49 protein-coding genes and 3 pseudogenes (1 of these 52 cut by a window edge) are annotated in these 55918 nt (G+C 70.4%); 20 read left to right on the forward strand and 32 right to left on the reverse strand.

Going from position 1 to position 55918, the window contains the following annotated elements; all coding sequences use genetic code 11:
• From ACFWV8_RS06030 to ACFWV8_RS06040, 3 genes and pseudogenes are all read right to left on the reverse strand, one after another.
• A pseudogene (locus tag ACFWV8_RS06030) lies at positions 1–107 on the reverse strand (electron transfer flavoprotein subunit alpha/FixB family protein); the annotation flags it as partial.
• A 73-nt stretch (positions 108–180) separates the two neighbouring features.
• Complete coding sequence (locus ACFWV8_RS06035; protein WP_384198395.1) at positions 181–969, reverse strand: electron transfer flavoprotein subunit beta/FixA family protein; 789 nt, start codon at positions 967–969, stop codon at positions 181–183.
• A 219-nt stretch (positions 970–1188) separates the two neighbouring features.
• Entirely contained in the window at positions 1189–1548 is a 360-nt protein-coding gene (locus tag ACFWV8_RS06040) for a TlpA family protein disulfide reductase (protein ID WP_384198397.1), read from the reverse strand.
• A 266-nt stretch (positions 1549–1814) separates the two neighbouring features.
• Here ACFWV8_RS06040 and ACFWV8_RS06045 point away from each other — a divergent pair, with 266 nt between their 5' ends.
• Positions 1815–2537, forward strand: a complete 723-nt coding sequence (locus ACFWV8_RS06045; protein WP_384198399.1) for a lysophospholipid acyltransferase family protein — start codon at positions 1815–1817, stop codon at positions 2535–2537.
• 79 nt (positions 2538–2616) lie between these two features.
• On the opposite strand, the gene ACFWV8_RS06050 is transcribed toward ACFWV8_RS06045, so the two are convergent.
• The 4 genes from ACFWV8_RS06050 to ACFWV8_RS06065 all read right to left on the reverse strand — a co-directional run bounded on the left by ACFWV8_RS06050 (position 2617) and on the right by ACFWV8_RS06065 (position 6753).
• On the reverse strand, positions 2617–3309 hold the full coding sequence (locus ACFWV8_RS06050; protein ID WP_384198401.1) for a B3/4 domain-containing protein: 693 nt from the start codon (positions 3307–3309) through the stop codon (positions 2617–2619).
• Between the two features lie 97 nt (positions 3310–3406).
• Entirely contained in the window at positions 3407–4477 is a 1071-nt protein-coding gene (locus tag ACFWV8_RS06055) for a threonine aldolase family protein (RefSeq protein ID WP_384198662.1), read from the reverse strand.
• Positions 4474–5241 (reverse strand): SDR family NAD(P)-dependent oxidoreductase, encoded by a 768-nt coding sequence (locus ACFWV8_RS06060; RefSeq protein ID WP_384198403.1) that lies wholly within the window; start codon positions 5239–5241, stop codon positions 4474–4476. The genes ACFWV8_RS06055 and ACFWV8_RS06060 overlap by 4 nt, the downstream gene beginning before the upstream one ends.
• A gap of 114 nt (positions 5242–5355) precedes the next feature.
• Complete coding sequence (locus ACFWV8_RS06065) at positions 5356–6753, reverse strand: DUF6421 family protein (RefSeq protein WP_384198404.1); 1398 nt, start codon at positions 6751–6753, stop codon at positions 5356–5358.
• A 295-nt stretch (positions 6754–7048) separates the two neighbouring features.
• Between ACFWV8_RS06065 and ACFWV8_RS06070 the strand changes: the two genes are divergently transcribed.
• A complete protein-coding gene (locus tag ACFWV8_RS06070; RefSeq protein ID WP_384198406.1) occupies positions 7049–7699 on the forward strand; it encodes a glycerophosphodiester phosphodiesterase in 651 nt (216 codons plus the stop codon).
• Between the two features lie 73 nt (positions 7700–7772).
• On the opposite strand, the gene ACFWV8_RS06075 is transcribed toward ACFWV8_RS06070, so the two are convergent.
• Complete coding sequence (locus ACFWV8_RS06075; protein WP_384198408.1) at positions 7773–8693, reverse strand: oxidoreductase; 921 nt, start codon at positions 8691–8693, stop codon at positions 7773–7775.
• 159 nt (positions 8694–8852) lie between these two features.
• Between ACFWV8_RS06075 and ACFWV8_RS06080 the strand changes: the two genes are divergently transcribed.
• The gene (locus tag ACFWV8_RS06080; RefSeq protein ID WP_384198410.1) at positions 8853–9776 is read left to right on the forward strand and encodes a helix-turn-helix transcriptional regulator; all 924 of its coding nucleotides are present in this window, start codon (positions 8853–8855) and stop codon (positions 9774–9776) included.
• On the opposite strand, the gene ACFWV8_RS06085 is transcribed toward ACFWV8_RS06080, so the two are convergent.
• From ACFWV8_RS06085 to ACFWV8_RS06105, 5 genes are all read right to left on the reverse strand, one after another.
• Positions 9751–10311: a GNAT family N-acetyltransferase gene (locus ACFWV8_RS06085; RefSeq protein WP_384198411.1), complete on the reverse strand. Its 561-nt coding sequence runs from the start codon at positions 10309–10311 to the stop codon at positions 9751–9753. The genes ACFWV8_RS06080 and ACFWV8_RS06085 overlap by 26 nt on opposite strands.
• A gap of 146 nt (positions 10312–10457) precedes the next feature.
• Positions 10458–11387 (reverse strand): NAD-dependent epimerase/dehydratase family protein, encoded by a 930-nt coding sequence (locus tag ACFWV8_RS06090; protein ID WP_384198413.1) that lies wholly within the window; start codon positions 11385–11387, stop codon positions 10458–10460.
• A complete protein-coding gene (locus tag ACFWV8_RS06095) occupies positions 11387–12319 on the reverse strand; it encodes a carbohydrate ABC transporter permease (RefSeq protein ID WP_384198415.1) in 933 nt (310 codons plus the stop codon). The genes ACFWV8_RS06090 and ACFWV8_RS06095 overlap by 1 nt, the downstream gene beginning before the upstream one ends.
• The gene (locus ACFWV8_RS06100; RefSeq protein WP_384198417.1) at positions 12316–13251 is read right to left on the reverse strand and encodes a carbohydrate ABC transporter permease; all 936 of its coding nucleotides are present in this window, start codon (positions 13249–13251) and stop codon (positions 12316–12318) included. The genes ACFWV8_RS06095 and ACFWV8_RS06100 overlap by 4 nt, the downstream gene beginning before the upstream one ends.
• Positions 13252–13334: 83 nt before the next feature.
• Positions 13335–14693, reverse strand: a complete 1359-nt coding sequence (locus ACFWV8_RS06105; RefSeq protein WP_384198419.1) for an ABC transporter substrate-binding protein — start codon at positions 14691–14693, stop codon at positions 13335–13337.
• Between the two features lie 157 nt (positions 14694–14850).
• Between ACFWV8_RS06105 and ACFWV8_RS06110 the strand changes: the two genes are divergently transcribed.
• The 6 genes from ACFWV8_RS06110 to ACFWV8_RS06135 all read left to right on the forward strand — a co-directional run bounded on the left by ACFWV8_RS06110 (position 14851) and on the right by ACFWV8_RS06135 (position 24598).
• Positions 14851–15636, forward strand: a complete 786-nt coding sequence (locus ACFWV8_RS06110; RefSeq protein ID WP_384198664.1) for an IclR family transcriptional regulator — start codon at positions 14851–14853, stop codon at positions 15634–15636.
• 104 nt (positions 15637–15740) lie between these two features.
• Positions 15741–17027 (forward strand): enolase C-terminal domain-like protein, encoded by a 1287-nt coding sequence (locus tag ACFWV8_RS06115; protein WP_384198421.1) that lies wholly within the window; start codon positions 15741–15743, stop codon positions 17025–17027.
• Positions 17024–17710: a ThuA domain-containing protein gene (locus ACFWV8_RS06120; RefSeq protein WP_384198423.1), complete on the forward strand. Its 687-nt coding sequence runs from the start codon at positions 17024–17026 to the stop codon at positions 17708–17710. Before ACFWV8_RS06115 ends, ACFWV8_RS06120 begins: the two co-directional genes overlap by 4 nt.
• Positions 17695–18774 carry a Gfo/Idh/MocA family protein gene (locus ACFWV8_RS06125; protein ID WP_384198425.1) on the forward strand — a complete coding sequence of 360 codons (1080 nt, stop codon included), beginning with the start codon at positions 17695–17697 and terminating at the stop codon, positions 18772–18774. The genes ACFWV8_RS06120 and ACFWV8_RS06125 overlap by 16 nt, the downstream gene beginning before the upstream one ends.
• A gap of 315 nt (positions 18775–19089) precedes the next feature.
• Positions 19090–22266, forward strand: a complete 3177-nt coding sequence (locus tag ACFWV8_RS06130; protein WP_384198427.1) for an alpha-mannosidase — start codon at positions 19090–19092, stop codon at positions 22264–22266.
• Complete coding sequence (locus ACFWV8_RS06135; protein WP_384198429.1) at positions 22259–24598, forward strand: ROK family protein; 2340 nt, start codon at positions 22259–22261, stop codon at positions 24596–24598. Before ACFWV8_RS06130 ends, ACFWV8_RS06135 begins: the two co-directional genes overlap by 8 nt.
• A gap of 139 nt (positions 24599–24737) precedes the next feature.
• On the opposite strand, the gene ACFWV8_RS06140 is transcribed toward ACFWV8_RS06135, so the two are convergent.
• Positions 24738–26009 (reverse strand): glycoside hydrolase family 71/99-like protein, encoded by a 1272-nt coding sequence (locus tag ACFWV8_RS06140; RefSeq protein ID WP_384198431.1) that lies wholly within the window; start codon positions 26007–26009, stop codon positions 24738–24740.
• A gap of 373 nt (positions 26010–26382) precedes the next feature.
• On the opposite strand from ACFWV8_RS06140, the gene ACFWV8_RS06145 reads away from it, so the two are divergent.
• From ACFWV8_RS06145 to ACFWV8_RS06165, 5 genes are all read left to right on the forward strand, one after another.
• Complete coding sequence (locus tag ACFWV8_RS06145; protein ID WP_384198433.1) at positions 26383–27060, forward strand: DUF5134 domain-containing protein; 678 nt, start codon at positions 26383–26385, stop codon at positions 27058–27060.
• Positions 27061–27196: 136 nt separating this feature from the next.
• A complete protein-coding gene (locus ACFWV8_RS06150; RefSeq protein ID WP_384198435.1) occupies positions 27197–28132 on the forward strand; it encodes a M56 family metallopeptidase in 936 nt (311 codons plus the stop codon).
• Positions 28133–28165: 33 nt separating this feature from the next.
• The gene (locus tag ACFWV8_RS06155) at positions 28166–28870 is read left to right on the forward strand and encodes a phosphatase PAP2 family protein (RefSeq protein WP_384198437.1); all 705 of its coding nucleotides are present in this window, start codon (positions 28166–28168) and stop codon (positions 28868–28870) included.
• Between the two features lie 19 nt (positions 28871–28889).
• A complete protein-coding gene (locus ACFWV8_RS06160; protein WP_329391253.1) occupies positions 28890–29585 on the forward strand; it encodes an HAD-IA family hydrolase in 696 nt (231 codons plus the stop codon).
• A gap of 315 nt (positions 29586–29900) precedes the next feature.
• Positions 29901–31259: a M14 family metallopeptidase gene (locus ACFWV8_RS06165; protein ID WP_384198438.1), complete on the forward strand. Its 1359-nt coding sequence runs from the start codon at positions 29901–29903 to the stop codon at positions 31257–31259.
• 83 nt (positions 31260–31342) lie between these two features.
• Here ACFWV8_RS06165 and ACFWV8_RS06170 read toward each other — a convergent pair whose 3' ends face one another.
• Positions 31343–32251 (reverse strand): aminoglycoside phosphotransferase family protein, encoded by a 909-nt coding sequence (locus tag ACFWV8_RS06170; RefSeq protein WP_384198439.1) that lies wholly within the window; start codon positions 32249–32251, stop codon positions 31343–31345.
• 217 nt (positions 32252–32468) lie between these two features.
• Between ACFWV8_RS06170 and ACFWV8_RS06175 the strand changes: the two genes are divergently transcribed.
• Positions 32469–33644, forward strand: a complete 1176-nt coding sequence (locus tag ACFWV8_RS06175; protein ID WP_384198441.1) for a sensor histidine kinase — start codon at positions 32469–32471, stop codon at positions 33642–33644.
• Complete coding sequence (locus ACFWV8_RS06180) at positions 33619–34290, forward strand: response regulator (protein ID WP_384198442.1); 672 nt, start codon at positions 33619–33621, stop codon at positions 34288–34290. The genes ACFWV8_RS06175 and ACFWV8_RS06180 overlap by 26 nt, the downstream gene beginning before the upstream one ends.
• 24 nt (positions 34291–34314) lie before the next feature.
• On the opposite strand, the gene ACFWV8_RS06185 is transcribed toward ACFWV8_RS06180, so the two are convergent.
• From ACFWV8_RS06185 to ACFWV8_RS06195, 3 genes and pseudogenes are all read right to left on the reverse strand, one after another.
• On the reverse strand, positions 34315–35916 hold the full coding sequence (locus tag ACFWV8_RS06185) for a GMC family oxidoreductase (RefSeq protein ID WP_384198444.1): 1602 nt from the start codon (positions 35914–35916) through the stop codon (positions 34315–34317).
• Positions 35917–35958: 42 nt separating this feature from the next.
• Complete coding sequence (locus ACFWV8_RS06190; protein ID WP_384198665.1) at positions 35959–36717, reverse strand: PP2C family protein-serine/threonine phosphatase; 759 nt, start codon at positions 36715–36717, stop codon at positions 35959–35961.
• 82 nt (positions 36718–36799) lie between these two features.
• Positions 36800–37972 (reverse strand): annotated as a pseudogene (locus tag ACFWV8_RS06195) (PAS domain-containing protein); the annotation flags it as partial.
• 452 nt (positions 37973–38424) lie between these two features.
• Here ACFWV8_RS06195 and ACFWV8_RS06200 point away from each other — a divergent pair.
• On the forward strand, positions 38425–39771 hold the full coding sequence (locus tag ACFWV8_RS06200) for a vanadium-dependent haloperoxidase (RefSeq protein WP_384198446.1): 1347 nt from the start codon (positions 38425–38427) through the stop codon (positions 39769–39771).
• Here ACFWV8_RS06200 and ACFWV8_RS06205 read toward each other — a convergent pair.
• The 3 genes from ACFWV8_RS06205 to ACFWV8_RS06215 all read right to left on the reverse strand — a co-directional run bounded on the left by ACFWV8_RS06205 (position 39768) and on the right by ACFWV8_RS06215 (position 41798).
• Positions 39768–40595, reverse strand: coding sequence for an SAM-dependent methyltransferase (locus ACFWV8_RS06205; RefSeq protein ID WP_329391233.1), 828 nt, complete (start codon positions 40593–40595; stop codon positions 39768–39770). The genes ACFWV8_RS06200 and ACFWV8_RS06205 overlap by 4 nt on opposite strands.
• A gap of 82 nt (positions 40596–40677) precedes the next feature.
• Positions 40678–40929 (reverse strand): DUF397 domain-containing protein, encoded by a 252-nt coding sequence (locus ACFWV8_RS06210; protein ID WP_329391231.1) that lies wholly within the window; start codon positions 40927–40929, stop codon positions 40678–40680.
• Positions 40926–41798: a helix-turn-helix transcriptional regulator gene (locus ACFWV8_RS06215; RefSeq protein ID WP_329391229.1), complete on the reverse strand. Its 873-nt coding sequence runs from the start codon at positions 41796–41798 to the stop codon at positions 40926–40928. Before ACFWV8_RS06215 ends, ACFWV8_RS06210 begins: the two co-directional genes overlap by 4 nt.
• A 309-nt stretch (positions 41799–42107) precedes the next feature.
• On the opposite strand from ACFWV8_RS06215, the gene ACFWV8_RS06220 reads away from it, so the two are divergent.
• Positions 42108–42554, forward strand: a complete 447-nt coding sequence (locus ACFWV8_RS06220; RefSeq protein WP_329391226.1) for an ATP-binding protein — start codon at positions 42108–42110, stop codon at positions 42552–42554.
• A gap of 71 nt (positions 42555–42625) precedes the next feature.
• Here the strand turns inward: ACFWV8_RS06220 and ACFWV8_RS06225 are convergent, their stop codons facing one another.
• From ACFWV8_RS06225 to kdgD, 7 genes are all read right to left on the reverse strand, one after another.
• Positions 42626–43087, reverse strand: coding sequence for a RidA family protein (locus tag ACFWV8_RS06225; protein WP_384198449.1), 462 nt, complete (start codon positions 43085–43087; stop codon positions 42626–42628).
• Positions 43088–43118: 31 nt separating this feature from the next.
• Entirely contained in the window at positions 43119–44768 is a 1650-nt protein-coding gene (locus ACFWV8_RS06230) for a M24 family metallopeptidase (RefSeq protein ID WP_384198451.1), read from the reverse strand.
• Positions 44769–44817: 49 nt separating this feature from the next.
• Positions 44818–45609: an ABC transporter ATP-binding protein gene (locus ACFWV8_RS06235; RefSeq protein WP_384198453.1), complete on the reverse strand. Its 792-nt coding sequence runs from the start codon at positions 45607–45609 to the stop codon at positions 44818–44820.
• Positions 45610–45628: 19 nt separating this feature from the next.
• Complete coding sequence (locus tag ACFWV8_RS06240; RefSeq protein ID WP_329391218.1) at positions 45629–46654, reverse strand: ABC transporter substrate-binding protein; 1026 nt, start codon at positions 46652–46654, stop codon at positions 45629–45631.
• Positions 46655–46674: 20 nt separating this feature from the next.
• Complete coding sequence (locus ACFWV8_RS06245) at positions 46675–47535, reverse strand: ABC transporter permease (protein ID WP_384198455.1); 861 nt, start codon at positions 47533–47535, stop codon at positions 46675–46677.
• A gap of 257 nt (positions 47536–47792) precedes the next feature.
• Positions 47793–49379: an aldehyde dehydrogenase (NADP(+)) gene (locus ACFWV8_RS06250; RefSeq protein ID WP_384198667.1), complete on the reverse strand. Its 1587-nt coding sequence runs from the start codon at positions 49377–49379 to the stop codon at positions 47793–47795.
• A gap of 70 nt (positions 49380–49449) precedes the next feature.
• Entirely contained in the window at positions 49450–50388 is a 939-nt protein-coding gene (kdgD, locus tag ACFWV8_RS06255) for a 5-dehydro-4-deoxyglucarate dehydratase (protein WP_384198457.1), read from the reverse strand.
• A 113-nt stretch (positions 50389–50501) separates the two neighbouring features.
• Between kdgD and ACFWV8_RS06260 the strand changes: the two genes are divergently transcribed.
• Complete coding sequence (locus ACFWV8_RS06260) at positions 50502–51404, forward strand: LysR substrate-binding domain-containing protein (RefSeq protein ID WP_384198459.1); 903 nt, start codon at positions 50502–50504, stop codon at positions 51402–51404.
• 19 nt (positions 51405–51423) lie between these two features.
• Here ACFWV8_RS06260 and ACFWV8_RS06265 read toward each other — a convergent pair whose 3' ends face one another.
• The 3 genes from ACFWV8_RS06265 to ACFWV8_RS06275 form a co-directional block, all read right to left on the reverse strand.
• Positions 51424–51774, reverse strand: coding sequence for an ArsR/SmtB family transcription factor (locus ACFWV8_RS06265; protein ID WP_384198461.1), 351 nt, complete (start codon positions 51772–51774; stop codon positions 51424–51426).
• 127 nt (positions 51775–51901) lie between these two features.
• Positions 51902–53635 (reverse strand): SulP family inorganic anion transporter, encoded by a 1734-nt coding sequence (locus ACFWV8_RS06270; RefSeq protein WP_384198462.1) that lies wholly within the window; start codon positions 53633–53635, stop codon positions 51902–51904.
• A complete protein-coding gene (locus ACFWV8_RS06275; RefSeq protein WP_384198464.1) occupies positions 53632–53973 on the reverse strand; it encodes an ArsR/SmtB family transcription factor in 342 nt (113 codons plus the stop codon). Before ACFWV8_RS06275 ends, ACFWV8_RS06270 begins: the two co-directional genes overlap by 4 nt.
• A gap of 282 nt (positions 53974–54255) precedes the next feature.
• Here ACFWV8_RS06275 and ACFWV8_RS06280 point away from each other — a divergent pair.
• A pseudogene (locus tag ACFWV8_RS06280) lies at positions 54256–54855 on the forward strand (TetR/AcrR family transcriptional regulator); the annotation flags it as partial.
• A gap of 67 nt (positions 54856–54922) precedes the next feature.
• Here ACFWV8_RS06280 and ACFWV8_RS06285 read toward each other — a convergent pair.
• Positions 54923–55918, reverse strand: the 3' portion of a protein-coding gene (locus tag ACFWV8_RS06285) for an LVIVD repeat-containing protein (RefSeq protein ID WP_384198466.1). Its footprint extends 504 nt past the window's final position; 996 of the gene's 1500 nt are visible here — the last part of the coding sequence; its start codon lies off the right edge, out of view; the stop codon is at positions 54923–54925.

Below are 55918 nucleotides of genomic sequence, written 5' to 3' on the forward strand. Positions count from 1 at the left end.
GCGACAGCGACCGGGTCACCGAGGCGGCGGGCCAGCGTCAGCAGCTCCAGAGTGGGCTTGCGGACGGCACCGTCCACATGATCGACATAGACGAGGACTTCAGCCATGGGTTGTGTTCTCCTGCGAATGCGTGTGCGTGAAGGAACCGGGACCGGCGAGAGGGGCGGTGGACCGCACCCGTCAGATGAACTTCTGGCTGACGAGGTACTCGGCCAGCTGGTCGCCGCCCTTGCCCTCGTCGTTGACGATCGTGCCCGCCGTGCGGGCCGGGCGCTCCGTGGCGGAGTCGACGGCCGTCCACGCGCCTTCGAGACCGACGTCCCCGGCCTCGATGCCCAGGTCCCCCAGGTCCAGGGACTGCACCGGCTTCTTCTTCGCCGCCATGATCCCCTTGAACGAGGGGTAGCGCGCCTCGCCCGACTGGTCCGTCACCGACACGACAGCCGGCAGGGAGGCTTCAAGCTGCTCGGTCGCCGCGTCACCGTCACGGCGGCCCTTCACCGTGGAACCGTCGACCGACACCTCGGACAGCAGCGTCACCTGCGGCACACCCAGCCGCTCCGAGAGCATCGCGGGCAGGACACCCATCGTGCCGTCGGTGGACGCCATGCCACAGATCACCAGGTCGTAACCGGTCTTCTCGACCGCCTTCGCCAGAACCAGCGACGTGCCGAGCGCGTCCGTGCCGTGCAGATCGTCGTCCTCGACGTGGACCGCCTTGTCCGCCCCCATCGACAACGCCTTGCGCAGCGCGTCCTTCGCGTCTTCCGGACCGACCGTCAGCACGGTGACCTCCGCGTCACCGTCGTGCTCACCCGCGATCCGCAGCGCCTGCTCGACCGCGTACTCGTCCAGCTCGGACAGCAGACCGTCCACATCGTCACGGTCAAGCGTCAGGTCATCGGCGAAATGCCGGTCACCCGTGGCGTCGGGCACATACTTCACACAGACAACGATCCTCAAGCTCACGCCGGCTCTCCTACTGCATCGTCATTTCTGGGCTGCGTTGTTGCTCGCAGCATAGGCGCCTGATGGGGGGTTTTCCGGTCAGGTCGACCCGCGCACCGACCATAATATTACTCGCCAGTACATCCAGCTCATGCCCGCTGAGCAAGCGCTTTGAACTGTGACCTTCCCAACGCCCGCCGGTCCGGCGGCCCGACGCACACCGGCCTCGGCCGGAGCGTGTCACCCGCCGGAGGTCTCGCCCGGGGTCCCGCCGGAGACGGCCGCGCCCAGCGCGGCGATCACATCGGCCTTACGGGGTACCCCCGCGGCCCGCCGTACGATCCGGCCCGCCGCGTCGAGGACGAGCACCGTGGGGGTCTTGAGGATGCCGAGTTCGCGTACCAACTCCAGGCGGTCCTCCGCGTCGAGCTCCACATGGGCGACGCCGTCGACCATGCCGGCCACCTCGGCGAGCGTGCGCCTGGTCGCGCGGCACGGCAGGCAGAACGCGGTGGAGAACTGGACCAGTGTGGCGCGCTCCCCCAACTCCGCGCCCAACAGCGCGGCGCCGAGCCGCTGTTCGCCCTTTTCCCCGCGCACCTTGAGCCTCCGCCGCCATGGGTCCGTTCGTCACCCCTCCCACGGGGCAGCGTTCGCACGGCGGCAGGATATTCCGCGGCGCCGCGCTGAGCTGCGGCAAACGCCCCGATCAACCAGGAATGACGTGATGAGAATCTCGCTCCGCGCCGTCGACAGGACTGGCCACAAGGGCTCGTTTGGGGCACGATCTGCCCAATGCCGAAAACCTACGGCTGCGTAGCTTCCGTCGGGAGAACCCTCCCCGGGAACAGAAGGGTCTCCTCCAGATGGCAGAGCTCGTCTATCGGCCGGTCATCGGCGCCGCCCGCACGATGTTCAAGGCGCTGGACCTCAGGATCGAGACTCAGGGCTCCGAGAACATCCCGCGTACCGGCGGCGCGGTGCTCGTCAGCAACCACATCAGCTATCTGGACTTCATCTTCACCGGCCTCACCGCACTCCCCCAGAAGCGCCTCGTCCGCTTCATGGCGAAGGAATCGGTCTTCCGGCACAAGGTCGGGGGGCCGCTCATGCGCGGCATGAAACACATCCCCGTGGACCGTACGCAGGGCGAGACGGCCTACTCGCACGCGCTCGACTCGCTGCGCGCCGGCGAGATCATCGGCGTGTTCCCCGAGGCGACGATCTCGCAGTCCTTCACGCTCAAGTCCTTCAAGTCCGGCGCGGCGCGGCTGGCGCAGGAGGCCGGAGTGCCGCTGATCCCGATGGCGCTGTGGGGCACCCAGCGGCTCTGGACGAAGGGACGCCCGCGTAACTTCCGGCGCAGTCACATCCCCGTGACGATGCGGGTCGGCGAGCCCGTGGAGGCCCCGACCGACCAGTACGCGGGTGCGATCACCCGGCGCCTGCGCGAGCGGGTGCAGGAGCTGCTCGAAGCCGCGCAGCGCGCCTATCCGGTACGGCCCAGGGACGCGAGCGACACCTGGTGGGTACCGGCGCATCTGGGCGGTACGGCTCCGACGCCGGCCGAGGCCCGCGAAGCCGGCTGAGCCTCGCGGACGCCGCGGGCGTCAGCACCGAAACGTCACTGCACGGCTCGTCGCCCAACTGACGCCCTGCCAGATCGACTCAGAGCGCCGGGCGCACGGTGATCCGTACGCCGGGGCTCAACTTCTCCAGTGATTCGGCGAGTTCGGTGCCCGCCGCGTCAAGTTCCGAGCCGGTCATGGGGGCCAGACCCTCCAGCAGGAAGACGGCGTTCACCGACTCCTCCGTGAGCCGGGTGCGCACACCCTGGCGCCAGTTCCAGCGCCGGCAGGTCACACCTTCCTCGTCACGCCACACGACCTCGCCCGCGTCCGGGTGCTCGACGGCCGGCTCCCCGCCCGCGGCGGTGTGGAACGGCTCCTCGCCGGTGGCCCGTACGAGCCGCATGGCGCCCGTGATCCGGTCGGTGTCCTCGCCGCCGACGGGGATCAGATGGGCCACGCTGATCGCGTTGTAGAGGTCCACGAGCAGATTGATCCGGGGCAGACCGCCGTCGGCGAGCGCGCGCCTGGCCAGGGCCTCGGCGGAGTTGCGCGTACGGTTCGGCTTGCTGCCGAAGGCCGTGTACGCCGCGCGCCAGGCCACCATGTGCGGGTCCTCGTGCGGGGCGCGCCCGTCGAGGCGGGCGGCGAGCCGCCGGGCAGCGTCGTCCAGCAGCGCCGAACTGGCCTCGTTGCTGGGGCCGTTGACCAGGCCGTGGGCCTCGACGGCGAGCGGGGTGAAGCCGGGGACGAGGGTGTGCACCTCGTCCGACACGGTGAGCGTCAGGGTCATCGTCTGCCTTGCCTCGGGACGTACGGAAACGGTGCATCACAGCACACCGCGAGGTCTACTGTAATGCACCGCTCCGGAGCGAGGCCCCGGTCGCCGGTTACCTGGCCATCTCTTCCTTGACCGCCTGGACGAACGCGTCGACGTCGTCCTCGGTGGTGTCGAAGGCGCACATCCAGCGCACGTCACCGGCGGCCTTGTCCCAGAAGTAGAAGCGGAACCGCTTCTGGAGCCGCTCCCCCACCTCGCGCGGCAGCCGGGCGAAGACGGCGTTGGCCTGGACGGGGTGCAGGATCTCGACGCCGTCGACCGAGCGCACGCCGTCGGCGAGCCGCTGGGCCATGGCGTTGCTGTGCCGGGCGTTGCGCAGCCACAGATCACCGGCCAGCAGCGCCTCCAACTGGACGGAGACGAACCGCATCTTGGAGCTGAGCTGCATCGACAGCTTGCGCAGCCTCTTCATCGCGCGCACCGCGTCGGGATCGATCACGACGACGGCCTCGCCGAAGATCGCGCCGTTCTTCGTGCCGCCGTAACTCAGCACATCCACGCCCACGGTGTTGGTGAAGGTGCGCATCGGTACGTCGAGGGAGGCGGCGGCGTTGGATATCCGGGCTCCGTCGAGATGGACCTTCAGGCCCCGCTCGTGGGCGTGCTCGCACAGGGCGCGGATCTCGGCCGGGGTGTAGACGGTGCCCAGTTCGGTGTTCTGGGTGATCGACACGACCTGCGGCATGGCCCGGTGCTCGTCCTCGTACCCCCAGGCCTGGCGGTCGACCAGCTCCGGGGTGAGCTTGCCGTCGGGGGTGGGCACGGGCAGCAGTTTGAGGCCGCCGACCCGCTCGGGAGCCCCGCCCTCGTCCATGTTGATGTGTGCGGACTCGGCGCAGATCACCGCGGACCAGCGGTCGGTCATCGACTGGAGCGCGACGACGTTCGCGCCGGTTCCGTTGAAGACCGGGAAAGCCTCGGCGGTGGGGCCGAAGTGGCTGTGCATGACACGCTGGAGGTGGTCGGTGTAGTCGTCCTCGCCGTACGCGACCTGGTGGCCGCCGTTGGCGATGGCGAGGGCCGCCAGCACCTCGGGGTGGGCGCCCGCGTAGTTGTCGCTGGCGAACCCGCGCACGGCGGGGTCGTGGTGGGCGCGCGCCGCGGTCTTGCGGGACGTCATGACTCGGGGCTCAGCCACAGGCGGCTTCCGTTCACTTCACCGGCGGGCCGCTCCCAGACCCCGGCGATGGCGTCGGCCAGGTCTCCGGCGTCCGTGAAGCCCGCGAACTTCGCATTCGGGCGCTCGGCGCGCATCGCGTCGTGCACCAGTGCCTTGATGACCAGGATCGCAGCCGCCGCGCGCGGCCCTTCGTCGCCCCCGGCCTTGCGGAAGTCGTCGGCGAGCGCCAGCGTCCAGGCCTCGGCCGCCGCCTTGGCGGACGCGTAGGCGGCGTTGCCGGCCGTGGGTTTGCTCGCTCCGGCGGCGCTGATCAGCACATAGCGGCCGCGGTCGCTGCGCAGCAGAGCTTCGTGGAAGGCGAGGGAGGTGTGCTGGACCGTGCGGATCAGCAGCTTCTCCAGCAGGTCCCAGTCGGCGAGGTCGGTGTCGGCGAAGGTCTTGCCGCCGCGCCAGCCGCCGACGAGATGGACGAGCCCGTCGATCCGGCCCCGTCCCGCGTCCTTCTCGGTCTTCGCCGCCCAGGCGCGGGTGGCCGCCAGATCCAGGAGGTCGACGGTCTCACCGGTGACGGTGGCGCCGCTGTGGGCGCGGCGGGCGGCGTCGACCGCCTCGGCGAGGCTCGCCCCGTCCGCGTCGGCACCGACGACCGTCGCGCCGGCCGAGGCCAGGCGCAGGAGGGCCGCGCGCCCGGCGGGGCCTCCCGCTCCGGCGACCGCCACGACGGCGCCGTCCAGCGGGCCACCCGCTCCGGTGGTTGTGCTCATGGTCGTCTTCTCCGTCATCCCGGTGTTCCCCGTCTCCGCACGTAGTCGCTCATGCCGTGGCCGGCCAGGCTCTCGCGGGCGCACAGCGCCCGCAGACAGCAGTGTCGTACGAACTCACGCGGCTCGCTTCTCGGTGCTCGTGGCCCGGATGCCCTGGGTCGAGGCGATCACGGTCTTGAGCTTCTTGCCCAGCGCCTCGTAGAACATGCTGAGCGGAAACTCGTCGGGAAGCACGTCGTCGACCAGCTTGCGCGGGGGCAGTTCCAGGTCGAGGGCGTCCGGGCCCTTGGCCCAGCGGGATCCGGGGTGCGGGGCCAGATAGGTGGAGACGAGGTCGTAGGCGGCGAGCCAGTGGACCAGCTTGGGGCGGTCGATACCGTCCCGGTAGAGGGCCTCGATCTCGGCGAGCAGCCGCTGGGTGACCTGCGGGGCCCGCTCCCAGTCGATGCGCAGGGTGTTGTCGGTCCAGCGCACCACGTCGTGCTTGTGGAGGTAGGAGAAGAGCAGCTGGCCGCCGAGGCCGTCGTAGTTGCGCTGACGGGCACCGGTGACGGGGAAGCGGAACATCCGGTCGAAGAGCACCGCGTACTGCACGTCGCGGCCCTGCGGGACACCGTCGGCCGCCAGCGTCACGGCCTCGCGGAAGGCGGTGAGGTCGCAGCGCAGCTCCTCCAGGCCGTACATCCAGAACGGCTGCCGCTGCTTGATCATGAAGGGGTCGAACGGCAGGTCGCCATGGCTGTGGGTGCGGTCGTGGATCATGTCCCAGAGGACGAACGCCTGCTGGCAGCGGTCCTGGTCGCCGACCATCTCGCGGATGTCGTCGGGGAGTTCGACCCCGAGGATGTCGACGGCGGCCTCGGTGACGCGGCGGAACCTGGCGGCCTCGCGGTCGCAGAAGATGCCGCCCCAGCTGAACCGCTCGGGGGCCTCGCGGACCGCGATCGTCTCGGGGAAGAGGACCGCGGAGTTGGTGTCGTAACCGGCGGTGAAGTCCTCGAAGGTGATGCCGCAGAAGAGGGGGTTGTCGTAGCGGGTGCGCTCCAGCTCGGCCAGCCACTCGGGCCAGACCATGCGCAGGACGACGGCCTCCAGATTGCGGTCCGGGTTGCCGTTCTGCGTGTACATGGGGAAGACGACCAGGTGCTGCCGCCGGTCCACACGGTCGGCCGCGGGCCGGAAGGCGAGCAGCGAGTCCAGGAAGTCGGGCACGTCGAAGGCGCTGTCGGCCCATTTGCGGAGGTCCGCGACGAGCGCCTCGTGGTAGGCGGCGTCGTGCGGAAGCAGGGGCGAGAGGTGCTCGACGGCGGCGGTCACGCGGTCGAGCGTGACCTCGACGAGGGCGCGCGCGGGCGCGTCGTCGGCGTCGAAATCGATGGAGCCGTCCTTGGACTGCCAGGGGCGGATCTCGTCGACGGCATTCTTGAGCTCGGTCCACGCGGGGTGCTCGACCACCCGCTCGCCGTCGGCCGAGGGCCCTCCGGTCCGGTCCTGCACAAGAATTTCCGTCATGTCACACCCTCCGCGGGAGAAGCTGGCGTCAAAGCACCGTATCGGTCTTTGATTCTCCCGTACAAGGTCGACCGAGACAAATTATCCTGCCACGCCTCGACTTTACGGGCGATTTTCCCGCCGTACGCGCTGTGGACAGCAGGCATCTCCACTTACGCGTCACGCACGGGTCCATACCGGCGCACGGACCGTTAGGCTGCCGCCGTGCCGCGTGGGGCACCAGCGCCGCGCGGGAGCCGCCGACGACGGAAGCGAGTCAGCCTTGACTTTCCTCACCATCGGTCATCGTGGAGTGATGGGTGTCGAGCCCGAGAACACCCTGCGCTCCTTTCTGCACGCCGAGCGGGCCGGCATGGACGCGATCGAGCTCGACCTTCATCTGAGCAAGGACGGCGCCCTCGTCGTCATGCACGACGCGGAGCTGGACCGGACGACGGACGGCACGGGCCCGATCGCCGACCGGACCCTCGCCGAGCTGCGGGAGCTCGACGCGGGGCGGGGCGAGCGGGTGCCGGTGTTCGACGAGGTCCTGGACGCGGTGAGCTCACCGCTCCAGGCGGAGATCAAGGATGTGGCGGCGGCGCGGGCGCTGGCCGATGTCATGCGCGAGAGGCAGCTGGTGGGACGGGTCGAGGTGTCCTCGTTCCACGACGAGGCCGTCGCCGAGATCTCCGCCCTGGTGCCGGGCGTACGCACGGTGCTGATCGCCAGCCGCTGGGGCGGCGATGTGGTGGACCGGGCGGTCGCGGTGGGCGCGGACTCGCTCGCGCTGAACATCCGGCGGCTGACGCTGGAGGTCGTCGAGCGCGCGCACGCGGCGGGGCTCGGGGTGATCGGCTGGGTGGTGAACACCCCCGACCATCTGCGGCTGGTCCGGGCGCTCGGGCTGGACGGCGCGACCACCGACTTCCCGGAGATCCGCCGTACCGGCCGTTTCACGGCCTGACACGCGGAGCCGGGACGCCAGACCCTTCGGCCGTACCGGGGGGGGTGGCACTCGGGTCTGGCGTCCCGGCGGTTCACGGGTGGCTGATGCCGGTCAGCTCCTCCGCGGCGGCCCACAGCTTCTTCCCGCACGCGGGGTCGGCGGCCTGCGGGTTGGGCTCCGTCGTGGCGACCGGGCCGCGGATCTCCTGGAAGCCGGACGGCCCGTAGAACTGGCCGCCGCGCACTCCGGGCGCGGTCGCGGCGTGCAGCTGCGACCGCGCGCCCCCCTGGACCGAGGGGAACGCCCGCTGTGTCGCCCGGTCGACGGCCCGCGAAATCGCACTCCGCTCCTTGAACGCCCGCGGGCTGAGGTTGGTGCGGCAGATCCCGGGGTGGGCGACGACGCTGAGGACGGGTGAGCCCGCCTTCTCCAGCCGGCGGTGCAGCTCGAAGCCGTAGACGGTGCAGGCCAGCTTGGAACGGGCGTACGCGCGGCGGGGTCTGAACGTGTTCCGCGACATCAGGTCGTCGAAGTCGAGACGGGCGCCCCGGTGGGCGGTCGAGCTGATGCTGACCACGCGAGGAGCTTCCGCGCGGCCGAGGATGCCGAGCAGCAGGCCGGTGAGCGCGAAATGGCCCAGCATGTTGACGCCGAAGTGGGTCTCGAACCCGTCGGCGGTGGTGCGGGCGGGGCCGAGATGGAGCACACCGGCGTTGTTGACCAGCAGGTCGATCGCCGGGAAGTCGTCGTTCATCCCCTTCGCGAAGGCGCGCACCGAATCAAGGGAGGCCAGGTCGAGTCGGCGTGCTTCGATCAGGGCGTCCGGTACGGTTCCGCGGATGTCCTCGGCAGCCCGCTCTGCGGCGGCGGTGTCGCGTACGGCCATCACGACGTGCGCGCCGCTACGGGCGAGTTCGGTCGCGGTGACCAGACCCAGTCCGGAGTTCGCGCCGGTCACGACGGCGACCCGGCCACTCTGGTCGGGGATGTCACGTTCAGTCCATTCGGTCATGGCCGATGCTCCCGGGAAATGAGGTGTGCACGGCTGGGGATGGTGTGCACGGCTGCCCGGCGCCAACCGTAGGAGCGGACCGGCGGCGCGCGGTCGCACTCGTTTCCCTAGGAGTGCCAGACCTACCTTCGGCCCGTGCCGTACCCGCACACTGTCCGTATGGCTGCCGACCACTCGTTCGCCCGTGAACTCGGTGACTTCCTCCGTGCCCGCCGCGGCCGGCTGAGCCCGCGGGACGTCGGTCTTGAGCCGGGCCCCCGGCGCAAGGTTACCGGGCTCAGGCGGGAGGAGATCGCGCTGCTGGCGGGGCTGAGCACCGACTACTACCAGCGCATGGAGCAGGGCCGCGACGTACGCCCCTCCGACAACGTCCTCGACGACCTCGCCACCGCGCTGAACCTGGACGACGACGAACGCAGGCATCTGTTCGCCCTCGCCCAGGCGGCACGCCGGCCGCAGCGCGTACGCAGGCGCCGCGCCCCCGAACGCGTACCGGACGGCACCCGGCAGCTGCTGGCCACCATGAACACCCCCGCCGTGGTGCTCGGCCTGCACCTCGACCTGCTCGCCTGGAACGCGCTCGCCGAGGAGCTGTTCGGGGATCCGAGCCAGCAGCCGCCGGAGCACCGCAACATGCTCACCTCGCTGTTCCACGACCCCGAGACCCGGATGCGCTGCCCCGACTGGGAGGCCACCGCGCTCCAGTACATCGGGATGCTGCGCACCGCCGTCGTCACCGACCCGACGCACCCGCGGGCCACCATGCTCATCGGTGAACTCAGCATCCGCAGCGCGGACTTCCGGCGGCTGTGGGCCCGGCACGAGGTGCGCGAGACGGTGCAGGGGACGAAGCTGTTCCGGCATCCTCAGGTCGGCGAGATCACCGTCGAGTGGGGCAGCTACCCGCTGCCCGGCAGTCCCGGCCCCGTCATGTTCGTCTACACCGCCGAGCCCGGCAGCCCGGACGCCGAACGGCTGCAACTGCTGGCATCCCTGCGTGACGCCCGTACCCGGCGCGACGGGCGGGCTGCGGTGGAAGGGGCGGTCGACGGAGCGGTCAGGAGTCCTGGTCCAGTGGCTTGACCAGCAGCTCGAACGCCAGGTCGGGCCGTTGCGGGATACCGAAGCGCTCGTCGCCGTACGGGAAGGGCAGCAGCTGTCCCGTACGACGGTAGCCGCGGCGCTCGTACCAGGCGATCAGGTCCTCGCGCTGGACGATCACGGTCATGTGCATCTCGCCCACGCCCCAGTCCGCGCGGGCGCGGCGCTCCGCCTCGGCGAGGACGCGCTTGCCGAGACCGCCGCCCTGCGCGCCGGGGTCGACGGCGAACATGCCGAAGTACGCGGCGGGGCCGCGGTGCTCCAGCTGGCAGCAGGCGACCAGCACACCGTCGGCCTCGACGATCAGGAGCCGGCCGCCGTCGGCCTCGATCACATCGAGGACACCCTGCTCGTCGGTGCGCTGCCCCTCCAGCAGGTCGGCCTCGGAGGTCCAGGAGGCTCGGGCGCTCTCACCGCGGTAGGCGGACTCGATGAGTGCCACGAGCGGCTTGACGTCTGCTGCGGTGGCGTCCCGGTAGGTGAGCCGGCCGGGAGCGGGGCGCGGTGCGGTGTCCATGGTGCGCGTTCTCCGAATCTCCGCCGCGGGCGGGCGGCGCGCCCGAGCCTAACCCCACGTCCCGGGAGAGCGGGTCGCCGGGGTGCGGATCGGTGGGGGCGCGGAGCGTGATCGGCTCCGCGCCGCCGCAGCGCCGCCGCCCGCCCTCATCCCTCCCCTTCTCCGGCCGGGCCGGAAGCGGTGCCCGGAGCCGGGCCCCCGGCCTCGACACCCCCGCCTTCGACACCCCCGGCCTCGGCCGGCGGGGTCCTGCGGTACTCCGGGGCGAAGCCCAGCAGCTTCGCGCAGGCCGAGGTATCGAACAGCGAGGCGTGGCCGGTCAGTTCGGTGAAGTACGGCACGCCCGAATGGTGCTCTTCGAGCAGTTGGGCCGTCGGCACGGGCGACGAGGTGTCGTCGGCCGCCACGTTGAGAATATGACAGCCCGTCAGTTCGGCGGTGAGCGCGTACCGCACGGCCCTGGCCGCGTCCCTGGTGTCCAGCCACCCCCACAGATCCATCCGGTGGCCCCCTGGATCGTCACGTACGGCGGCGAGCTGTGCCGCGAGCCGCTCGCCGGTGCCGGTGAACGGGAACCGCATGCAGACGATGCCGGTGCCGTGGCGCCGGTGGGTGGCGCGGGCCGCCTCCTCCAGGACGAGCTTGGAGAGGCCGTACGGATCCTGGACGAGGGTGGGATGTTCCTCGTCCAGCGGTACGTAGCGCGGGGACTGGGGCCGCGGGGACCAGGCGAGTCCCACGGCCGCCAGGCTGGAGGCGGCGACGACGCGGCGCACGCCGGTGCGGCCCGCCTCGTCGAGAACCCGGTGCGCGGTGAGGCAGTTGGTGGCGAACAGGGCGCTGCCGTCATCGGAGTTGGGGTGCGGGATGGCCCCCAGATGGACGACGGCCTCGGCACCGGCCATGGCGTCACGGACCAGTCCGGGATCGCGCAGATCGCCCGTGTGGACCCGGTCGAGCCGTGGGTCGTCCACGGGGACGAGGTCGGTGGCGACGATCCGGTGGCCGTGGGCCAGCAGGTCCTCGATGACATGGCCGCCGATGTGTCCGGCGGCTCCGGTGACCAGAACGCGCATCAGCCCTTCACCGCCCCGACGAGACCGTTGACGAAGTAGCGCTGGAGACAGACGAAGAGCAGCACGACGGGGATGACCACGATGAGCGCTCCGGCCATCAGATTGTTGTAGTGGGGGACGTTCTCGGCCGCGAGAGTCTGCAGGCCGAGCGGGAGGGTGAAGGTCGACTGGTCGTTGAGTGAGACACGGGTGAGCAGATACTCGTTCCAGGTCGGGATCGCGGTGAGCAACGCGACGGTGATCAGGGCGGGTTGGGCCAGTGGCAGATAGATGTTGAGGAAGATCCGGAACTCGCTCGCGCCCTCGACCCGTGCGGAGTCCCGCAGTTCGGCCGGGATCGCGTTGAACGCGCCGGTCATGAGGAGGATCGACAGCGGCGCGCCACCGTTGACGAAGGGCAGCACCAGTCCCCAGTGCGTGCCGAGGATGCCCAGTTCGTTCTCCAGCAGCACGATCGGCAGCATCACCGTCACACCGGGCACGAAGAGCAGCGAGACGAAGAGCCGGGACAGAAAGGTGCGTCCGGGGAAGCGCAGCACGGCGAGTGCGTAGCCGGCCGCCGCGTAGATCGCCAGCGTGAGGACCACGGTGTAGAGGGTGACCAGCAGGCTGTTGAGGAAGAAGTCGAAGAAGTGGAGCTTGTTCCAGGTGTCGATCAGCGTGTCGAAGGTGGGGTTCTTCGGGATCAGATGACCGCCGCTGACCACCTCCAGCTGGTCCTTGAACGCGGCCGAGATCATCCAGAGGAACGGATAGACGCTGACCAGTCCGTATCCGGCGAGCAGGAGGCCGACGACGGTGCGGGCGAGGATCCGGCGGGTGCGGTCCGAGCCGCTCCCGTCCGGCCTGCCGCCTCCTGTGCCCGTCCTGCCGGCTTTCTGTGGGCCTTCACCCGCGCGGGCGCGCTTGTCGGCCAGGGGGATCGACGTCATGTCTTGCTCCGCAGCGCTCGCAGATTGATCAGGGCCAGTACCAGTGCGGCGGCGAACAGCAGCCAGCCGAGCGCGCTCGCGAGGCCGAGAGTGGGCCGCAGCTCTTTGAGGAAGGCGAGGCTGTACGCCTCCAGGCCCAGCACGTTGGTGTGGTCGCCCGGACCGCCGTTCGTCATCACCAGGAAGGCCTGGAAGCCCTGGAGGGATTCCCGCAGGTTGAGCAGGACGACGATCGCCGTGATCGGGCGCAGCAGCGGCCAGACGACGGACATGTTGGTGCGCCACCAGCCGGCGCCGTCGAGTTCGGCGGCTTCCAGCAGGCTCCGGTCGATGGTCTGGAGTCCCGTCAGATAGAGCAGCATGGCGACGGGCACCTGGCCCCAGACGGTCACCACGATCATGGTGGGCAGGGCGGTGTCGGGGTTGCCGAGCCAGCCCTGGGGCTGCTGGAGCGAGCCGAGTCCGAGCTGGTCGAGCAGGAGGTTGACGGCGCCGTCCGGCCGCAGGATGTACTGCCAGGCGAAGAAGACGGCGATTCCGCTGGTCACGTACGGCAGGAAGAAGACCGACCGGAGGACCGACCGCATTCTGCGTGCCTGGTTGAGCAGGACGGCCAGCGGAAACGACACCAGGACCGTCAGCAGCGGTACGAAGATCATGACCCAGAGCGTGTTCAGGCCCGCGCTGCGCACCCGGGGCGCGTAGATGGGGCTGCGCCAGAGCAGATCGGCGTAGTTGTCCAGGCCGACCCAGGTCCAGTGCGGCATGAAGCCGTTCCACGACGCGAAGCTCAGCAGGAACCCGTAGCCGACGGTGTAGAGGCCCATGACGGCGAAGAGCACCACGGCGGGCGCCACGAAGAGATAGCCGGAGACGGCCTCGGTCCTGGCCTTACGGCGCGGTGGCCGCCCGCCCGTCTTGGCGGCGGACATGGGGCCTGCTCCCCCGGCCGGGGGCGTACGGCCTGTGCCGCCACCCCCGGCCGCCCCCTGTGCGGCGGTTCGAGGTGCTGTGGTCACTGCGTCGTCCAGTAGTTCCTGATGAGTTCGCTGAGCTTGCCGCCCGTCCCGGCCGGGCTGTCCTTCCCCAGCGGGGTGAGGTCGGCGAGTACCTCGCCCGCCCTGTCCTGGTCGTAGCCCGGCGGACGGAAGTCGTTGAGGTTCGGGTCGTACGTGGTCTCGGGCGTGCCCTTGAAGCTCTCCATCATGGAGGTGAGGGCGGCGCCGAGTTCGGTGGCCGGCAGGTCGGCGGACTCCTTGGCGAAGTTCGCGGCGACGTCGGTGCCGGAGAGGAACTCCATCCACTTCTTGGCGTTCTCGGGCTGCTCGCTGGTCGCCGTCAGGCTCAGTCCTGTGAGGGCGATGGGGCCGAGCGCGCGGTCCGGGATGGCGCCGTCCTTGGGCGACGGCATGCCGAAGGCGAGTACGTCGTCGGCCTTCATCCCGTTCTGCTGGAGGAAGGCGAGTGTGAAGGTGCCGCCGACGGCGAAGGCCGACTTGCCCTGGGCGAAGGCCTGGTCGGCCTCGTCGATGGTGAGGGACTGGCTGCCCGGCATCCAGTACGGGGTGATCTCGTCGTACATCGACAGGACCTTGTTGCCGTTGGTCGAGCTGAAGTCGCCCGCCTTGTCCTCGCCGAAGAGCTTGCCGTAGTTCTCCTTGCCCAACTGCGCGTAGGCCAGGGGCTGGAGGACCCAGGTGAGTCCGGTTGCCTTGACCTTCAGCCCGAGGCTGACGCCGCCGGTCTTCGGGTCCTTGTGGTGGGTGGCCTCAAGCGCTTCGAGGAACTCCTCCCAGGTGGCGGGGGCCTTGGTGATTCCGGCTTCGGCCAGCTTCCGCTTGTTCGCGTAGACGATGCCGAAGGTGCCCGCGGTCAGGGGCACACTGAAACGCTGGTCCTGCTCGACACCTTTGAAGGTGGAGTCCTTGGCCTGCGATTCCTTGAACTTCTGCGCGGTGACGGTACCCGAGGCCTTGATCGCCTCCTGGAAGCGGCCGCTCCAGGAGTCCGGGATCTGGTCCTGGAGGTCGGCGGTGACCCCGGCCGCGCCGAAGACGAAGTCCTCGCCGTCGGAGTGCACTTCGAGGACGTCCGGCAGATTGCCGGTCTTGGCCGAGCTCTGGACCTTGGTGGCGTAGACGTCGTCGGGTGTGTACGCCTCGATCTTGACGGTGATGCCGGTCTCTTCCTTGAACTGCTCGGCCGCCGCGCGCAGGGCGCCGACGTGGGACTGCTTGAAGGTCCACATCTCCAGCGAGGTGGAGTCACTGCCGGAGTCGGACGAACCGCCGCAGGCGGCGAGGGTGGTGAGTGTGAGCGCGGTGGTCGCGGCCAGAGCCACGAGCCGGACATTCCCCGCGAATGGTATGCGCATGGCCCCTACCTAGGATTCAGCCGTTCAGAAGACCGAATGGCGTTGGAGTGACTGAACTTATGGTTGCGGTGATATAGCGTCAAGACGCACGTCGAGAATCGTGCTGACCGGATCGCCGAGGGGCGCCGGTGCTGGGAGCGGAGGTTCCGTGGAATCGATGGCGGCGGCAGCGCGGGGGCGTAAGCCCGAAGAGGTCAAGTCGGCGGCTCGGGTGCTCGAAGTGCTCGAACTGCTCGGCAACGAGGGCGCCCGGCTCTCGCTCGCCGAGATGGCGAGCGCGATGGCGGTGCCGAAAAGCAGCCTGCACGCGATCCTGCGGACGATGGAGGCGCGGCGCTGGGTCGATCTCGACGCCTCGGGCACCCGTTACAGCCTGGGCCTCAAGGCCCTGCTGACGGGCACGGCCTATTTGGAGGGTGACGACGTCGCGAGCCTCGCCGGGCCGGTACTCGACGCGCTCGCCGAGGAGACGGGCGAGTCGGTACACCTGGGCAGGCTGGATGGGACGGACGTGGTCTACCTGGCCAAACGCGAGTCACGGCACGCGCTTCGGATGTACTCGGCGGTGGGCCGGCGGCTGCCGGCGCACGCGACGGCACTCGGCAAGGCGATGCTGTCCCAGTACGACGCCGCCGAGGTTCAGCGCAGGCTGGACTGGCCGCTGGCCAGGCTCACCCCCGACACCGTGACCGATCCGGACGAGCTGATCCGCCAGCTCGCGGAGGCCCGGTTGCAGGGGTGGGCGATGGACGACGGCGAGAACTCGGTGGACATCCGGTGCGTGGCCGTGGCGCTCGGCACCGGGCACGGCGGCGGGGACGCCATCAGCTGTTCGGCCCCCAAGAGCCGGATGGACGACGCCCGCGCGCAGGAGATCGCCGGAGCGGTCACGGAGGCCGCCCATTCACTACGGACCCTCCTCAAACGGCTCGGGCAGCACTGAGGACTGGTCCACCCTTATTTGGTAGAGTCATTGACAAATCAAAGACGCCTTCTCTACGTTCGGATAGCAGTACACCATTCTGCTATCTGTACGCTGGAGTTCGTATGGCTCAGCCTGATGCCCGCTCCGACATCCTCGCCCCCGCTCCCTGGGTCGAGGACCGCGGCGCGAAGATCCGCATCACGGCCGTCTCCACCTTCCTCACCGCACCGCACGGCTGCCCCCATCTCGTCGTGCGCGTCGAGACCAACGAGCCGGGGCTGTACGGCCTCGGCTGCGCGAGCGACCCGCAACGCACCCTGGCCGTACGGTCGGTGCTCGACGACTACCTCGGCCCGATGCTCGTCGGGCGCGACCCCGACGACATCGAGGACATCCACCGGCTGCTGCTCAACAGCGCCTACTGGCGCGGTGGTTCGGTCACCGGCAACGCGCTCGGCGGGATCGACGTCGCCCTGTGGGACCTCAAGGCCAAGCGCCTCGGAGCGCCGCTGTACTCCCTGTTCGGCGGCCGGGTCCGTACCCACGCCGAGGCCTACACCCATGTCAGCGGCGCCGGCGCCGGTGAGATCGCCGACAAGGTCGTGGCGGCGCGCGAACGCGGCTACCGCCATGTCCGGATCCAGGCGTCCGTACCCGGCTCCGACACCTACGGCACCGGTGCCGCCGCCTCCACCGACGCCCACGCGCTGCGCACCCGCTCAGTGCCGTGGGACTCCGCCGCGTACGTACGGACCGTGCCGCGCGTCCTGACAGAGGTACGGACCCGGGTCGGCGACGAGGTCGAGTTGCTGCACGACGTGCACGAACGCCTCGACCCCCGGCAGGCCCGGGACTTCCTGCGCCGCGTCGAGGACGCCGGGCTCTACTTCGTGGAGGATCTGCTCGCCCCGGAGGACGCGGGCCACTTCGCCGCGCTGCGGGCCGGCTCCCCCGTACCGCTCGCCGTCGGTGAACTCTTCCACGACGTCGGCCAGTTCCTGCCGCTGCTCGAAGGACCCGCCATCGACTTCGCCCGGATCCGGGTCCCCACGCTGGGCGGTCTCACCCCGGCCCGCAAGCTCGCCGTCTACTGCGAGTTGCGCGGCGTACTGCTCGCACCGCACGGCCCGGCCGACGTCAGCCCAGTCGCCCAGGCCGCCACACTCGCCATGAACATCAGCAGCCACGCCTTCGGTGTGCAGGAAGCGGCGGTTTTCAAGCCTGCCGTACTCGACGTCTTCCCCGGTACCGTCGTGGCGAACGACGGCGCGCTGTCCCCGCACGAGACGCCCGGTCACGGGGTGGACTTCGACGAGGCAGCGGCACGCCGGTATCCGGTACCCGAGCCACTGGAACACGACCGCTGGGCCCTGCTGCGCAACACCGACGGGAGCGTGCAACGACCATGACAGCCACCGACCCGGGCCCGAAGCCCGCCCCCGGCTCCCGGCGCGCGCTGGTCGTCCGTGGCGGCTGGGAGGGCCACGAGCCCGTCAGGATCACGGATCTCTTCCTGCCGTTCCTCAAGGAGAACGGTTTCGCGGTCGAGACGGCCGACACCCTGGACGTCTACACCGACGCCGCGCTCCTCGCCGCCACCGACCTCGTCGTCCAGTGCTGGTCCATGGGCGAGATCAGCGACGAGCAGTGCGCCGGGCTCACCGCGGCCGTCCACGCCGGCACGGGCTTCGCCGGCTGGCACGGCGGCATCGTCGATTCCTTCCGCGGCGACGTGAACTACCAACTCCTCACCGGCGGCCAGTTCTTGATGCATCCGGCGGGCTTCTCCGACCACCCGGTGCGGATCGTGCCCGAGCGGGCGGACCATCCGATCGTGAGCGGTCTGGCCGACTTCGACGTCCACACCGAGCGCTACTGGACGGCCACCGACCCGCTGATCGACGTGCTCGCGACGATCGGGTTCGAGGCGGACGAGATCCGCTCGCGGCCGGTCACCATGCCCGCCGTGTGGACCAGGACCCGGGCGGCGGGCCGTGTCTTCGTCTCCACGATCGGCCACAAACCGGACGACTTCGACGTGCCCGAGGTACGGACGCTGACCGAGAGGGGGCTGCTGTGGGCGAGCCGCTGAGGGTCGGCATGGTCGGCGCGGGAAAGATCAGCGGCGCGTATCTGAAGACGCTGGAACGGCTGGACGACGTCCGGCTCACCGCCGTGACCGACCTGGACGCGGACCGCGCCGAGGCGGTCGCCGCGCGGATACCGGGCGTCGCCGTCGCCGCCTCGGTCGCCGAACTGGTCGCGCGCCCGGACGTCGACGCCGTACTGAACCTGACCCTGCCCGCCGTACACGCGGAGGTGGCGCGCGCCGCGCTCGACGCGGGAAAGCATGTCTACGGCGAGAAGCCGCTGGCCATGACCCGCGAGGAGGCCGACGCGCTCCTCGCGGCGGCGGCAGGGCGCGGACTGCGGATCGGCTGCGCCCCGGACACCGTGCTCGGTACGGGAGTTCAGACCGCGCGCGGGGCGGTCGACGACGGGCTCATCGGCGCCCCGGTCGCGGCCACCGCGTTCATGACCACACCGGGGCATGAACGCTGGCACCCCGCCCCGGAGTTCTACTACCAGGACGGCGGCGGGCCGCTGCTCGACATGGGCCCGTACTACCTCTCCGCGCTCGTTCATCTGCTCGGGCCCGTCAGCCGGGTCACCGGAGCCGCGTCCATGCCGCGCGCCGAGCGGACCATCGGCGGCGGACCGCGCGCCGGCCAGCGCTTCGGCTCCGAGGTGGACACCCATGTCACGGGGCTTCTGGAGCATGTGGGCGGCGCGCTGACCACGCTGGTCATGAGCTTCGACATCCATGCCGCGCGGCTGCCGCGCATCGAGGTGCACGGCACCGACGGCTCGCTCTCGGTCCCCGACCCCAACGGCTTCGACGGTCCGGTCGAGTTGCACCGGGCCGGGGGCGAGTGGGAGCGGCTCCCGGTGTCGGGCGGCTACCGCGACGCCGGGCGCGGGACCGGTCTCGCCGATCTGGCGACCGCGCTCGCCGATGACCGGCCGCACCGGGCGTCCGGCGAACTCGCCCGCCATGTCCTCGACGTGATGCTGACGATGCTCGACGCGGCGCGCGAGGGTGTCTGGCTGCCGGTGCGCAGCGACTGCGCGAGGCCCGCGGCCGTACGGCCCTGAGAGCCCGTTCGGACGCGGGATCCCCCACACGGACGGCAGGAAGGCGGCGGCCTTCCTGCCGTTCTTCACGGCCGCTCCCCCGTTCCCCGCCGCGCTTCCCGGCCCTCGGCCGCCTTTCTCGGCGGATATGTTCCGCTGCTCGAATCGTCAGGGCAATTAATGTCCAGGAGCAGAACTTTCCGGGCGAGAATTCGACTGACAATTCAATCGCACGGCCCTCACCACCAGGAACTCAGAAGTAATCGGGACAGGCGTTGACTTAATAACACTCTTGGTTTTACATGGCGGACATCAGCGGGACAGGAAGGGCCGCCCATGCATGACCGAACGAAGTCCGGAGAGGCGCGCATAGCCCATTTCCTCGACCGTCGGCTGCGCCCCGCGCTCCACACCGGGCGGCTCCCCATGGAGGTCGGGGCCTGGCACATCCCGGGCGAGCCCGTCCCCGTCGACGTGGCGCTCCGCGCCGGGTACGCACCGTTCGTCGTCGGCGAGAGCTGGGGCGGCGGCCCCTGGTCCACCAGTTGGTTCCGCTTCACCGCCGATGTGCCCGAGCGCTGGGCGGGCCGCCGTGTCGAGGCGGTCATCGACCTCGGCGGCGATCAGGCCGAGGGGCTGGTCCACGACGAGCACGGCACACCGCTCCAGGGCCTGCACCCGCACAACAGCACCGTGACGGTCGCGGCCCAGGCACGCGGCGGCGAGTCCGTGCGGCTGCTCGTCGAAGCCGCGGCCAATCCCGCGATCGACGCGTCCACGGGCGCGGGGGCCCACTTCGGCGATCCGGTCACCGCCGGCGACGAACCTCTCCACCGGCTGCTCCGCGCCGATCTCGCCGTCCGGGACGAGAACATCTGGCAGCTCATTCATGACATCGACGTCCTGGAGAGTCTGATGCGCGCGCTGCCCGCCGGGCTGCCGCGCCGCCACGAGATCCTGCGGGCGCTGGACGGGGCGGTCGACGCGATCGACCCCCGTGACATCCCGGGAACGGCCGCCCGCGCGCGGGACGTCCTCGCGCCGGTCCTGGCCCGGCGCGCGCACGAGTCCGCGCACACCATTGCCGCCGTGGGGCACGCCGCCACGGGATCGGCCCGGCTGCGGCCGACGCGCGAGAGCGTACGGGCGAGCGCCCGCGCCTTCAGCAGCATGGCGGCGCTCGCCGACGAGTACCCGGAGCTGGTGTTCGCCGCCTCGTCCGCGCAGCAGCACGCCTGGATGAAGGACCAGCACCCGCATGTCTTCGAGCGGATACGCAAGGCCGTCGCACGGGGCAACTGGGTCCCGGTGGGCGGGATGTGGGTGGAGCCGGACCCGAATCTGCCCGGCGGGGAGTCGCTGGCCCGGCAGTTCACGCACGGCCGGCGCTTCTACCGGGAAGAGCTCGGTCTGGACGCGGGCGGCGTCTGGCTGCCCGGCCCCGGCGGCATGAGCGCCGCACTCCCCCAGCTCGCCGTGCTCGCGGGGGCGCACTGGGCGCTCGGCCACACGCTCGCCGCACACGACGCCAACTCCCTTCCGCACCACACCTTCTGGTGGGAGGGCGTCGACGGCAGCCGGATCTTCACACACTGTCCGCCGGCCGGCCCCGGCCACGCGGCGCTCACGGGGCCCGAGTTGGCCGACGCGGTCACGGCGTACGCGGAGAAGGGCGGCGGCAGCCGTTCACTGATGCCCGTCGGGGGGCAGCAGGGGGACGGGGACGCGGACCGCGAGGGCGGGGGACCCACCCGCGAGACGCTGGAACGCGCCCGCAGGCTGGCCGACCTGGAGGGCTCGCCACGGGTCGGGATCCAGCACCCCGCGCACTTCTTCCGGGACGCGTTGGAGGAGTACCCGCACGCCCCGGTGTGGCGCGGCGAGCTGTACGCGCAGACGCACCACGGCGCGTACACCAGCCAGGCCCGCACCAAGCGAGGCAACCGCCGCAGTGAATCCCTGCTTCGCGAGGCCGAGTTGTGGTCGGCGACGGCGGCCGTACGGGACGGGGTGCCGTATCCGTACGAGGAGTTGGACTCCCTGTGGAAGCGGGTCCTGCTGCTCCAGAGCCGGGACATCCTGCCGGGCGGGGCGATCGCCTGGGTGCACGAGGAGGCCGAGCAGACGTACCGGAGTGTGCACCGCAGACTTCAGGCCCTGATCCGGCGCTCGGCGGGCGGGCCGGACGGGGGCACGGTCCTCAACGCCGGTCCGCGCGCCCGCCGCGAGGTGGTCGTGCTCGACCGGGACCTGCTGACGGGCGCCGTGGACGCGGGCCAGCAACTGTCCGGCGGGCGGCTCGCCGTCCTGGCCGAGGCTCCCGCGCTCGGCCGGGGGATGGCCGGGCTGCCGCTCGGCGGCACGGCGCCGGTGACGGTCACCGCCGCCCGCGACGACCGGGGCGGCGGGCATCTGCTGGACAACGGGCTGCTGCGGGTCCAAATCGACCCGGCGGGCCTCGTACGCTCCGTACTCGACCTCACCACCGACCGCGAGGCCATCGCGCCCGGCGGCTCGGGCAATCTGCTCCAACTGCACCGGGACGACCCGGCCCGCTGGAGCGCGTCCGCCCTCGACGCCGCCCCGCACGGCGACACCGCCCGCGGCGCCGCCGGCAGTGGTACCCGGCGTGATCTCGACACCGCGTCGTCGGTCGAGGTGACCGACAGCGGACCGCTGTTGGCGCGGGTACGGGTGGCGCGCGGCACCGGCAGGTCCACCATCACGCAGTGGCTGACACTCACGGCGGGCAGCCGCGCGCTGAGCATCGACACGGACGTCGACTGGCGCGAACAGGACACACTCCTCAAGGCCGTCTGGCCGCTGGACGTACACGCCGAGAACAGCCGCGGCGAGATCCAGTTCGGCCATGTCGAGCGCCCGACGCACGAGAACACCAGCTGGGACGCGGCCCGTTACGAACAGTGGGCGCACCGCTGGATCCATGTCGGCGAGCACGGCTGGGGCGTGGCGCTCGCGTCCGACGCGACGTACGGCTACGACGTGTCGCGCCACACCCGCGCGGACGCGGGGACCACCACGCTCGTACGTCTGTCGCTGCTGCGCGCCGCACGCGGCGCCGACCCGCACGCCGACCGGGGGCCGCAGCGCTTCCGGCACACGCTGCGGCCCGGCGCCGACGTGGCCGACGCGATCTCCGAGGGGTACGCCCTCAACCTCCCGCTGCGGCCGGGCGCGGCGGCCGGAGCCGTGGTGGCGGAGCCGCTGGTGGCCGTGGACGGCCGCGATGTCGTGGTGGAGGCGGTGAAGCTCGCCGACGACCGGTCTGGCGATGTGGTGGTCCGGCTGTACGAGTCGCGGGGCGGCCGGGCCCGTACGACACTCACCGCCGGCTTCGCGGTCACCGCCGTCCATGAGACGGATCTCCTGGAGGACCCGCTCAACGTCCTCGCGCACCAGGGCTGTTCGGTGGAGCTGACGCTGCGTCCCTTCCAGATCCTGACCCTGCGGCTGGTCCGCGGCGACGGCCCGAAGGGAGGCCCGGGTGTCTGACACCCGGCCGGCCGAACCGACCGACGGCACGCTCTCCCCCGAACTCCGCGCCGTCCTGCGCCGCTGGGCCGACGAGGGCGGTCCGCTCGCCACCCGGGCCGGTGTCGTCCTGCTGGCGGCCGACGGGCTGCGCGACGCGGAGATCTCGCGCCGGCTCGGGGTGTCGCGGCAGACCGTGGGCAGTTGGCGGCAGCGCTGGACGAGCGCGGGCATCCACGGTCTCGAACACCGGCCGCGCACCGGCAGACCGGCCACGGTCGACGAGTCCGAGGTCGTCACCCGTACGCTGCTCGCCCCCGGCGGCAGCGGCGCTTCGCGGGCGGTGGCACGGGAGTTGGGCCTCTCGCACGCCACGGTCGCCGGGATCCGCCGGCGCTGGCGTCTGGTCCCCGACGAGCTGGTGGCGCCGTCCGTGCCGACCCGGCCGCAGCTGCCGGGCGCCGACGTGTGGGTGATGGGCCTGTACGTGGACGGGCTGCGCGGGGTTCTGCTGGCCGGGACCCGGCTGGTGCCGGCCGCCCCTGCCACCGCGGGCACGGTGATCGGCGCGGACGTCCTGGCGGGCCTCGACCGGTCACTCGACGCGGCGCTGGCGTCGACGCCACGACACGGCACCGGGAACGGCAGCGGCACCGGCAGCGGCACCGGCCCGGGGAGCGGCGCCGATCGCGCGGATGCCGTCGCCTCGGACCGGGCGCTGGCGGGCTATCTCGCACAGGCGAGCCGGCGGCATCCGGATCTCGCCCTGCACGCGATCACCCTGTGGGACACCGCGCCCGGAAGCGATCCAGCACCCGCCGCCGAGGACCCCCAACCGCCCGGCTCCCAGGGCGTGGTGACACGCCATCACATTCCTGCGCGGTCCACCTGGCGCACGTTCCTGCGGGCCATGATCGCCCTCGACAGCACCAGTCATCCGGAGTCCTCGCGCCGCGTCTATCTCGATCTGGCCGCCGAGCTGGAGCGGTACGCGGCGGAGGACACCGAAGCCCAACAGCACACCGTGCGCTGGCTGCGCGAGAACGTCGCGGGCCATCTGGGTCTTGCCCGGCGGGCCGGGAAGACGACGGGCGGCTCCGCGCGCGGCCACAGCTGGAGCGGTGTCAACCAGATCGATCTGGGGTCGTTCAACGAGTGCGTGGTCATCGAGACCGTCCGGCTCTCGGGCACCATCACGCGCGGCGAGATCGCCCATCGCACCGGCCTCACCCAGCAGTCGGTGTCCCGGATCGCCCGGTCCCTGCTCGACCGGGGCATCCTGATCGAGGACGCCCAACTGCGCGCGACGTCGGGCAAGCCCCGTACGCCGGTACGGCTGCGCGGAGCCGCCGCGCACGCGCTCGGAATCCATATCGACCCCGAGCTGCTGACCGCGGTCGTGATCGACCTCGACGGGGCGATCGTCCACACCCGCACCCGGTCCGTCAGCGCGGACACCGACCCCGCCGAGTTCGTGGAGCGGGTGGCGGCGCTGGGCCGCCGGACGCTGGCCGAGGCGGGCGGGGCCGTACGGCCCGAGGGGTTCCTCGGCATCGGGGTCGCGGTGCCGGGCCCGGTGGACATCGCGTCGGGGACGGTGCTTGGACCGCCCCTGATGTCGGCCTGGGGCGACCTTCCGCTGCTGTATCTCCTGAAGGACCACTTCCCGTGTCCGGTCATCATGGAGAAGGACTCCACGGCAGCGGCGGCGGGCGAGCGCTGGATCGGCCGTGACCGGCGGGCCAGGGACTTCGCGTATCTCTATCTCGGTACGGGCGTGGGCACCGGCCTCTATCTGAACGGGGACATCTACCGGGGTGTCAGCTCGAACGCGGGCGAGTTCGGGCAGCTCTGCGCCATCGCCCTGGGCCGGGTGGACGAGGACGGCCGGCCGGAGATCCTGCCCGAGTGCAATCCCCCGGTGTCCGTGCCCGACCTGGCGGCGCGTGGCGGGCTGCGCCCGGCGGCCACGGCGAGCGGGAGCACCGCCGCGTATCTGGCGGTGGGCCGGGCGGCGGCAGCGGGCGACCGGGCCGCGGAAGCGGCCGTACGCGAGGTGGCGCGGGCGGTCGGGAGGGGTGCGCTGGGCCTGACCGACCTGCTGGACATCGATCTGATCGTCCTCGGCGGGCCGTTCTTCACGGACGACGTCGCCGACTTCTACCTGTCCGAGATCGCGCGTACGGTCAACGAGTTCCCGACCGCCCGCAGGCTGCGCCGTGTCGAGGTGGAGCCGTCCGTGCTGAGCGTGGGAGCCGCCGCCGTGGGGGCGGCCTCCACGATCTTCCACGCGACGTTCACGCCGAGGCTGCGGGGGCGGGAGACACGGGCGCGGCAGCTGCCCACGAGCTGACCCGGCCACCCGCCTGCCTGAACGGCCTGAGCGACCTGCCCGGTCTGAGCGCGTACGGGCCGCCGGGAAGATCCCGGCGGCCCGCGCGACCGCTGTCATCGGCGGTTCTCATCGCTCGCCGGACGGCCCGGCGAGCGCGCTACCTCGGCGGTGTCGGCCGGGTCGCGGTGAGCCCGATCTGCTTCTTGAGCATCCGGCCGCCGTCACCGGTGAGCCGCAGGTAGTAGTCCGACGAGCAGGCCGTGCCGTCCTCGTCGAGGGCCCAGATGCCGGAGCCGGACGGAACCTGCGAGCCGTTCTCGGCGGTCTTGGCGATCTGGTTGCCCTCGTTGTACTCGTCGAACATGGAGATGTAGATCCCCGCGACGTTGAGGCGGCACATGTTGTAGAACTGCCGCCACATGAAGTCGCCGTGCGCCCGATGCCTGGACTGGAGGTCGCCCGGCATCACACAGGGCTGGTAGTCGATACCGCTCGCGTCGCAGTCCGCCTGGTCGGGGGTGTTGACGTCCCGGTAGAACTGATCGGCCTGGGCGACGGTGCCCATCCGCCCGACCATCCACGGCGAGATCATGTTGAACGCGTGGTAGACACCGGAGAAGCCGGGCCGGGAGTCGCTGTTGCCGTTGCGCCAGTGCGTGGGGACGCCGCCGATGACGTAACAGCCCTGCCCCTTGAACCAGTTGATGACGTCCAGGCACTCCGGGGGCGCGAACGGGCGCTTGTCGTCGGCGAAGCCGAAGCCCCAGATACAGACGACGGGCTTGCCGTTCTGCCTGGCGTACATGCTCGAAGACGTGTACGCCTTCATCTTGTTGGTCCAGTCCTGCTTGATCTCCGACTGCATGGCCCGCCAGTCGGTGACGTCGTACATGATGTAGAACTTCCGGCCGTTCGCCTCGGCCGACTGGCGCACCTTGCGCGCCATCGCGTCCCGGATCGGGCCTTCGCCGCCCATGGGATTGAAGCGCTGGAGCGCGGCGGTGTCGCAGTTGTTCTCGCGCATCCACCGGAAGTGGGTGTCGACCGTCTGCTGGTCGTGCGAGGAGAACAGCGAGGCCGGCTGGCCATTGTTCAGATTCGGATACGCCGTGGGGAAAGTACGGGTGTACTCCCGCACATCCGGCCACGACTTGATGGTGGTATTGCTGAGCGACGGCGGCTGCCCGCCGTTCTGGCTCCAGTGCCACCAGCTGTCGATGGGGGAACCGTCTCCCCTGCAGGCGAACCAGCCCTGATACCCGACGCTGATCTTGCCGACCACGTCGCCCGGTGGACTCGCGGCGGGTGCCGCCTGCGCCCTGCCTCGCGGCTCGGCCGCGGCACTGGCCTGCCGACTGCCGAGGACACCACCGGCCGCTGCTGTGCCGGCCAGTGCCGACGCCATGACGGCGCGTCTTGAAATACTCACGGAGTATTTCCTCCCACTAGAAATCTGCCTGGAAATACACGGATCCACGGGGGTGGGGGGAATTGCAGGCGGCGGCAGCCCGCCCGCCTCCGCGGCTCACCATCCGAAAGTATCCGCGTTCCGAGGGTCACCACAAGGTCTTGGCAGAGGCTTTGTCCAGACCAATTCAAGGTGGTGTGTCAGCCTATTTTCTTTACGTTTTCCGTTTCCAGCGGAATGCGAAAAGCACGTGGTTTCCCCATACCCCGACCGGTGACCGTGGAGCCGGCCGTGTCCCCCGGTGCGCTCCCCCCGTGTCTCTCTGCGCTCGCGTGCGCCTCGAACGACTGGGGCATTTCACCGTTGACACCGTTTGTGCGGACATCGTTGGATCATGGCGAGGGGGAGGTGCGCGGTGCACGGACCGGCGACCGCCGGCTGGCTGGTCGTGGCGCTCTGCGCGGCGACCGGGACGTACTGCCTGCTCAGAGTGCGGGGCGGCGGGGGCGCGGGGCGCGGCACGGCGGGCGGCGAGGCGCTGATGGGGTTCGGGATGGCGGCGATGGCCGTGCCGGCGGCGGTGATCAGCCCGCCGCGCTGGATCTGGCTGCTGTACGCGACGGTGTTCGGAGTCGCCGCGCTGCGCGCCCTGGGCCCGGCCCGGGGGACCTCGCACCATCTGCACCATCTCGTGGGGATGCTCGCCATGGTCTACATGTCGGTGGCGATGGCGCTGCTCCCGGGCGGCACGCACGGCGGGCACCACGCGGGCGGCACCCCCCTGGCCACGGGCGTGCTGCTGATCTACTACGCGGGGTTCGTGCTGTGGACGGGCGCGCGGCTGCTCCCCCTGCAGAGCGTGACCGCGCCGGAGCGCGCGGACCCGGTCGTTCCGGAGGCCGGCGGGGCGCCGTCGGCGGTCGGTGATGCCGGTCGTGGGACCGTCGGTGGAGCGGCGACGGGGGTGGTGACGGAGACGGCGACCGGTGTCCGGGCCGACCGGCCCGAGCTGGCCCTGGCCTGCCGGCTCTCCATGGGCATCGCGATGCTGGCGATGCTGCTCACGCTCTGACGTACGCCGCGCGGGGCGGCACGCCGCGTACACATGCCGCGTCCACGCCGCGCGAACCGCCCTGCCATCGTGTCCTGCGTCACTTGCCGCCCGCGGCCGGCCCCATGAGCGGCACCGCGCTCATAAACTGACACCCATGACGGTCTCCCTCGTGCTGCTGACGCTCGGTGCGCTGGCCGCTGTGGTCGCCCCGCGACTGCTGGCCCGTACCGAATGGCCCGAGCGCGAGCCGGTGGTGGCCCTCTGGGTCTGGCAGTGCGTGGTGGCCGCCGTACTGCTCTGCTTCGCCCTCGCCATGACCTTCAGCGCCGCGGCGGCCTGGCTGGCCGTACGGGGCCATGTCTTCGCCCCGGCCCCGAGCGGGGTCGTCGAGGCGTACGCGCTCGGCGCACACCGGCCCTGGTCCGCCGCGCTGGCCGTGCTCCTGGCGGCCGGCGGAGTGTGGACGGGCGCGATGCTCACGCGCGAGATCCACCGGGCGCGCACGCGCCGCAAGCGGCGCCGGAGCGAACTGCTCGTCCGTTCACCGCTGTTGCCCGGCGAGGAGTCCGGCGGCGGCCCGCTGGTCGTCCTTGAGGGCGAGCGTCCCGGCGCCTGGTGGCTGCCGGGCGCGGCACCGCAACTGGTCATCACCACGGCCGCCCTGCGGCGGCTCAAGGGCCGCCAGCTCGACGCCGTGCTGGCCCACGAGCAGGGCCACGCCCGCGCCCGCCACGACTGGCTGCTGCACTGCTCGTCGGCGCTCGCCAACGGCTTCCCGCAGATCCCGGTCTTCGCGGCGTTCCAGGCCGAGATGCACCGCCTGGTGGAGCTGGCCGCCGACGATGCCGCCTCGCGCCGTTTCGGCCGGCTGACGATCGCGCTCGCCCTGGTCGAACTGAACGAGGACCGTGGGGTGTTCGGCCCCTGCCCGACGCCGGACACCGAACTGCCGCGCCGGGTGGACCGGCTGCTGTCGCCCCTCCCCCGGCTCACCGCGGGCCGCCGGCTGCGGCTGACGGCGGCTGCCGCGCTGGTGCCCGCGGTTCCGCTCGTGGTCGCGTTCATTCCCGCGCTGCGCACGCTGGGATAGTTTTGCGGGGCCGTCGTCAGTAAGGATCAGCGCATGCAATCCCCCGCGGTGCCCCCGCCGTCACGGCCCGCCCCACCGTCACCGCCCACACCGCGGGGAGCCGTGACCCCGGCCCGTCTCGCCGTCGTCCTGGGTGTGGCCTCCCTGACGCTGCTGGCGCTCGTCGCGGCCGGGTGGGGTCCGCTGTTCTCCCTCGACCGGACGGTCTCCGTGGACCTGCACCGGTGGGCGGTGGCCGACCCGGGTCTCACCCACGTGAACCGGATTCTCACCGACTGGGTGTGGGACCCCTGGACCATGCGCGTCCTGACAGCCGTCGCCTTCTTCCTTCTCTGGTTCAACGGCTCGCGCCTCCTGGCCTGTTGGGTCGCCCTGACGTCTCTGGTCGGCGCCCTGGTGTCGCAGGGCGTGAAGGCCGCGGTCGGGCGCGAGCGCCCGACGTGGCCCGACCCGCTCGACTCGGCGCACTACGCGGCGTTCCCCTCGGGCCACGCGATGACCGCCACCGTCACCGTCGGGATACTCCTGTGGCTGCTGCGGCAGCACGGCCTGAGCGGTCCGCCGTGGTCGGTCGCGGTGGTGGTCGGGGTCGTGTCGGTGTTCGGCTCCGGGTTCAACCGCGTCTGGCTGGGGGTGCACTGGAGTTCGGACGTGGTGGGCGGGTGGCTGTTCGGGGCATGTCTGGTGGCCGTGTCCATCGCCACGTACGAAGGACGGGCCTTGTCCCGGTGGCGGTGACCCGGCAAGGATCGGGTCCATGAAGATCAAGGGTGTGCTTTTCGACTTCTCAGGGACCCTGTTCCGTATCGAATCGGCCGGCTCCTGGCTCCGGGCCGTACTCGACGAGTTGAGTGTTCCGGTGCCGCCCGAGGAGGTCCGGCGGTACGCGGTCCGGCTGGCCGTCGCGGGCGCCCTGCCCGGCGGGTCGTCGCCACAGCAACTGCCGCCGGATCTGGCCGGGCTGTGGGCCACGCGCGACGAGAGCGCCGAGCGGCACAGGGCCGTGTACACCGGTCTCGCCCGGCAGGTGGACCTCCCCGACCCCCGGTTGTACGACGCGCTCTACGAACGGCACCGGACGCCGGACGCCTGGCGGCCGTACGCGGACACCGCGGAAGTGCTCGGCACCCTGAAGCGTGAGGGCATCGGCGTCGGTGTCATCAGCAACATCGGCTGGGATCTGCGTCCGGTCTTCCGCGCACACGGCCTGGACGACTTCGTGGACGCCTATGTGCTGTCGTACGAGCACGGCGTCCAGAAACCCGACCCGCGGCTCTTCGGAGCGGCCTGCGAGGCCATCGGGCAGGATCCGCACGACGTGCTGATGGTCGGGGACGACCGGGAGGCGGACGGCGGCGCGGCCGAACTGGGCTGCGCCGTCCACTTCGTGGACCATCTGCCGGTGGAGGAGCGCCCGGCCGGCCTGCGCCCGGTTCTCGCCCTCACCCGCTGAGGAGCGTCCCCGAAACCTGTCCGCGAGAACAACCACGGCCTGGGTCCGGGACCACTTCACGGGGCGGCATGCGGCGATGCCCGCCCCGGAGGTGGTGCCGGCGACGGCGGCGGGCGCCGCGGCCGGAGCCGGGGGCACGGGGGTCCACGGGAGGGTTCACAGGGATGGCCGAAGTTGGTCACTTGACCGGACCATGCCATCCCGCCACGATGTGCGCGAACAATCAGGTCCTGTCCGGTGAACAGGACCTGGCCGCCCACGCCCCACCCGGCGCGGCCGAACCCCCCCCCACACCCCCCACCCAGGAGAAACACCATGCGACTTCGCATACGCGAGAGCAGATCGAAGGCCGCCGCCCTCGCGGTCCTGCTGGCGCTCGCCGTGGCAGTCCCGTTCACGGCCGAGGCCGCTCCCCCGGCGCCCGCCGCGAAGGCCGCGCCCGGGGCCGGAGCCGCCGGGGCCGCCGACGAGCGGATCCGGCAGTACGAGATCCCGGGCGCCGCCGACGCCGCGGCCCGTACCGCCATCGCCGCCACCGGCGTGTCGGTGGACGAGGCGGGCGCGCGCTCGACGGTCGTCAGCGCCACCGGCTCCCAGGCGAAGCGGCTGCGCGCGCTCGGCCACCGGCTCGACCCGCTGCCCGCGCCGCCCGCCAGAACGAACGGCAAGGCCGTGGAGCCGTTCGACTTCCCCTCGGCCGACTCGCGCTACCACAACTACGCCGAGATGAACGCCGAGATCGACCAGCGGATCGCCGCCCACCCCAACCTGATCAGCAAGCGCGTCATCGGAAAGAGCTACGAGGGCCGGGACATCGTCGCGGTCAAGATCAGCGACAACGTGGCGACGGACGAGAACGAGCCCGAGGTGCTCTTCACGCACCACCAGCACGCCCGCGAGCATCTGACCGTCGAGATGGCGCTGTATCTGATCCGGGAGCTGGGTGACACCTACGGCACCGACTCACGGGTCACCAACGCCGTGAACAACCGGGAGATCTGGATCGTCCCGGACGTCAACCCGGACGGCGGCGAGTACGACATAGCCACCGGCTCCTACCGCAGCTGGCGCAAGAACCGCCAGCCCAACTCCGGTTCCTCGGCTATCGGTACGGACCTCAACCGCAACTGGGCCTTCCAGTGGGGCTGTTGCGGCGGTTCCTCCACCAGCCCCGGCTCGGAGACGTACCGCGGCGCGCGCGCCGAGTCCGCGCCTGAGGTCAAGGTGGTCGGGGACTTCGCGCGCAGCCGGGTCGTCGGCGGCGAGCAGCAGCTCAAGGCGGCCATCGACTTCCACACGTACAGCGAACTGGTGCTGTGGCCGTACGGCTACACGAACGCCGACACCGCTCCCGGTATGACGCTCGACGACCGGAACGCCTTCGCCGCCGTCGGCGGGAAGATGGCGGCAAGCAACGGCTACACCGCGGAGCAGGCGAGCGACCTGTACATCACGGACGGGTCGATCGACGACTGGCTGTGGGGCAGCCAGAAGGTGTTCGCCTACACCTTCGAGATGTACCCGGGCAGTTCCGGGGGCGGCGGCTTCTACCCGCCCGACGAGGTGATCGAGCGGGAGACGAGCCGCAACCGCGACGCGGTCCTGCAACTGCTGGAGAACGCCGACTGCATGTACCGCTCCATCGGCAAGGAGTCGCAGTACTGCGCCTCCTGAGGGGACGATCCTCCGGTTGAGACGGTTGAGACGGCCGCGCCCCGCGTGGGGCGCGGCCGTTGTCGTCGGCGGCACCGCCGCGGTCAGGCGAAGTCGTCGTGGTCCGCGAGGACTTCGCCGATCACCTGACGGTTGAGTGCGGCCAACTCCTCGTTCGTGTCGATGGTCTCGGACAGGACCAGGAGTGCCTTCCACAGCGCCCATCCTCGGGCGCGTGCCCAGGCACCGTCGTCCTGACCGACCGCCCGCCGGAACGCCTCCCGGCCGGCGCCTGAGAACATCCCCCACGCGATCACCAGATCGCAGGCGGGGTCCCCGACCCCCGCCGTACCGAAGTCGATGACGGCGGTCAGCTTCCCGTCCGCGACCAGCAGGTTGCCGGAGGCGATGTCGCCGTGGAACCACACGGGCGCTCCGTGCCACTCGGCGGCGAGCGCCGCTTCCCACACGGCGGCAGCGCGCTCGGTGTCCACCTGGCCCTTGAGCGCGGCCAGACAGCGACGCGTCTCCTCGTCGTAGTGGGCGGGCGGCGCTCCACGGTAGGAGCTGTGCTCGCCCGCGACCGGCCCGTCCGTGGCATCGCAGCGCTGGAGGGCGAGCAGGAACTCGGCCACCTCGACGGCGAACCGGGACATGTCCCCGATACGGTCGCGCCGGGCCGTCTCGCCGTGCAGCCAGCCGCGCACGGACCAGGGAAAGGGATAGCCCTCACCGGCGACTCCCTGGCCGAGCACGGTCGGCACGGGGACGGGCAGCGAGGGCGCAAGCCGGGGCAGCCAGCGGTTCTCCTTGGCGACGGCGGGAACATAGCCGGCGGCCGTGGGCAGCCGGACCGTCATGCCGTCGCCGAGCCGGTAGGTCCTGTTGTCCCACCCGTCGACCTCGACGGGTGTCACGGGCAGCCCGCTCCACCGGGGGAACTGCGCGGCGATCAGACGTTTCACCAGGGCGACGTCGATACCGGCGCGGCCGTCGCGGGGAGTGGGGTCCATCCCACGATCATCGGCCCAGGCGATCACGCCGGGCAACGCATTTACGCGCGGCGCCGCCCGGCGCGCTCCCGCGTACACCGGCGGCAGGAGGCGGTTGCCGCGACATACACCGGCAGATGTACCGGCCGGGCCGCCGCGTACCCCTCCAGCACGCACCCTCGGAGCAAACGCGGACATAGACCCCTGGGTCCGACCGCGCCGCAGGCACAATGAAGCAATGCCCCACCTCGATCTCACCCGCCTCCGCCTGCCCAGAGGGCCGCGTGCCGACAGGGCACTCGCCCTGGGCGTGCTGGCGCTGACAGGGGTGGCCGAGGGGCAGCGGCTGGGTCCGGGCTGGCACGGGACCGCGTCACTGATCGCCTCCTGGGTCGTCGCGACGACGGTGTGCTCGGCGCTGCTGCTGCGCCGCCGGTACCCGGTGCCGGTGGGCTGGTTCATGGTGACCGGCACGGGTGTCTACTACCTGCTGAGCACGATCGACGGCCCGCTCGTCGTGGTCCCGATCGCCGTGCTCTACACGCTGGCGGCCCAGGGGCGGCTCCAGGCGTCGGTCGCCATGGCCGCGGCGATGGTCATCGGGGTGGGCGCGGGGGCTCTGGCCGGCACCGGTGACGTCGAGGGCACGGCGGTCTTCATGCTGACCGGCTGGCTGGTCGCGGTGGTGGCCCTGGGCTCGATGCGTCACGGCCGGGTCGCCTACGCCGAGGAGGAGGCCAGGCTGCGAGCGACGCAGGAGCGGCTGCGTATCGCCCGCGAACTGCACGACGTGATCGGCCACAGCATGTCGATGATCCATGTGCAGGCGTCCGCGGCCCTGCACCGGCTGCCGAAGGACCCCGGCCAGGCGGAGGACGCGCTGACCGTCATCAAGCAGGGCAGCAAGGAGGGCCTGCGAGAACTGCGGGCCACCCTCGGAGTGCTGCGCCAGGTCGACGAGGAGGCCCCCACCACTCCCTCACCAGGGCTGTCCAGGGTCGACACCCTGGTCTCCTCAGCCGCTCGGGCGGGCCAGGACGTACGTGTCGAGCAGAGCGGAGCCCGCTTCGCGCTGCCAGCGGCGGTGGACCTCGCCGCCTATCGCATCGTGCAGGAATCACTGACCAACGCCGTCAAGCACAGCGAGGCCCGGCACATCGTCATCCGGCTCCACTACGGCGAAAGGAAACTGGTGCTCAGCGTCCAGGACGACGGGCAGGGTCCGGCCCTCGCCGGGCGTGCCGGGGGAAGCGGGATCGCGGGCATGCTGGAACGCGCCCGATCGCTGGGCGGAACGCTGAGCGCCGAGCCGGGCAGCGCGGGCGGGTTCGTCGTCCGGGCGCAGCTACCGTTCACCGAGCACCACGAGCCGATCGGCGGAGAAGTTGATGATCAGGATCCTGCTGGTCGATGACCAGCGCCTCGTTCGCGCGGGGATCCGCGGCATCCTCGACGACGAGGACGACCTGCGGGTGGTCGCCGAGGCGGCCGACGGGCACGCGGCCCTCGCCGCCTGCCGCGAACTGCACCCCGACGTGGTGCTGATGGACATCCGCATGCCCGGCATGGACGGGCTCGAAGCCGCTCGCCGCCTTGCCGGCGACGAGCGGCTGGCCGCGGTGAAGGTGGTCATGCTGACGACCTTCGACCTCGACGAGTACGTGTACGGGGCCCTGCGCGCCGGCGCCACGGGCTTCCTGGTCAAGGACACCGAACCGGCTGAACTCCTGCACGCGGTACGGGTGGCCGTGCGAGGTGACGCCCTCATCAGCCCCTCCGTCACCCGCCGGCTCATCGCGGAATTCGCCAGCCGGCCTGACCACGCCCGTAAACCCGACCACCGCCTCGACGCCCTGACCGGCCGCGAACGCGAGGTCATGCAACTGGTCGCCGCCGGACGCACCAACGACGAGATCGCGGCACAACTCGTGGTCTCCCCGCTGACCGCGAAGACCCATGTCAGCCGCATCATGGCCAAACTCGGAGCCCGGGACAGATCCCAGGTCGTGGTCATGGCGTACGAGTACCGCATGGTCAGCCCCGGTTGGCTCACGGACTGAGCGGCTCCCGGGAGCCCGAGCCCGTCACAGGTCGCGGAAGCCGCGGATCAGGTCGACGGCCTTCTCCGCGATCATGATGGTGGGGGCGTTGGTGTTGCCGCTGGTGACGGACGGCATCACCGAGGCGTCCACGACCCGGAGTCCGGCCACCCCCCGTACACGCAGCTCGGGGTCCACCACGGCGGCCTCGCCTTCGCCCATCGCGCAGGTGCCCACCGGGTGGTAGCTGGTGCCGCTCCAGCTGCGGACGTGGTCGGCCAGCGCCGCGTCGTCCAGGTCCGCGAGGTCGGCGCTCGCCGGGAGATAGGGGCGGCCCAGGAACGAGGCCAGCGGCTCGTGTTCACCGATCTCGATGACGGCGCGCAGACCCCGGACGAGTGTGGACACGTCCTCGGGGTCGGTGAAGTACCGCGGATCGATCAGCGGTTCCGCGGCCGGATCGGCGGAGGCGAGCGTCAGCCGTCCGCGGCTGCCCGGCTGGAGCGCCGTGGCGTTCATCGTGAACACCGGCCGGCCCGGCATCTCGTCCCCGCTCAGGACGAACGCGGTCGGGCCGCCGGTCAGTTGCGTGTCCGGCCGGGACGCGCCGGATGTGACCGACAAGTAGCCCATCGCCTCGGCGTAGTTGGAAGAGAACGGCCCTTCGCCGGTCTCGGCCCACATCTGGAGGTTCTCCGGGGTCAGCAGGTCGACGATCACGTCGGTGGTGTCCCGGGTCTCCCACACGATGGGTGCGAGGACATGGTCGTGAAGGTTCCCGCCCACGCCGGGCAGCGGAACCGCGACATCGATGCCGTGCTCCCGGAGCGCGTCGGCGGGACCGATGCCGGACAGCATCAGCAGCTGGGGCGAATTGACCGCGCCACCGCTCAGCACGACCTCCGACTCGGCGCGGGCGAACCGCTCGGCGCCGTCCTGGACGTATGTCACCCCGACCGCCCTGCCGCCCTCAAGCACCACCTTCGTCGCCCGCGCCCCCGTACGAAGGGTCAGATTCTCCCGGTCGAGCGCCGGCCGCAGATAGGCGTCGGCGGCCGACCACCGCCGGCCGTCCCGGCAGGTCACCTGTGTGAGCCCCACGCCGTGCGGGGAGGTGCCGGAGAGGTCGTCGACGCGTTCCAGCCCCCAGTCCGCGGCGGCGTCCACCCAGGCCCGCGACAGCTCGTGCGAGTAGGGCCGGTCCTCGACATTCAAAGGCCCGGTGGTCCCGTGGGCCGGCGGACCGTGCCGGTTGTTCCGCTCCGCCCGTACGAAATAGGGCTTGACGTCCTCGAAGCCCCAGCCGGTGGCATGGTGCTCGTCCCGCCAGCCGTCGTAGTCCTCGCGCTGGCCACGCGCGTAGATCATCACATTGGTCGACGAGGAGCCTCCGACGGTCTTCCCTCGCGGCCAGTAGAAGGTCCGGCCTGCCGCCTCCTGCTCGACCGTCCGGTAGTCCCAGTCGACCTCCGAGTGGAACAGCAGCCCGAGTCCGGCCGGTGCCTTGATGTTCGGATCGGTGTCCTGGCCGCCCGCCTCCAGGAGCAGCACCCGGGCCGCCGGATCCTCCGTCAGCCGGGACGCGAGGACGCACCCGGCGCTGCCGGCCCCGACGACGACGTAGTCGAACGCTTCAGATGACGGCATCTTGTCTCCTCGGAGAGAAGTAAGTGCACGTTTCGCCCGATTTTACGCCAACCCGGTCACCGCTGTCTCGAACGGCCCGTCTCCGGCAGCCGTCTCCAGCAGCAGGAGTGCGATGTCATCGCTCTTCCCCTCCGTCATCGTCGCCTCGGCGTCCTTGACGAGCCGGTCGCACAGGCTGCCCAACGGGCCGGGCGGTGCCAGCGCGATACGACGGGCGAGATCGTCGACGGAGTCACCCAGGTCCGTGCCGGACCGTTCGACGAGGCCGTCGGTGTAGAACGCCAGGAGACTGTCGGGCGGCAGGGCTATCTCGGTCGTGGTGAACACGGCGTCGGATTCAACACCGAGGAGCAGGCCCGGCGGAAGTCTCAGCACCTCCGTGCGGCCGTCGGGCTCTCGCAGGATCGGCGGCAGATGGCCGGCGGCGGACAGCAGCGCACGCCCGCGCCGCAGGTCTATGTGGGCGTAGAGACAGCTGACGAACAGTTCTGTACTGAGGTCCTGCAGAAGGCGGTTGGTGCGCGCGAGGACTTCGTCGGGGGGCGCGCCGACCTGCGCGTGGGTGTGCACAGCGGTCCGCACCTGTCCCATCAGGGCTGCCGCCTGCACACTGTGCCCCTGCACGTCCCCGACGACGGCGGCGACGGTCGCGTCGTCCAGCCGGATCAGGTCGTAGAAGTCTCCGCCGACATCCAGGGAGCCCACGGCCCGGCCGGTAGCGGGCCGCGGTGCGCAGGTTCCCGACGCGCGGCAGGAAGCTGGGCAGCAGGCCCGCCTGCAGGCCACGGGCCGCTCCCGCATGGAGGTCGTACAGGCGTGCCCGCTCCAGTGCCTGGGCGATCAGCCCGGCCAGGGACACGAGTTCGGCGCGCTCGTTGGGTACGAACATCTGGGGGCGCTCGTATCCGAGGACGCAGGCGCCGATCGTCCGGCCGGAGACCGTCAGCGGCAGATAGGCGAGAGCGCCCGCGCGCCCGTACGCCTCGATGCCCGGATAGGTCTCCGGCAGATCCGAGCTGTCGGAATGGAACGCGGGGGTCCCGCCTTCGATGATGCGCGTTCCCTCGGTGCGGGAGCTCATGGGAAGACCGTCGAAGTCGTCGGCCATGGGAGAGAGGAAACCGCGGGAGTCGATCACTCGCAGCCGGCCCTCCTCCGCGGTGATCAGCGCGAACCCCTGGATGCCGAGGACGGGCATCATCTGCTCGTTGAGGAAGTCGGCGATCTCCTGGACGGTCTTCGCCTCGGCGAGAGCCGAGGCCAGATGCAGCAGATGGAACAGGGTGCCGGCATGGGCGGGACCGGCGGAGGCGGTATCCGTGGAGATCGCCCCGGCTTCGGCGGGGAAATCAAGTGGATCCACGCTGACGGTGACCCCCGAGTCATCGGCGTGCATCGTCACCGAGAGCCAGTGGCCCGTCGGATGGCGGACCCTGAAACCGGAGGGGAGACGGCTGAAGACCGCCGCCAGATAGGCGTTCTCGAAGGCGGGATCGTGCAGCCAGGAGATCTCGTCGAAAGGATTCCGGTCCAGCAGTTCGCCACGATCCAGTTCGAGGAGCTCGGCGGCCCGGTCGTTGATGAATGTCAGGCGCCCGTTCAGATCGAGCTCGGCGATGCCGCCGGGAAGCCGGTCGACGACGCGGGCACGCGCGTCGGGGTTTCGGGGCGGAAGGTCCAGCGCGAGCGGGTCCGGCCTCGGCAGCAGGGGATCTCCCGCCTCCGCGGCCCGCCGAAGCGCCTTCGCCGCGCGCCGGCAGGAGGTGTCCACCTCGCGCTCTTCCGCGGAGGAGAGTTCCGGCGGGTGGGTGCCCGGCCACAGCACCAGCACAGCGCCCCAGCTCACGCCCCGGTCGACCAGCGGCGCGACGTACATGGCGACGTCGTACGGAAAGGACAGAGCCGTACGCGGAAAGCGACGCGCCAGTTCCTGCTGGTTGCCGATCCACACCGGCCGCCCGGAGATGACCGCCTCGGTCACCGGCACCTTCGCCACCCGTGCCACCCGGGACCAGGACCTGGCCAGGCCCGCCGTCACGCCCCTGACGACGGTCATACGGACGAGCAGTTCCTCCGGGACATCCAGATAGCCCGCCACTATGTGTGCGCCGGCCGAGACGGCGATCCGTTCGACCTCGTGGTCGAAGACGCGACTCGCCTCTTCGCGGCGCGCAGTTCCCTCGTTGCCGGACACTGACCCACCGCCTCTCGCCGATTACAGAAAGGCATGAACGATGACCGCACGCGCTCATCGGGGGCCGTTCGTTCCGCCCTCTTGTCGAGGATGCCACTTACGTCCCCGGGCCGCCGACAGGAACGGCGAGCTGGGCAGCCGGCCGTCGGCCGCCGCCCCGACCAGGCGGAGCATCCGCGGCTGGAAGGCCCCCAGCCAGCGGAACCACCCCGAGCCGCGTGGTGCGTCGCCGAGTCCGAGTACGCCGGAGAAGGCTGATGTCCAGACGCCTTCGAGGGGCGTGACATCCCGCCCGACCAGCCGTTAAGTCAACTATGCGCACTTCTCCTTCGAGCAGACGGCCCCTCATCGGCGCCGTCACCTCGCTCCTCCTGCTCGCCATCACGGCCGTGGCGGGCCCCACTCCCACAGCCACCGCCGAGAGCCGCCCGGCGCCTTCGGCGGACCCCGGGGCGATCCGCGACTGGAACGCCATCGCCACCGACACCATCAACGACAACCTCGGCGCCACCCACCCCTCCGGGCAGGCCGCCATCTGGCACGGCTTCGTCTCGGCCGCCGTCTACAACGCCGTGGTCGGCATCCAGGGCGACTACGCCCCGTACAAGTGGCGGGCGCGCGGGCCCTCCACCGCGTCGCCCGAGGCGGCGGCCGTGACCGCCGCGCACCGCGTACTGCTCACGTACTTCCCCGCCTCCCGGGCGCGCCTCGACACCGCGTACACCGGCTCCCTCGCCAAGATCCCCGACGGCAGCGCGAAAAGACAGGGCGTGGCCTTCGGGAAACGCGCCGCCGACCACCTCGTCGAACTACGCGAAGGAGACGGCCGGTTCGCGCCGGTGAAGTTCACCGCCACGCCCGCGCCCGGCGTCTGGCGGCCAACGCCGCCCGCGCGTCTGCCGTTCCTGGACACCTGGCTCGGCGAACTGCGCCCCATGACGCTCACCTCACCGGATCAGTTCCGTCCCGGCGAGCCGCCTGCCCTGTCCTCGGCCCGCTACGCCCGGGACGTGAACGAGGTGAAGAGCATGGGGGCGAAGACAGGCTCGGCCCGTACCGCGCACCAGACCGAGACCGCCCTGTTCTTCGGGGGCAACCTGGTGGTGCAACTCCAGTCCGCCTTCCGGGACTACACCGCCCGTCACCACTTCCGCATCGCGGAGACAGCACGGATGTTCGCCGCGGCGAACGCGTCGGCGACCGACGCCGCCATCGCCGCGTGGGACGCCAAACTCCACCACGGTTTCTGGCGGCCGATCACCGCCGTCCAACTGGCCGACACCGACGGCAACCCCGCCACCGAGGCCGACCCGGACTGGGAGCCGCTGCTCGTGACACCACCGCACCCCGACTACATCAGCGGCCACGCCGCGCTCGCCGGCGCCGTGACCAGGACCCTGACCGGGATCCTCGGCACCACCCGTATCGACCTCACCATTCGCTCCGAGGGCACCGGTACCACTCGGCACTACGAATACGCCGACCAGCTCAACGAGGACATGATCAACGCCCGCGTCTGGGCCGGCATCCACTTCCGGACGGCGGACATCACCGGATGCCGCACCGGCAGCCGCGTGGGCGCCTGGACGCTCGCCCACCACTTCCAACCACTGGACGCGGCACGCCCCCAGACCTCACGCCCCCAGACCTCACGCGACTAGGGCTTGATCGCCAGGCCGGTCCACAGGCTGACTTCGGCGTCCGTTGGCGTGCCCGTCGTGTCGGCACTCACGTCCGCCACGTCGGGACGCCAGCGGTGGCCCACGGTGATACCGGGATCGAGCAGTTCGAGACCGTCGAAGAAGCGGGCGACGTCCTTCTGCGAGCGGAACTGCACGGGCGTCCCGGCGTTGGTGTAGATATCGGTGACCCTCTGCCAGGTGGGCGGGTCGAAGTCGGGCGTGCAGTGGCTGAGGGCCAGGGCGCTGCCCGAGGGGAAGACGTCCAGCAGCCTGCTGACGATTCCGTACGGGTCCTGGGCGTCGGTGACGAAGTGCATGAGGGCGTTCAGCGACAGCCCCACGGGCCGGCTCAGATCCAGCACCTCGGTGAGTTCGGGGGCGTCGAGAAGAGACTGCGGGTCGTTGACGTCCGCCTCTATGTACGTGGTGCGGCCCTGACGCGTGCTCCGCATCAGGCGCTCGGCGTACTTGAGTACGAGCGGGTCGTTGTCGGCGTAGACGACCCGGGCGTCGGGGACGACGGCCTGCGCCACCTGGTGCAGGTTCGGCTCGGTCGGGATGCCGGTACCGATGTCGAGCCACTGCCGGATGCCGTGCTCACGCGCGAGGACGCGGGTGGCCCGGTGCATGAAGGCGCGGTTCTCCCGTGCGCACACGAAGATGCCGGGATACGCGCCCGCCACCATCTCGGCGGCCTGCTTGTCGACGTCGAAGTGGTCCTTGCCGCCCAGGTAGTAGTCGTACATGCGGGCGGAGTGCGGCCTGCTGGTGTCGATGTCCCGCGCGGCATGCGAGTTGGTCATTCTGTCCCCTCAGTGATGGGCGTGTGGTACCGGGCAGGCCGCGGCCGGGGCCGATGCGGATCCTTCCCGCTGGTGTCCTGGTTCAGCCGACCGCCAGGTGATCGGCGAGCCCCTTCTTGACTCCCGCGACGAACGCGGCGATCTCCTGCGGCGTGTAGATCAGTGCGGGACCGGCCGGATCCGTCGACTGCCGCAGTGCCACACGGCCGTCGGAGAGTTGCTTGGTCTCCACGCACTGGCCCCCGTTGGGTCCACTCCAGGGGCACTCCCAGCCGTGCTCCCCGAGGTCCAGCGCCGGCATCCCGTTGTAGACACTTCCATCCGTGATGGTCATGAGTACTCCTTGCGCATGCGGTTGAGAAGCGCCTTGCTGGTCGCGGACGACGTCAGCAGGGACATCCGGTTGTGCGCCTCCAGATGAGCCGCGACATCGGAACGCTGATCCAGATACATGGAGCCGGAGAGGATCTCGCTGTAGACGATGTCGGGCAGTTCCGGCTCCTCGAACCGGAAGTAGGTGAAAGGCGCGCACGCCCCCACGTGGGCACCCGCGGTGAACGGCACGACGTCGACGCTGACGTGCTCCAGTTCCGAGACCTCCAGGAGGCGCTCGATCTGGCCGCGCATGACCTCCGCGCCGGCCACCACCCGGTGCAGAACGGCCTCTTCCATGACCACCCACAGCGTGGGCGCGCCGTCCTTCTCCAGGAGACCCTGCCGGCGCGTCCTCAGGTCGACGCGCCGTTCGAGGTCTTCCTCGCTCTCGTTGGGGAAACCCCCGCGCAGCACGCCACGGGCGTACGGGTAGGTCTGGAGCAGCCCCGTGACGTAGTGGGGCTCGTAGGTGCGCAGCATCTGGGCACCGGTCTCCAGACTGACGTACGCGGTGAACCAGTTGGGCAGCACATCGCGGTACGCGTGCCACCAGCCGGGCTCGTTGGCCTGCTCGGCGAGGGTGATGAACTCGTCTATCTCCTGCTGCTGGGCCCCGTAGGTCTGGAGCAGCTTCTCCACGTAGAGAGGCTTGAGGGGGACCTCCGCCTTCTCCAGACGGCGGATGCTCAACGGCTTCATACGCAGGGTCTTGGCCGCGTCGTCCAATGACACGCCCGCGCCCAGCCGCATGTCCTGCAGCCGCCGGCCGAGGATCATGCGCAGAACCGTGGGTGCACCGGTACTCGTACCCGGACGAGCTTCGCTCAACGCCCTACCTCCTGAGGGTCCGTCACTCGTAGGAGTCTGTCAGCGACTTGGGGGTGTCGCCAGACAGATTTACCCTCCTGAAATTATCAGGGAGGCGGTTGCAGCGTGAAGCCGTCTGCGAGCATAGTTATCTACGTGAGTGATCCCGCCGTAAGGGCATCCCTCGTCAACACCCTTCGCTGTCTCTGGAGTTGGCGCCCTTTGGCGTGTCCGGTCCCGGAGTCCGTCCCGGAACACCCCTGTCCGGCAGGCCTGTTGCTCACCCCCCGCGTCTCATGACTGCGCCCGCCCCGACGGAAGGCGACAAACGTGTCCCCCCGCACGACTCGCTCCCCCCAGCTCCTGGACGTCGCAAGCCCGGATCGTTCGCACTGGCTCGAACTTCCGGCAGACCGTTCCAGTGTCCGAGTGGCACGGCACTCGATGAGCGCGAGACTGACCGCCTGGCGATTGCCTGACGGAGTGTGCGCGGACGCCATCCTGCTCATGTCCGAGCTGGCCACCAACGCCGTACGCCACACGCCGAGTACCCGGATCCTGTGCGGCATCGGTCTCGTGACCGACCGGTGTCTCCGCCTGGAGGTGCACGACCACGACTACGCGGGCGGCAGGCTCCGGCCACGCGGTCCTGGCCCCGACGACGAGTCGGGACGCGGACTGTTCCTCGTGGAGGAGCTCGCCGACGCGTGGGGTGCCGACCACTCGGCGCTCACCGGTGGAAAAGCGGTGTGGGCGACCCTGAAGACCTGCCTCTGAACACGGCTGAGGGCCGGACGGCACCCCCTGCCGTCCGGCCCTCTTCGCCGGGCCTGTGGCCCGGACACCCACTAGCCGCGAATGGCGATCGTGGCGTCGAGTTCCACCAGCGCGCCCTGGGGCAGCACTTGGGACGGCAAGGCCGTCCGGGCGTGGCGGCCCGCGTCGCCCAGGACGTCGAGCAACAGCCGCGACGCCCCGTCGATCACCGACGGCTGGTCCACGAAGGTGGGCGAACTCGCCGCCCAGGCATTGAGCTTCAGTATCCGCTCCACCTTGTCGAGACCGACCGCGTCGTCCACGCGCGCCAGTAGATTGAGCGCGGCGGTTCTCGCGGCGGTCACCCCGTCGGCCACGGTGGCGTCCTCTCCCAGACGGCCCCGCAGGGTCTCGCCCGAGCCGGTACGTGAGATCTGCCCGGAGACGAAGAGCAGATTCCCCCAACGGGTGGTCGCCTCATAGGCGTAGCGGGGCGGCCCGAGCACTGGAAGCTCGATGGACAGCGCCTTGAGGCGCTCCTGCACGTCGGTCATGTCACATCCCGGTTCTCTATCGGTCCGGCCGTCATCGCATGCTCACGATGTAGGTACGGTCGCGCCCGATGTACCAGAGGTCCTCGGTGCCGATCGCCGCGTTCTCGTAGCGCCAGGGGATCTCGGCGGCGCCGTACGAACCGACTCCGAGCACATGCTTGTAACCGGGCCGGAGTTCGTTGGCGAACGACTCCTGCTTGCCCATGAGATGGCCGACGTTGCGCTTGCGGTACTCCGTGTTGAAGTCGACGTCGGTCCCGAGCATCCCGATCCGGACCATCCGGTCCAGGTGCGGCGCCAGATAGCGCAGGGTGCCCTCGTGCACGTCCTCGCACACCACGCCGGGCCTGAGCTGCCCGATGATGCCCTCACGCACCACGTCGAAGAAGAACTCGTACGCCTCCTTCGCCGCCGCCGTGCGGGGCAGCGAGCGGGCCATGTCGGAGGTGGCGACGTTGACCCCGTCGAACACGACGCGCACTCCGGCGTCGAGCTGGATGCAGGTCGTCTCGTCGTTGATCGGGTAGTCGACCGGCGGGCCGGGGAAGAGCATCCGGTTCGACGAGTGGAGGTTGGTGAAGTACGGCTCGATACCGAAGGGGATCTCGTTGACCGTACGGAACTCGGCGACCTTCTTGACGTACACCGCGTTGATGTCGAGCTCGGTGAACGAGCGGCCGGCGTCGAGGCCCGCCTCCGCCCAGGCCAGCGCCTCCTCGATGGCGAAGACACTCGCCCGCGCGGCGACGACCTGGAAGGCGAGGTCCTCGTGGTCACGGATGTCCCGCCAGTGGCCGAGGTCCGCCGAGACCGGGACCGGTTCCAGGCCCTCGCGCTCCAGCTCGCGGGCCAGACCGGCGCTGATCCACTCCTCCTCGACCCCGGTCCGTACGCCGTCGGTCAGCGCCCGGACAGCGGCGGCGATGGACGGGAAGCGGCCGACGGCCGTCCCGGAGACCCCGGGGGTTCCCTCGGGCGCCAGCACGATCAGCTTCTCCGGACCGGCCAGCCACAGACCGACCGCGCCGTCCGGCTGCGGGAACCCGGTCGCCTCGGTGAAGTTGGGGGGCGCGGCGATGAGCAGCGCGTCGAGAGAGCGGTCCCCGGCCAGCGTCTTCAGCGCGGAGAACCGGCTGTCCTCGCCGGTGGTGAACTCCTCCGCCAGGCCGGTGAGATGCTCGACGTTCTCGATGAGCCGGCGCGCGGTGAGGACGCCCGTCTCACGCCACTCCACGAACCTCGCCAGGACCTCTCCGAGATCGAGCTCGTAGGCGGTGACCGGGGTGGGGTCCTGGTCGGCGACGACCAACTCGACGGAGCCGGACAGCGTGAGGTGGTGGCTGTAGACGACGTCGGCGGCGAGGTGCACCGCGGCGCCGCCGGCGAGTTCCCGCACCAGGCTCGTCAGGGACTCCGCGGCGGGAGTGTCGGCGACGATTCGCGGGTCGATCGTGACCCAGGGGGCGTAGAACCTGATCTGCTCCTTCGGGACCCCGGCGGAGAGGGCGTTGCCCTGCTCCTGCTGGCGTACCAGCAGGTACTGCTGGTCGTCCTTCCGTGCGATCAGCGGTGCGACGAAGGGGTAGGAGTCGAGGCGGATCGCGGAGAACAGGAGGCTCTTGCGCGCGTTGAGTCCGTAGGCCGCTTCGACCTGCGAGGCGTCTGCGGTGAGGCTCAGCATGGGTACTCCTTGCTATTCATGTCGGTGTCGGTGTCCGGGCCGGCGGCGGTCAGCTGATTCCGGTCACGACTCCGATGTGGGACTCGATTTCCGTGGTGTAGTCGGAGAAGGCCGCGGAGAACCGGTGCTCCTTGCCCCGGGGCCGCGGGAGGTCGACCGCGATGTCGGCGACGATCCGGCCGGGGCGGTCGCCGATGACGACCACGCGGTCGCCGAGCCAGACCGCCTCGGGGATGCTGTGCGTCACGAACAGGACGCTGCATCCCGTGGTCCGCCAGATGCGCTGGATCTCGAAGTTCATCGAGTCGCGGGTCATGGCGTCGAGCGCGCCGAAGGGCTCGTCCATGAGCAGCAGCGAGGGGTGGGAGACGAGCGCGCGGCAGATGGCCACGCGTTGCTGCATACCGCCGCTGAGCTCGTAGGAGTACTGCTTGGTCTTGTTGCCCAGACCCACCATGTCGAGCAGTTCCTGGGCGTAGCGGCGCGATTCGTCGGTGCGGGCGCCGCGGAACTCCAGGGGCAGCAGCACGTTGTCGAGGTTGTTGCGCCACGGCAGGAGCACGGGGCTCTGGAACACCATCGCGATGTCCTCGATCCCGTCGCGGATCGGCCGTCCCTTGACCAGGATCTCGCCCTCGGTGGGCTCCTGGAGGCCGGAGACCGTCTTGAGCAGCGTGGTCTTGCCGCTGCCCGACTGTCCGACGATCGAGACGAACTGGCCCGGCTTCACATGGAAGTCCAGCCCTTTGAGCACTGTGTTGGCCTGACCGTTCCGGGAACGGTAGGTCTTGCTCACGTTGTTGACCGAGATGGCGTACTCGTTGTTCGGCTGAGTGTTCATGTGACTCTCCGTCCGGCCGTCACGGGGCCTGAATGGTCTCTGTGGAGTTCAGCGGCGTGAGGTACGCGTTGCTGTAAACGTCCTCGGGGGTGAGGTTGCTGCCCTGCTTCAGGCCGAGGAACTTCCGGGCGACGTCGATGATTTTCTGGACTCCCGCGTCGTCCATGACGCCGTACTGGTTCACCGACTCACCGGTGCCCCGGTTGAGAGCGCACTGAGCGTTGATCGCGAGGGTGATGGTCTTGGTCTCGTAGCCCGAGACCTGTTTCTGGAAGTCCTTCGCGGCGTCGGCCGGGTGGCCGCACGCCCACAGGAATCCCTTCTGCATCGCCCGGTTGAACCGCCGGATCTGATCGGGATCCTTCTTGAGCTTCTCGTCGGAGGCGACGATCCCGTTGCCGTAGAGGTCGATGCCCAGGTCGGACCACTTCAGTACGACGGCCTTCCGGCCAAGTGCGTCGATGGCCGGCTGGTCGGAGACGTACAGGGCGAGGTTGGCGTCCCACTGACCGGCGAGCAGTCCGGGGATCTTCGACGCGCTGGATGCGGGGACGACGGTGACATCGCCTTCCTTGAGCCCCAGCTTGCTCATCGCGAACGGCCACATCGCGGTCATCGCACCGCCGCCCTCGGTGGCGACGGTCTTGCCCCGCAGGTCGTCCCATCCCTTGATCCCGGTGCCCGCGAGTCCGACGACCGCGTAGGCGGACCTGGCCTGCAGGAGGTTGACCTGCTTGACCTTGACGCCCCTGCCCTGGGCGGTGACGGTGGCACCGAAGTCGGCCCAGCCGGCGTCGACCTTGCCGGTGACGACGGAGGTGACCGTGTTGGTCGAACCGGACCCCGGCATGACCGTGACGTCGAGGCCCTCCTCCTTGAAGAAACCGCGCTCGATCGCGGAGATGAACGGGGCGTGCTTCGGCAGGTACCCCACATCGAGCATGAGGGTCATCGAGTTCTTCCCGCCGCTGCTCACACAGCCCGACAGGGTCGTGAGGAGCACCATCCCGGTGATCGCGGAGATCCCGCGGATCGAGTTACGCATTCGAGTCTCCGATCCCGCGCTCACTTCGCGTGGTTCTTCCACGGGGCCAGCTTCCGTCCCGCGAAGTCGACGATGAAGAACAACGCGAGGGCGATGGCGGCGAGCACGATGAAGGCCGCGAACATCGACGGGAGGTCGACCTGGCTGTTGGCGAGGAGGATGACGTAACCCAGTCCCTTGGAGCCGGCGATGAACTCACCGACGACCGCTCCGCCCACGGCGAGCGAGATGGAGATCTTCGCTCCGGAGAAGATCGAGGGGATCGCGTAGATGAAGTCGATCTTCATCATCTTCTTCCACGACGACGCCTTGTTGATCCGCGCGAGTTCCTGCAGCTCGTGGGGAACCGCGCTCAGGCCGTCATAGGTGTTGATCACCAGGGGGAAGAAGGCGATGGCCATCGCGACGAACGCCTTCGACTCGAAGCCGAATCCGAACCACACGATGAACAGCGGTGCGAGCGCCACCTTGGGGATGGTGTCGATCGCGATGAGCGCGGGGTAGAGGAAGCTGCGCACGGTGCTTGAGTAATGCAGCGCGGCGCCGCACAGGACCCCGAGCGCGGTGCCGAGCGCGAAGCCGGCGAGCGCCTCCTGCAAGGTGACGAAGGTGTTGCTCGCGAAGTACTCGGGCCGGTCGATCAGCTCCGCGAAGGCCGCGAGAGGCCCGACGGCCAGGTACTCCGGCGGGTCGAAGACGACCACCAGGAGCTGCCAGACGACGAAGAGTCCGACGATCCCGGCGATCGCTTTGGCACCGACCGCGATCGAGTCACGGCTGAGCATTCTCGGCTTGGCTGCCGTCGGGTCGCCGAGTGCTGACTCGGGCGAGGTCCGACGCAGCTCCGCCGGACCGGCTTCACTGACTTCAGGAGTGGCCATCGCGGAATCTCCCGTCAAAGGGCGCGCCGTGCGCGGACTGGACCGCGGCTGTCGGCCGGGGGCGTGTACGCCAACAGGAATCTGCGGCGGGGAGGGGCGACGCGGCCGGTATCCGGCGCGCCGATGGGGACGGCGAGAGCCATCGCGGTGTCATTGCGTCCTCACATCATTGGAAGGGTTGCCACTGGGCAGTCGCGGGTGTGGCCGGCGTGGCCGGACCTCGGCCAGGTGGACAGGTGCCTCACCTGGCCCACCGGTCAGCCGGCGCTGTCGAGGGCGCGGGCGTCTCGACCGGGTTCACCGTCGAGCCGGCGCCATACACCGAGCGGATTTTCGTCACGAAGCTCAGCAGGCAACAGCGCGGTCGGCACGTCCTGGTAGGCAACGGGTCGCAGGAAGCGCTCGATCGCGAGCGTTCCCACGGAAGTGCTGCGAGGGTCGGTCGTGGCCGGGAACGGCCCGCCGTGCACCATCGCGTGTCCGACCTCGACCCCGGTGGGCCAGCCGTCGAACAGGACGCGGCCCGCCCGCTCCTCCAGGAGCGGCAGGAGGGTCGCGGCGAGTGGATGATCGGCCTCGTCGGCGTGCACGGTCGCGGTGAGCTGGCCTTCCAGCGCCTCGACCGCTGCCGTCAGCCCGGAGGCGTCCGCGCATCGGACGATCAGGGACGTCGCGCCGAAGACCTCGGTCTGCAGCCGCGGGTCGGCGGCGAACCGGGCGCCGTCGACAGTCAGCAGCCGGGCACGGCCGCGAGCCGCGCTGGGGGGCCGGCCGCCGTGTGCGGACTCCTCTACGCCCTCCCGGGCAGCGAGGGCGTCACCGGTGGCGGCGTAGTGGTCGGCGATGCCCGTGGTGAGCATGGTGGCTCCGGCGTCCGCGGCGACGGCTTCGGCCGCGGCCTTCATGAACAGGTCGAGGCCAGGTCCTTCGACCGCCAGCACCAGACCGGGGTTGGTGCAGAACTGTCCGGCGCCGAGTGTCAGCGATCCAGCGAAGGCGGCACCCAGCTCGGCGCCACGGGATTCGAGCGCCGAGGGCAGCAGCAGCACGGGATTGATGCTGCTCATCTCCGCGTACACGGGGATCGGCACCGGCCTGGCCGCGGCCATGGCCGCGATCGCCAGCCCGCCCGCGCGGGACCCGGTGAAGCCCACGGCACGGATCCGCGGATCCTTGACGAGCCGGGCGCCCACCTCAGTCCCACCGCCGACGAGCTGGGAGAACACGCCCTCGGGCATACCCGTGTCGGCCGCCGCTTCGGCGATCGTCCGCGCCACCAGCTCCGCGGTACCCAGATGGGCCTGATGCGCCTTGACGACGACCGGGCACCCGGCGGCCAGCGCCGACGCCGTGTCGCCCCCCGCGGTGGAGAAGGCCAGCGGGAAGTTGCTGGCCCCGAACACCGCGACCGGGCCGAGCGCGATCCGGCGTTGCCGGATGTCGGCGCGTGGGAGCGGTTCACGGCCGGGCCGTGCCGGGTCGATACGGGCGCCCTGCCAGATCCCGCCCCGCAGCTCCGCGGCGAACAGGCGCAGCTGACCGCTGGTGCGGCCCACTTCGCCGGTGAGCCGGGGACGGGGCAGCGCGGTCTCGGCGTGGGCGCGCTCCACCAGTGGATCCCGGCGCTCGTCGAGCAGCTCGGCGATCCGGTCGAGGAATCCGGCGCGTCGCTCGGCGCCGGTGGCGCGGAAGGCCGGGAAAGCCCGCTTCGCCAGCGCGCAGGCCCGCTCGACGTGCTCGGCCGATGCCGTGCGGTAGCCGGGGTCGAGAGCCGCGCCGGTGCGGGGATCGACGGACCGGATCTCCTCACCCGTACCGATGACGGGTTCAGCTCCGATGACCATGGCGCCGGTGGGGCCGGTCGGGGGGAGAGCGGACACGGGTGTCTCCTTGCACTTCGACAGTTCGGTGACGTCAGACGGTGGCGGCGGCCGTGGCGGTACGCGACGCCGCGATGACACCGGCCAGCAGTTCACGCTCGGCTTCGTCGAGGTCGGTCAGCGGCGGCCGCACCGGACCCGCCGGATGTCCGGTCAGATCCATGCCGGCCTTGACGATGCTCACCGCGTAGCCCGCCTTACGGTCGCGGATCGCGGTGTAGGGCAGCACGACCTCGTCGAGCAGCCGGCGCACCTTCGTACGGTCCCCCGCTCGCACGGCGCCGTAGAAGGCCAGGGCGAACTCGGGCAGGAAGTTGAAGATCGCCGAACTGTAGGTCGTGACGCCCAACTCCAGGTACGGCAGCGCGAACGCCTCCGCCGTCGGCAGCCCGCCGATGAAGACCAGGCGGTCGCCGAGGCGTGAGTGGATCCGCGTGATCTCCTCCAGGTCGCCGACACCGTCCTTGAAACCGATCAGATTCGGACAGTTATCGGCAAGCGTGGCCACTGTGTCGGATGTGTACACCGCATTCGCGCGGCTGTAAACCACCACACCCAGCGAAGTGGCTTCGCAGACCGCGCGTACATGCGCGGTGAGGCCGTCCGGTGAGGCCTCGGTGAGGTAGGGCGGGAACAGCAGCAGGCCGTCGGCGCCCGCCGCCTCGGCATCGCGGGCCATCTCGACCGCCTGCGCGGTGCCGTGGCCGGCCGGGGCGATGATCGGAGTGCCCTTGGGCGCGCTGTCGACAGCGGCTCGGACCACGGTGCCGACTTCCTGGGGGGTCAGGGAGAAGAACTCGCCCGTACCGCCGGCGGCGAACAGCCCGGCTATCTCGTGCTTGCCCAGGCGGACGATGTTCTCCCGGTAGGCGGGCTCGTCGAACGCCAGATCGCGGGTGAAGTGGGTGACGGGAAACGACAGCAGCCCGGATCCGAGGCGTTCGGCAAGCTCGGTTTGGGTGAAGGCGGGCATCGGTGTTTCCTCTCGGGGGTGGCTTTTGAGACATCGACTGGGATGAACCATAGGAACCAAAACGATGCACGTCCAACACTTCTTGGGGATCGACTGATACCTATACTGGATCGATGTTTACCCTGAGTCAGCTTGAAAGCTTTGTCGCTGTCGCCGAGACACTGCACTACGGCCGCGCGGCGGAGCGGCTGTCGATGACCCAGCCCCCGCTGTCCCGGCGGATCCAACTGCTGGAACGCGAGCTGGACGTCGAGTTGTTCGACCGGATCGGCCGCTCCGTCCGGCTCACCGCGGCGGGCCGGGCGTTCCTGGGCGACGCCCGGCGCATCCTCGGGCTGTCCGAGCACGCGGCCCTGTCAGTACGCAGGGTGCCGTCAGGCGAAATCGGGACAGTGGCCCTGGGTTTCACGGCATCGTCGGCGCACTCGGTGCTCGACGCCATCGTCGGCGGCATCCACGCCCAGCTGCCTGGCGTGGATCTGGTGCTGCGCGAACGAGTCTCCGGCACACAGATGGAGGAGCTGCGCTCCGGGCAGCTGGACCTGGGCCTGGTCCGTCCGCCCGTCCCCGGGACCGGGCTCGATCACCGCCCGCTGCATCGGGAGGGCCTGCTGGCCGCGATCCCCGCCGGGCACCCACTGGCCGCGCCGGACCGGGTGCCGCACGTGCGCGACCTCGACGGCGAGCCGTTCGTCATGTACTCACCCGCCGAGGCCAGATACTTCTACGAGGTGCTGGTCGGCGTCTTCCGCGGTGCCGGGATCGCACCCCGGTACGTCCACCACCTCAGCCAGGTGCACACGATCCTGGCGCTGGTACGAGCAGGGCTGGGGCTCGCGCTGGTACCCCGGGCGGCCGAGGCGCTCGGGCTGGACGGCGTTGTGCTGCGCCCGGTGACAGGAATCGAGGGCGAGCCGGTCGAACTCGTCGTCGCCTGGCGCGCGAACGACGACAACCCGGCCCTGCACGCGGTCCGCGACCTGGTGATCGACCTGGCCGGCCGGGGGCTCTCCTGACAGCCGCGTACAGCCGTCGCTACAGCGGCGGCCTGGCCTGCGCCTGCCCCGCCTGGAGGTCGGCGAGCAACTCGGCCTGCCCCGCGAGCACCCCCTGGAGGATGGTCCGCGCGACCCGGAGCAACTCGGCGATATGCGGGCTGGTCAGCGAGTAGTACACGGTGGAGCCCTCCTTGCGGGTCACCACCAGGTTCGCCCGGCGCAACACCGCGAGCTGCTGCGACAGATGCGCCGGCTCGATCCCCACCTCGGGCAGCATCTCCGCGACCGCGTGCTCGCGCTCGCTCAGCAGCTCAAGTACGCGGATGCGCGCGGGGTGACCGAGCGTTTTGAAGAACTCGGCCTTCATCTGGTACAGCGGCGTACTCATCGTGGCGCTACCTCCCCGATACAGCGGTACGGCCCCACCGGCTGGCCCTCGGCGCACCGCATCCACGGTGAGAACCTCAACAATTGCCGAGATTAGCAACTCGTACGCAGGCGTCACCCGGCAGTGCTCATCCGACCCTTTCCCCGGTTTCCTCGCCGGCCGGCCGGGACTTACGGGCGGGGAGGGGCGGCATCACACCGGCGCCCTCCAGGTGGTCCCGCGCGCCCCGGATCGCCTCGGGCGTGCTGGCGTACTCGCCCCCCTCCGTCCGCAGGAGCTCCAACGCGCCCACAGAATCCAGGACTTGGCGCTGGCCGGCACGTATCCCGGAGGTCATCACCACCACACCACGCCGGTTGAGCTTGTCCACCACGTCCTTGAGGACGAGGGCGCCGGTGGCGTCGATGGTCGTCACTCTCGACATACGCAGAATGACCACGCGGACATCGGCGACCTCGGCCAGCTCCAGCAGGAACCGGTGCGCGGCGGCGAAGAACAGCGGCCCGTCGATCCGGTACGCCACGATGTGCTCGGCCAGCAGCGCGTGTTCCTCGGCGCTGTGGTCGCCGCGGTCGAGGGGTACCTGGTCCAGGCGGGCCTGCATGGCCACCGCGCGCAGCGCCAGGGCTCCCGCGACCACCAGACCGATGAGCACCGCGTACACGAGGTCGAGTGCGAGCGTGGCAGCGGCCGTCACCACCAGGATCAGGGCGTCGGAACGGGTGGCCCCGGCCATCGCCCGCAGCGAGCCGACCTCGACCATGCGGATGGCGGTGGCCAGCAGCACACCGGCCAGCGCGGCGAGCGGAATCCGGGAGACCAGGGGCGCCGCCGCGAAGACGATCACCGCCAGGATCGCGGCGTGGGTGAGCGAGGCGAGCCGGGAACTGGCGCCCGTACGGACGTTGACCGCGGTCCGCGCGATCGCGCCGGTCGCCGGTACGCCCCCGAAGAGGGGAGCGGCCATGTTGGCGAGCCCCTGGCCGAACAACTCCCGGTCGGGGTCGTGCTTCTGACCCACCGTCATGCCGTCGGCCACCGATGCCGACAGCAGCGATTCCAGAGCCGCCAGTGCGGCGACCGCCACCGCCGGGGCGAGCAGGGAGCCGAGAGCGCCGGGGTCCAGGAAGGAGAGGGAGGGGGCTGGCAGCCCGGAAGGAAGGTCGCCGATCGGCCTGGCCGCGTCGAGTCCGGCGGCCTGGGCGACGACGGTGGCCGCGATCACCGCGAGGATGGAGAAGGGGATCGTGGGCCGCAGGCGGGCGCCGAGCAGCATGACGGCGGCGACCGCCAGGGCGAAGGCGACGCTGGTCCAGTTCGGGTTCCCGGCGAACTCCCGCAGGGCGCGCCAGGTGACGACGAGCACCCGGTCGCCCTCCGGCTGGGGCACGCCCAGGGCGTTCGGGACCTGCTGGAGTCCGATGACGCACGCGATGCCGAGGGTGAAGCCCTCGACGACCGGCGCGGGCACGTACCGCATGTACTTCCCGGCCCTCAGCACCGCCAGCGCGACGAGCATGCATCCCGCCATCAGCCCGACGGTCAGCACCCCGGACGGGCCGTGCGCGGCGACGATCGGTGCCAGCACCACCGTCATCGCGCCGGTCGGACCGGACACCTGGAGATTGGAGCCGCCGAACACGGCGGCGAGCGCCCCCGCGACGACCGCGGTCGCCAGCCCCGCCTCGGCGCCGAGGCCGGAGGAGACGCCGAAGCCGAGCGCGAGCGGCAGTGCCACGATCGCGACCGTGAGCCCTGCCAGCAGGTCCCGGCGCGGGTCGCGGCGCGTCTCCGCCAGATCGGTCCGGCCGGGCAGCAGCGCGACGAGCCGGGCTCCGACCCGGCCGAGCGGCATCCTCATCGCGCGGTGACCTCGGTTTCCCGCAGCTCCGCCAGCAACTCGTGCTGTCCCGCGATCATCTCGGTCAGGATCCGCCGCGCGGCGCGCATCAGCTCGGCGACGTCACCGCCGGCGAGCGCGTAGACGACCGTCGAGCCCTCGCGCCGGGAGGTGACGATGCCCGACCGCCGCAGTACCGCGAGCTGCTGGGACAGGCTGGAGGGCTCCACCTCGACCGCGGCCAGCAGCTCACGCACCGGCGCGGGCCCGTCCTGCAGCAGCTCCAGCACCTGTATCCGCACCGGATGCCCCAGCATCCGGAAGAACTCTGCCTTGGCCTGATACAGCGGAACGGACACGGCCCCTCGACTTCCCCTACCGATCGCGAATGCAGCCAACACAGCAACAAAGCATCTATTGAATTGCGAAATTTTGCAATTCGGCATCAGAGAGCGGCCTTGACTGCTTTCACGACGACGGGAGTGTGCGCCTCACACCGGGCGCTTCGCTGTCCGTCTTGGACGATCCCCCGCGTCGCCCAAGACAGACAGCCTCGTCCCACGCCGACCAGGCCCGACGGATCGGGCGGCGGGGGCGTGCTGAGTATACTGGCTAGGAGCCAGTCAACGCAGGAGTCCAGCATGTCCCCGCGAAGCGCATCGGTCAATGAAGAACTTCGTCGGCGTTCCCGCGAGCGGCTTCTGCAGGCCACCGTGGATCTTGTCGAGGAGCGCGGATTCGACGGGACGACCCTGGCCGACATCGCCGACCGGGCCGGTGCGGCACGCGGACTGGTCTCGTACTACTTCCCCGGCAAGCGCCAGATGTTCCAGTCGGCCGTGCACCGGCTGATGCACCGGACGCTCCAGGCGGCCCTGGAGCGCGAGCCCCGTACGGACGACGGCCATGAGCTGCTGGCGCGTGCCATCGACTCCGTCCTCGGTCTCACGGTCGACCATCCGGTCCTGATGCGGGCCCATATGGCGGGCATACTCCAGGCCGAGGGCTTCGTCCAGTGCTCCGAACAGCAGCGCCTCGCCGAGCTGTTGCGCGAGACGATGGTGCGTTACGGGTCGGACGACGTGGACCGCGACTATCCGTTGCTGCGTGCGCTGATGATGGGCGCCGTGTTCGCGATTCTGCTGCCGGGGGCGGGTATGCCGCTGGTCAGCCTGCGGGACGAGTTGTTCCAGCGGTTCGGTCTTGATCCGGACTACCACGCCCCGCCGGGCGGGGAGCCCGCCCGGCGGAACGTCTGACTGTCACCCTGCCGGTCCGGCCGACCGCGTCAGCGGCCGACCGCTCCGGTCAGCGGCGGAAGTCCTCGAAGTAGTCAGGCTGCGTCTGGACGTTGAGCTCGTCCATCCGCACCTTCTTCGCCTCGTCCGTCCGGCGGTCGTCGAGCTTGATGACGTCCAGACCCTTGGCGATGTCGTTCGAGTAGATGTAGCCGTTGTAGTAGTACGCCGACCAGGGGCCGGCCGTGGTGACCTGGTCGAGGGTGACCGGGCCGCGCTCGAAGTAGCCGATCTCCTTCGGCTTCGACGAGTTGGTGAAGTCCCAGACCGAGATGCCGCCCTGGTACCAGGCCTGGACCATGATGTCCTTGCCCTTGACCGGGATCAGCGAGCCGTTGTGCGCCACGCACACCTCGGCGTCCGCCTGCGGACGGTCGATCTTGAAGTAGCTCTTGAAGACCAGCTTCCGCTTGTCGCCCTTGCCGGCGATGTCGTAGATGCCGTCCGCGCCGCGCTTCGGACCGATCTCCTCGTTGCAGGTGGCCGCGCCGCCGCCGCCGAGCTCGTCGGTGAAGACGACCTTGTTGGCGCCCTGGTTGAACGTCGCGGAGTGCCAGAAGGCGAAGTTGACGTTGTCCTGGACGCGGTCGATGATCCTCGGCGCCTCCGGGTCCTCGATGTCGAACAGGATGCCGTCACCCATGCACGCGCCGGCGGCGAGGTCCTTGGAGGGCAGCACCGTGATGTCGTGGCAGCCGGTGGTGGCCGAGACGCCCGGGTTGGTGGGCGCGCCGGGGTTGCCGCCGTCCGGGAAGAGCACCGGGAAGTCGACGATCTTCGACTCCTCGGGCGCCTTGCGGGGCACCTTGATGATGCTGATCCCGTCGTGCGGCGGCTGGCAGTCCGGGAACGTGGTGCTGGGCGAGTACGAGGAGACGTACACGTACACGTTCTTGCGCTCGGGCACGAGCGTGTGCGTGTGCGAGCCGCACGCGGTCTCGATGGCAGCGACGTACTCGGGGTTGCGCTTGTCGCTGATGTCGAAGATCTTCATGCCCTCCCAGGA

Origin of the sequence: Streptomyces sp. NPDC058665, from assembly GCF_042714995.1 — a bacterium.
In the GTDB taxonomy this organism is placed as follows: Bacteria; Actinomycetota; Actinomycetes; order Streptomycetales; family Streptomycetaceae; genus Streptomyces.

Coding starts and splice junctions, on each gene's coding strand:
- ACFWV8_RS06225 (WP_384198449.1), bottom strand. CDS start 43,087: ATGACCGACGTGCAGGAGCGCCTCAAGGCGCTGTCCATCGAGCTTCCA.
- ACFWV8_RS06155 (WP_384198437.1), top strand. CDS start 28,166: ATGCAATCCCCCGCGGTGCCCCCGCCGTCACGGCCCGCCCCACCGTCA.
- ACFWV8_RS06230 (WP_384198451.1), bottom strand. CDS start 44,768: ATGCTGAGCCTCACCGCAGACGCCTCGCAGGTCGAAGCGGCCTACGGA.
- ACFWV8_RS06145 (WP_384198433.1), top strand. CDS start 26,383: ATGGCGAGGGGGAGGTGCGCGGTGCACGGACCGGCGACCGCCGGCTGG.
- ACFWV8_RS06130 (WP_384198427.1), top strand. CDS start 19,090: ATGCATGACCGAACGAAGTCCGGAGAGGCGCGCATAGCCCATTTCCTC.
- ACFWV8_RS06190 (WP_384198665.1), bottom strand. CDS start 36,717: ATGCGGGAGCGGCCCGTGGCCTGCAGGCGGGCCTGCTGCCCAGCTTCC.
- ACFWV8_RS06080 (WP_384198410.1), top strand. CDS start 8,853: ATGGCTGCCGACCACTCGTTCGCCCGTGAACTCGGTGACTTCCTCCGT.
- ACFWV8_RS06235 (WP_384198453.1), bottom strand. CDS start 45,609: ATGAACACTCAGCCGAACAACGAGTACGCCATCTCGGTCAACAACGTG.
- ACFWV8_RS06165 (WP_384198438.1), top strand. CDS start 29,901: ATGCGACTTCGCATACGCGAGAGCAGATCGAAGGCCGCCGCCCTCGCG.
- ACFWV8_RS06060 (WP_384198403.1), bottom strand. CDS start 5,241: ATGAGCACAACCACCGGAGCGGGTGGCCCGCTGGACGGCGCCGTCGTG.
- ACFWV8_RS06250 (WP_384198667.1), bottom strand. CDS start 49,379: ATGGTCATCGGAGCTGAACCCGTCATCGGTACGGGTGAGGAGATCCGG.
- ACFWV8_RS06085 (WP_384198411.1), bottom strand. CDS start 10,311: ATGGACACCGCACCGCGCCCCGCTCCCGGCCGGCTCACCTACCGGGAC.
- ACFWV8_RS06090 (WP_384198413.1), bottom strand. CDS start 11,387: ATGCGCGTTCTGGTCACCGGAGCCGCCGGACACATCGGCGGCCATGTC.
- ACFWV8_RS06115 (WP_384198421.1), top strand. CDS start 15,741: ATGGCTCAGCCTGATGCCCGCTCCGACATCCTCGCCCCCGCTCCCTGG.
- ACFWV8_RS06075 (WP_384198408.1), bottom strand. CDS start 8,693: ATGACCGAATGGACTGAACGTGACATCCCCGACCAGAGTGGCCGGGTC.
- ACFWV8_RS06270 (WP_384198462.1), bottom strand. CDS start 53,635: ATGAGGATGCCGCTCGGCCGGGTCGGAGCCCGGCTCGTCGCGCTGCTG.
- ACFWV8_RS06240 (WP_329391218.1), bottom strand. CDS start 46,654: ATGCGTAACTCGATCCGCGGGATCTCCGCGATCACCGGGATGGTGCTC.
- ACFWV8_RS06070 (WP_384198406.1), top strand. CDS start 7,049: ATGGGTGTCGAGCCCGAGAACACCCTGCGCTCCTTTCTGCACGCCGAG.
- ACFWV8_RS06120 (WP_384198423.1), top strand. CDS start 17,024: ATGACAGCCACCGACCCGGGCCCGAAGCCCGCCCCCGGCTCCCGGCGC.
- ACFWV8_RS06210 (WP_329391231.1), bottom strand. CDS start 40,929: ATGACCATCACGGATGGAAGTGTCTACAACGGGATGCCGGCGCTGGAC.
- ACFWV8_RS06045 (WP_384198399.1), top strand. CDS start 1,815: ATGGCAGAGCTCGTCTATCGGCCGGTCATCGGCGCCGCCCGCACGATG.
- ACFWV8_RS06180 (WP_384198442.1), top strand. CDS start 33,619: ATGATCAGGATCCTGCTGGTCGATGACCAGCGCCTCGTTCGCGCGGGG.
- ACFWV8_RS06260 (WP_384198459.1), top strand. CDS start 50,502: ATGTTTACCCTGAGTCAGCTTGAAAGCTTTGTCGCTGTCGCCGAGACA.
- ACFWV8_RS06200 (WP_384198446.1), top strand. CDS start 38,425: ATGCGCACTTCTCCTTCGAGCAGACGGCCCCTCATCGGCGCCGTCACC.
- ACFWV8_RS06110 (WP_384198664.1), top strand. CDS start 14,851: ATGGCGGCGGCAGCGCGGGGGCGTAAGCCCGAAGAGGTCAAGTCGGCG.
- ACFWV8_RS06185 (WP_384198444.1), bottom strand. CDS start 35,916: ATGCCGTCATCTGAAGCGTTCGACTACGTCGTCGTCGGGGCCGGCAGC.
- ACFWV8_RS06245 (WP_384198455.1), bottom strand. CDS start 47,535: ATGGCCACTCCTGAAGTCAGTGAAGCCGGTCCGGCGGAGCTGCGTCGG.
- kdgD (WP_384198457.1), bottom strand. CDS start 50,388: ATGCCCGCCTTCACCCAAACCGAGCTTGCCGAACGCCTCGGATCCGGG.
- ACFWV8_RS06170 (WP_384198439.1), bottom strand. CDS start 32,251: ATGGACCCCACTCCCCGCGACGGCCGCGCCGGTATCGACGTCGCCCTG.
- ACFWV8_RS06095 (WP_384198415.1), bottom strand. CDS start 12,319: ATGACGTCGATCCCCCTGGCCGACAAGCGCGCCCGCGCGGGTGAAGGC.
- ACFWV8_RS06175 (WP_384198441.1), top strand. CDS start 32,469: ATGCCCCACCTCGATCTCACCCGCCTCCGCCTGCCCAGAGGGCCGCGT.
- ACFWV8_RS06265 (WP_384198461.1), bottom strand. CDS start 51,774: ATGAGTACGCCGCTGTACCAGATGAAGGCCGAGTTCTTCAAAACGCTC.
- ACFWV8_RS06100 (WP_384198417.1), bottom strand. CDS start 13,251: ATGTCCGCCGCCAAGACGGGCGGGCGGCCACCGCGCCGTAAGGCCAGG.
- ACFWV8_RS06160 (WP_329391253.1), top strand. CDS start 28,890: ATGAAGATCAAGGGTGTGCTTTTCGACTTCTCAGGGACCCTGTTCCGT.
- ACFWV8_RS06065 (WP_384198404.1), bottom strand. CDS start 6,753: ATGACGGAAATTCTTGTGCAGGACCGGACCGGAGGGCCCTCGGCCGAC.
- ACFWV8_RS06050 (WP_384198401.1), bottom strand. CDS start 3,309: ATGACCCTGACGCTCACCGTGTCGGACGAGGTGCACACCCTCGTCCCC.
- ACFWV8_RS06205 (WP_329391233.1), bottom strand. CDS start 40,595: ATGACCAACTCGCATGCCGCGCGGGACATCGACACCAGCAGGCCGCAC.
- ACFWV8_RS06150 (WP_384198435.1), top strand. CDS start 27,197: ATGACGGTCTCCCTCGTGCTGCTGACGCTCGGTGCGCTGGCCGCTGTG.
- ACFWV8_RS06105 (WP_384198419.1), bottom strand. CDS start 14,693: ATGCGCATACCATTCGCGGGGAATGTCCGGCTCGTGGCTCTGGCCGCG.
- ACFWV8_RS06055 (WP_384198662.1), bottom strand. CDS start 4,477: ATGACGTCCCGCAAGACCGCGGCGCGCGCCCACCACGACCCCGCCGTG.